We start from the raw sequence: 55,771 nt of genomic DNA, 5'->3' as shown, positions 1-55,771 counted from the left end.
TGCAGCAGCCTGCGTGGTGAACGCTGGCAGCGGCCGCGCCATGACCTCGGCTGCATCGGCCGCCGCCATTCCCAGCCCGCGCAGCACCATCTGCAGCAGCGCGTTCACAAACGCAGGAGAGTCAGCCACCTCCCCTTGCGCAATGCGCACCTGCGCGCGGATGCAGGTACCGAACACCATGTCGATGGCGGCCTCCTCATCCACCACATCAAAGCGCCCCTGCGCTTTCGCTCGCCGCAGATCGGCCAAGGAATACGGCTTGACCAGTTCAATGGCCTGGGGGTGGGCCATCGCCAGCTGAATCATCAGCAGGGCCCAGGGTGCGCTCACTTCTGCCAGCCAGAGGAACCGCCGCATGCCGATGCTCATGCGCTGCGCCCCGTCCTCAATGTGCTGGTAGCTCTGCACCACACGCTCGTTGAGCGTGGTGAACAGCGCAAGAGCCAGCGCTTCAAAGATCTCTTCCCGCGTGCTGAAGTGGTTGTAGACCGTGCCGGGCGCCATGCCGGCCACGCGCGCGATCTCCTGAATGGTGGTGCTGGCCACGCCCCGCGATGCGATCACCTCCACCGTGGCGTGCAGCAGTTGCCGCCGCGTGCGTTCGCGCTTGGACGGCCGCTCGCCCTCTCCCGGCAAGAGGAACCGCGCCAAAGGCTCCGGCAGCGGGGGCATTGACGGAGCACTATAAATTGATTCAGAATTCATTTTTGAACAGTCAATTCAATTTTCAATTGTTTAATCAATTTCAGGAGCATACCGCCATGCCGAATTCCCTCCGCCTTGCCTATCTGGTGTTTGAAGCCCGCAAACCCGCCCGCTGGGAGCGGTTCATGAAAGACATGCTGGGGCTTCCCGCGCCCGCCGTCCATGCCGACGGCAGCACAGGCTGGCGTGTGGATGGCGCCAGCCAGCGCCTCGTGGTGACCCCAGGTCCCCGTGACGACCTGGCGGCCGTGGGCCTGGAATGCGCCGATGAACACGAACTGCGCCAGCTGGTGCAACGCTTGCAAGCAGCCGGGCACCGTGTCGAGCAAGGCGATGCCGTACTTTGCAGTCAGCGCAAGGTACAGCACCTCTGGCATGTGAACGACCCCGAACAGGGTCGCGTGGAGCTGTGCGTGGGCCTTGCCGAAGCGGCGACGCCGTTTGCCAGCGCAGCCTTTCCCGATGGCTTTGAAACCGGCGCGCTGGGACTGGGGCATGTTGTCCTGGTCGCGCAGGACCTGGCCGCGATGGAGGCGTTTTATGGCGGACTGCTGGGGTTCGGCGTGACAGAACGACTCCAGACACAAGTGGGCCCGGTCCACATCCGCGGCACGTTCATGCATTGCAACCAGCGCCACCACTCGCTCGCGCTGTTTGACCTGCCGTCCTCGTTCCGCATTCACCATTTCATGCTGCAGGCGCGCAGCCTGCGCGATGTGGGGCGGGCGTTCGAACGGGCCGAGTCGCTGGGGCTGCCCATCGACCTGGACCTCGGCCAGCACCCAGAGCCGGACGGTACCTTTTCGTTTTACGCAGAGACACCCTCCGGTTTTGCGTTTGAAATCGGAGCGCAGACCCAAGCCATCGACCCAACGGGCTGGCAGACCATGCACACCCACGAGACCAGCACTTGGGGCCACCAGCCCCGGCTGCGCCTGAAGCTCAAAATGGCACGCGAGCTGATCAAGTCGCGCTTCCGAGGGCGCCGCAGGCACCCGAGCCAGGCCGCCGGCACGGCTACGGGAGCAACATCATGAAGCGCTGGTTGCGACGAACCCTCTGGGCGGGAGCCGCACTGGCCGCTACCGCTGCAGCCCTCATTGCTGGCGGCACACAGATGGCCGAGCGCAAGATGAATCGCCCGCTCACGCTCGAAGTCGCCTCGCCCGCCATCGTGCAGGACGCCGCCAGCATCGAGCGCGGCCGGTACCTGTTTGCCTCCCGTGGATGTGTGGACTGCCATGGGGCGAACGGTGCGGGGCGCACCTTCATTGACGATGCCAACGGCCTGCTGGTACGCGGCCCCAACCTGACGCCTGGCGCAAACAGCGTGGTGGTGGGCTACCGCAGCGCCGACTGGGACCGCGTGGTGCGCCATGGCATCAAGCGCGACGGTCGCCCGGCCCTCATCATGCCCAGCGAAGACTACAACCGCTTCACAGACCAGGACCTCGCAGCGCTCGCGGCCTATGTGCAGCAATTGCCCGCCGTGGATGGCGAACCCGGCATCGTCCGGCTGCCGGTGCTTGTGAAGCTGCTCTACGCCGCCGGGGTCGTGAAAGATGCCTACGAGAAGATCGACCACACGCTGCCCGTACAGACGCCGGTGGCCGAGGGCGTCAATGTGGCGCATGGCGCCTATGTGGCCAATATGTGCATGGGCTGCCACGGTGAAAAGCTGGCCGGAGGCAAGATTCCCGGAGCCCCTCCAGACTGGCCGGCCGCCTCCAACCTCACATCGGCCCCGGAGGGCGCCATGCACCGCTACCTCAGCGCACAACAATTCCGCCAGATGCTCACCACGGGCACGCGCCCCGACGGCTCAGCGGTCAGCACCGTCATGCCTTTCGGCTCGCTCAAGTCCATGAGCCAGACCGACGCCGACGCCCTGTACCTGTACCTCAAGGCCCTGCCGCCCGTGCCCACCGGCAGCAAACGCTAGCACCCGCACACGCCATTTTTGCAAGGTGCGTTGGCGAGGCCCCAGGGCCAGACACAAGCGCTCAACAAAGTCGGGGTGCCGCCCCAGCGAGGCTCGGCAACGCAGAGGACGGCCCGGCGGGGCGAAGCAGGCGCAAAACTTGCGAAGCACCGGCATGCATACCCCCATGCCACCGCACTCCCCACCCAGCCCCGCCACCGACTGGCACGCGCAGGAGCTGCTGCTGATGCGCGAGGTGATGCGCCTCATCGGCCGCAGCCTGGCGCCCGGCCTGGTGCTGCGCGAAATGCTGCACCTGATGAGCGAACTGCTGGGCCTGAACCGGGGGCGCATAGTGCTGGTGGACAACGCCCCCTCCTCCCCAGCCGGCGCGCCGCGCACCGCCTCCATCCAGCATGCGTACGGACTCACCCAGGCCGAGGTGCAGCGCGGGCGGTACGCCTGGGGCGAGGGCATCACCGGCCGCGTGCTGGCCACGGGGCAACCTGCCATCGTGCAGGACATTGATGCCGAACCGCTGTTTCTGGCACGCGCGGTGGAGCGCAGCCAGCTGCCGCCCGAGACGGTGGCCTTCATCGCCCTGCCCATCGAGGTCAACAATGCGCCCATCGGCGTGCTGGCCTGCCACCGCATCCGCAGCCGCCAACGCCACCTGAACGACGACCTGGCGGTGCTGCGCGTGCTGGCCACGCTGGTGGGGCAACTGCTGCAGCTCGAAGCCCTGGTAGCCGAGCAGACGCGGCAGCTGGAGGCACGCAACGCCGTGCTGGCCAATGCGCTCAATACCAAGAGCGCGCGCTACGGGCTCATTGGCAGCTCGCCGCCACTGCTGCAGGCCTTGAGCGAGCTGGAGCGCGTGTCGCAAACCCAGGCCACCGTGCTGCTGCTGGGCCAGTCGGGCACGGGCAAGGAGCTGTTCGCACGCGCCGTGCACCTGGCCAGCGGGCGGCGCGACCGGCCCTTCATCAAGGTCAACTGCTCGGCCATTCCGGACGCGCTGTTCGAGTCTGAGCTGTTTGGCTACGAAAAAGGTGCATTCACCGGCGCCAGCACGGCCCGCGCGGGCTGGTTTGAGCAGGCCGACAGCGGCACCATCTTTCTGGACGAGATTGGCGAGCTGCCGCTGGCCATGCAATCGAAGCTGCTGCGTACGCTGCAAGAGGGCACGCTGGTGCGCCTGGGCGGGCAGCGCGAGGTCAAGGTCAACGTGCGCCTGGTAGCGGCTACCCACCGCGACCTGGCAGCCGATGTGGAGGCCGGCCGCTTTCGGCAAGACCTGTACTACCGCCTGCACGTGATCCCGATCCACCTGCCCTCGCTGGCCGAGCGGCGCGAGGACATCCGCGCGCTGGCACTGCACTTTGTGAGCCGCGCCAACCAGGCACACCAGCGCAACGTGAACCTCTCGCCCGACGCGCTGGCGCGGCTGGAAGAACACCCCTGGCCCGGCAACATCCGCGAGCTGGGCAACGTGATCGAACGCCTAGTGCTGCTGACCAATGACACGCTGGTGACGCGGGCCGAGCTGGACCGGTTTCTGCCGGCTGCGTCCGTGCCCCTGCCTTCGCCGCCCGCACCGCAGCCCCCAGCCACCACCGGCGCAACAGCACAGTCGACCGCCGCCCCGGCGCCGCTGGTGCGTGACTACGCGCCCGCCCAGTCGCACAGCGTGTTGGTGCTGCAGACAGCATTGGCCGAGCACCACGGCAACCAGTCGCGCGCCGCGCAGAGCCTGGGGCTGACGCTGCGGCAGTTCAGCTACCGGCTGCGCAAGGCGGGTCTGAAGTGACGACGGACAATGTGTCGACAATGTGTCGACACAGTGTCCAGGGCCGTCTGGTCCACCCCGACCAGCGGCATGTGGCAACACTCCATTCACTATCAAATCAATAGCTATCAGCGCATATTCCACTAGCGCATACAGCCATTTCCATTCAAATCTTCTCATCCACAACCGCTCTGGCACACCTGTTGCGATAAGGAGGGCAGGCATCCCGCCCACCACCGCACCGAAAGGTTTTCCATGAGCACAGTGACCGCTACCGCCTCCGACGCCGTCCTCATCTCGCCCACCCAGTTGTTGGCCCTGCAAGCCGCAGAGCCTGTGGTGCTGATCGACACCCGCGACGCCGACACCTATGCCCTGGGGCACATCCCCGGCGCGGTGAACCTGCGCGAGACCTTCACCTACCTCGCCACCTCCACGCCCCAAGGCCTGCAGGAGCTGAAAGACACCTTTGCCGCGCACCTGGGCGCCATCGGCCTGTCGGGTGCGGAGACGGCGGTGTTCTATGAAGATGCGCTCAACAGCGGCTACGGTCAGTCCTGCCGGGGCTACTACCTGCTGACCTGGCTGGGCTACCCCAAGGTCAAGGTATTGAATGGCGGCTACTCGGCCTGGAAGGCGGCAGAGCTACCCGTCTCCACCGAGGCCGTGGTGCCTACCCCTGCCATCTTCCCCACCAACCTGGCCACCACCGACGTGATGCTGACCAAGGAAGACGTGATCGAGGCCCTGGGCACCGACACCGTGCTGCTGGACGTGCGCGATGTGGACGAATGGATTGGCGACAGCTCCAGCCCCTACGGCAAGGACTTTGCGCCCCGCAAGGGCCGCCTGCCCGGCGCCAAGTGGCTGGAGTGGTACCGCTTCATGAAGCCCTCGCCCCAGGGCCCCGTCTTCAAGTCGCCCGACGAAGTGCGCGCCGAATGCGCCACGGCGGGCATCAGCCCGGCGGACACGGTGTACCTGTATTGCTTCAAGGGCGCACGCGCGTCCAACACCTTCCTGGCGCTCAAGCAGGCGGGCTTTGCCGATGTGCGCATGTACTTCGGCTCGTGGAACGAATGGTCGCGCGACGACAAGCTGCCGATCGAAAGCGGTCTGCCGCTGGTCAAGTTCCCCAAAAAGCCTGCGCTGGCGCTGGCGGCCTGAGTCCCGTGCGTTGTTGCAGCGGGTGTGGCCCGCTGCGAACCCTGTCCTTCTTTTTTGCATTCCCTTCTCTTTCTTCAAGGAACACCATGTCCACCGATCTGCTGGAACCCTCTGCTCCCGTCACCACCGTGCACACGCACCTGCGCCCCATCGACCGCGACGGCCTGATGGCCTTTGCCGACAAGGGCCGCAACAACCCCGCCAGCCGGGGCACCAACAAGGTCCACACGGTGATGGAAGGGCAGTACCGCTCGCTGAGCTATGTGGGCAATCATGCGCCGGTGGTGGTGGACGAGCCGCTGCACCTGTTCGGCCAGGACACGGCGCCAGCGCCCGGCGAAATCGTGCTGTCAGGCCTGGGCGGCTGCCTGGCCGTGGGGATCACGGCGGTGGCCACCTGGAAGCAGGTCAAGCTCAGCAAGATCGAGGTGTTCATGGAAGGCGACATCGGCAACCCCGCCGCCTGGGGCGCTGGCGGCGCGCTGCAAAAGACGCCGCCCGAAATGGGCTTCCAGGCCATCCGCGTGAAGGTGCTGGTGGAGGGCGACGCGCCGCGCGAGGTGCTGGACGAGATCGTGCAGCACGCCAACTTCTACTCGCCCGTGGCCAACAGCATGCGCAACCCCATTCCCTTCGAAATCAGTCTGGCGGACTAAAGAGCCCCCCACCATCGAGCCCGCCCCGCGCACCCAAGGAGCCCCATGAACCCCGCCGACCTCCCTCCCCAACTCCACCTGGACGGCGCCCTGCGGGGCGATGCGCTGCTGGCCGCCGTGCGTCAGATCGCGCAGGGCCCGCTGGCCGCGCAGGTGGAGGCAATAGACCGCACCGGCTACTACCCCTGCGCGGAGCTGCAGCAGCTGGCCGCCGTGGGCACGATGAGCGCGCACCTGGACAGCACGGCCGGCCCGGCCGACTACGGCCTGGCCATCCGCGCCATGGCCGAGGCCTCGCGCGTGTGCGGCGCCACGGGCTTCATGATGTGGTGCCAGGCGGTGTGCGGGTTGTACCTGCAGCAGTCGGGCAACCCCGCGCTGATGGGCGATGTGTTGCAGCGCCACGCCAGCGGCGCAGGCATGGGCGGCACGGCGCTGTCCAACCCCATGAAGAGCTACGCGCAGATCGAAAGCCTGCTGCTCAAGGCCACGCCAGTGGAGGGGGGCTACCTCATCAACGGCACCCTGCCCTGGGTGAGCAACCTGGGGCCCGACCACTACTGCGGCGCGATTGCGGCGGTGGTGGAGGCCGACGGCACGGCCAGCCAGCGCGAGGTAATGTTCCTGCTGCGCTGCGACGCACCGGGCGTGGAGATGCGCGAATGCCCCAGCTTCTCCGCCATGGAGGGCACGGGCACCTATGCGCTGCGGCTCAAGGACCATTTCATCGGCACGGCCGACATCATGGCCGACCCCACCCGCCCCTTTATTGCCCGCATCCGCGCTGCGTTCGTGATGCTGCAATGTGGCATGGCGGTGGGCATCACCCAGGGCGCCATCGACTCGATGTGGGCGGTGGAGGCCCAACTGGGCCATGTCAACCAGTTCCTGGAAGACCGGCCCGACGCCCTGCAGGCCGAGCTGGATGCACTGACTGCACGCGTCATGCAACTGGCCCAGACCCCGTTCGACACAAGCACTGATTTCTTCATCGACGTGCTGGACGCCCGTGCCCATGGCGCGGAGCTGTGCCTGCGCGCCGCCCAGTCGGCCCTGATGCACCAGGGTGCGCGCGGCTACCTGATGAGCTCGGACGTGCAGCGGCGCGTGCGCGAGTCGCACTTTGTGGCCATCGTCACGCCCGCCATCAAGCACCTGCGCAAGGAGATCGCCCGGCTCAGCACCGAGGAGATGCCTGCATGACGCCCGCCCTCCCCACCGCCACCACGCCGTCGGTTGCCTCCGAGTTCGTGCTGAGCGCGGCATCGCAGGCGCTGTGCGATGCGTTTGCCGACGCGGCCACCCAGGCGCCCTGGCAAAGCTACATCTGCAACGCCTGCGGCTACGTCTACCACGAGGCCGACGGCGACCCCGATGGCGGCCTGCCGCCGGGCACGCGGCTGGCGGACATACCCGACGACTGGGCCTGCCCCTTGTGCGGCGTGACCAAGGCCGATTTTTCGCCGTACGAAGCCCCCACGCTGGAGGCGCTGCGGGCGCAGGCCAGCGCAGCGCCAGCCGCCTCCCTGCGCGTGCGTGGCGAGCCGGGCGTGGTCATCGTCGGCGCGGGCCGTGCAGGCTGGCAACTGGCCGAAACCCTGCGCCAACACAGCGCCACACTGCCCATCACCCTGGTGACGGCCTGCACGGGCGACCGGTACGACAAGCCTTTGCTGTCGGTGGCCATGGCGCGCCAGCTGGACCCGCTGGCCCTTGTGTCCGAAACCGGTCGCGATGCGGCGCACCGCCTGGGCGCCACCCTGCTGGGCCACACCCATGCCGTGCGCATCTGCGCCGACACCCACCAACTGCGCACCACCCGGGGCGTGCTGCGCTACGGCCACCTGGTGCTGGCCCACGGTGCGCAGGCCGCCTTGCCGCCGGGCTTGCCCGCCAGCCTGTGCTGGCGCATCAACCACCTGGACGCCTACCAGCGCCTGCGCCAGCACCTGGGCGACCAGCCCAAGGACGTGCTCATCATCGGCGCGGGCCTGGTCGGCAGTGAGCTGGCCAACGACCTGGCACTGGGCGGCCACCACATCACGCTGCTGGACACGGCCACCGAACCACTGGCGCGCTGGCACGACCAGCAGGCGGGCCCGCAGCTGCTGGACGCCTGGAGGGACCTGTCCATCCGCTTTGAAGGCGGTCTGCAGGTGGAGCAGGTAGAACGCGTGGGCTCGCGCTACCGCGTCACTACCACCAGCGGGCGGCGTTTTGCGGCGGACGAAGTGGTGGTGGCTGCAGGCCTGCTGCCCCCCCACCGCCTGGCGCAGAGTGCTGGGCTTGATTGGACCCATGGCATTGCGGTGGACGCAGGCACGCTGCAAACCAGCGTATCCCGCATCCATGCACTGGGCGATTGCATCAGCATCGACGGGCAGTGCAGCCGCTACATCGAACCGATTGCCCGGCAGGCGCGCACGCTGGCGGCCGCCATCCTGGGCCAGCCGGCGGCACCCTATGAGCACCGGGCGGCGGTGGTGCGCGTCAAGACCACCAGCCGGCCGTTGACCCTGCATTGAGGCAGCCTCCGCCCAGGCGGCGGCCCTGCCCGGGGCAGGCATCAGACATATTTTTTTTGCATCTCCTGCATCCAAACGGCGTTTTCGTGGGTAGTACCTCCGGCAGCGCAAATTGCTGCTGTCCTATCAACCCATAGACCAGAGAGAAACGCCATGACCATCCACACGTCCCCCATCTCCCGCCTGCTGCCCCTCGCGGGTGCCATTGCCGCCGCCGTGCTGCTGAGCGCCTGCGGCTCGATGATGTCGTCGCCTTCCAAATCCATGTACTCGCAGGACAGCCTGCCCGACAGCATCAAGGTTCCGGCAGGCAACAAGGTGGCGATGGAAACCGTGGGCGTGGGCGAGATCACCTACGAATGCCGCGACAAGGCCAACATGCCGGGCCAGACCGAATGGGTGTTCGTGGGCCCCAAGGCCGTGCTGAATGACCGCAGCGGCAAACAAGTGGGCACCTACTACGGCCCGCCCGCTACCTGGGAGTCGAACGACGGCTCCAAGCTCACGGCCACCCAGCTGGCCGTGGCACCATCGGGCACGGGCAACCTGCCCTACCAGCTCGTCAAGGCCAACCCCGCCATGGGCACCGGTGCCATGACCGGCGTGACCTTCATCCAGCGCGTGGCCTTGAAGGGCGGCGTGGCACCCGCTGCCGCCTGCACCCCCGCCAACAAGGGCGAGCGCCAGATCGTGAAGTACCAGGCCGACTACATCTTCTGGAAGGCCGCGTAAACCACACACACCCAATCCCCTGCCCAGCGGGGGCTACCGCCAGAAGGCGGTGGGTTTGCGGCTACGATGCGCCCACCATCCAGCCGAGGCCCCGCCGCCTGCACAACGTGCCCCATATTCCTGGCGATTTTGACTACGAAGCCGCTTTGGCCGCCTGCGCAGCAGGCGACCGGCAAGCCATGCACCGCCTTTATGAACAGGAAGGTGCGCGGCTGCTGGGAGTAGCGCTGCGCATCGTGCGCCAGCGGGCTCTTGCCGAGGACATCGTGCACGATGCCTGCGTCAATATCTGGACGCGCGCCGCCAGCTACGACGCGAGCCGGGGCAGCGCACGCGGCTGGATCTACAGCGTGGTGCGCAACCTGGCCCTGAACGCCGTGCGCGACGGCGGCCGCCACGTGGATGTGGACGACACCACCACCCAAGCCCTGGAGGCCGACATGTCTGTGCAGGCCCACCACGAGGTCGAGGAAACCTTTGAACTCAACGCCAGCCTGGGCCGCCTTCAGCATTGCCTGGAGGCCCTGGACCCGGCGCGCCGCAACTGCGTGCTGCACGCCTATGTGGACGGCTGCTCGCACAGCGAAATCGCCGAACGTCTGGGCGCCCCGCTGGGCACCGTGAAGGCGTGGATACGGCGCAGCCTGGTATCGCTGCGGGAGTGCATGGCATGACCGATGTGCGCAACACACCGCCTACCCCCTCGCCGGACGACCTGCATGTGCTGGCGGGTGAGTACGTGCTGGGCACCCTGGCCGTAGCAGAGCGCCAGGCCGTGCAGCAACGCCTGCCCGGTGACCGAGCACTGCAGCAGGCGGTGGCCGAATGGGAAGCCCGCCTGCTGCCGCTGACCCAGCTGGCCGAGCCCATCGCGCCGCCCGCCGCCTTGTGGGCGCGCATCGATCAATCGCTGCAAGCAGCCAGCGCACAGCAGGCCGCGCCCCCCGTTACCACGCCACCCCGCGCCAACACCCAGCGCAAGCCGTCCGTCCGCTGGTGGGACCACCTGGGCCTGTGGCGGGCCCTTGCAGGGTCAGGCTTTGCGATGGCGGCGGTGCTCGCGGCGGTGCTGGTCACGCGCACCGCACCCGTGGCCGCGCCGCCGCAGTTCATGGTGGTGCTGGTCGCGCCGCAGGACAAGGCCCCAGGCTGGGTGGTGCAGGCCAGCTCGCCGCGGCAGATCAGCCTGATTCCTCTGGGCGTGGCCGAAGTGCCCGCCGACAAGGCCCTGGAGTTCTGGACCAAGGCCGATGGCTGGAGCGGCCCCGTGTCGCTGGGCCTGGTGCAGCCCGGTCAGCCGCTGCAGATCCCGCTGGACAAGCTGCCGCCGCTGCAGCCCAACCAGTTGTTCGAGCTGACGCTGGAACCGCCAACAGGCTCGCCGATTGGCAAACCCACGGGTCCCATCCAGTTCATCGGCCGCGCCGTCAAGGTGCTGTGACGAACACGGCCTGGGCCCGATTTCAGTACTGCTTGTAGGGCAGGAACTTGCCCGACAGGACCACATTCACGCGGTCGCCGTTGGGATTGGCTTCGCGCTGGATGTCCATGCTGAAGTCGATGGCGCTCATGATGCCGTCGCCAAACTCTTCGTGGATCAGTTCCTTGATGGTGGTGCCGTACACGCTCACCACCTCGTACCAGCGGTAGATCAGCGGGTCCGTGGGCACGGGCGTGGGCAGCGAGCCCTTGTAAGGCACCACTTGCAGCCACTTCTGCTCCTCGGCCGTGAGGCCGAAGATCTTGCCGACGATCTTGGCCTGCTCGGGGGTGGCGGTCATCTGGCCCAGGCACAGGGCCGTGGTCCATTCCTTGGACTGGCCGACCTTCTTGGCAATGGCCTCCCATTGCAGGCCCTTGGCGACCTTGGTGCTGATGATCTTTTCGGTAACGTCGTTGCGGTTCATGGTGATGGCTCCTTCGGTTGGATGGGTTTTGGAACGGGGAACAAAAACTTCAGGGTGCAGCCCCCCCTGCCACCCACAAGGGGCAACACGAAAGGGCTTGGTTGCTCAGGAATTCAGTGGGCTTTGGCGCGCGTCACCAGGAAGTCCACGATGTGGTTGCGCAGCGCGTAGTAGCCGTCCAGGTGGTGCAGGCTGGTGCGCGTGCGCTCGCGCGGTAGCGGGTTCACCACCACCTCGGCGATGCCACCGGGGCGATAGCCCTCGGGCGTCTCGTTGCCGTTGCTCATCAGCAGAATGCGGTCGGCCAGCAAAATGGCTTCGTCCACATCGTGCGTGATCATGAACACCGTCTGCTGCGTCTGGCGCACGATGGTCATCAGTTCGTCTTGGATGGTGCCGCGTGTGAGCGCATCGAGTGCGCCAAAAGGTTCGTCCAACAGCAGCATCTTGGGCTGGATGGAGAACGCGCGCGCAATGCCCACGCGCTGCTTCATGCCGCCCGAGAGTTGCGAAGGCTTCTTGTCGATGGCAGGGCTCAGGCCTACCAGCGCCACGAACTTCTCCACATGCACATCGACCTGGCTCCTCTTCCAGTCCGGCCAGCGCGACTTCACGGCGAACGCAATGTTCTGGCGCACCGTGAGCCAGGGCATGAGCGCATGGCTCTGGAACACCACGCCCCGGTCCAGGCTGGGGCCGGCCACTTCGCGCCCGTCCATGATGACGGTGCCCGAGGTGGCGGTGTCCAGCCCCGCCAGCACATTCAGGATGGTGGTCTTGCCGCAGCCCGAGTGGCCGATGATGCAGACGAACTCGCCCTTGTCGAGCGTGAACGACACGTCGGCAAACACGGGTTTGGCGGGTACAAAGGCTTTGCTCAGCCGGTCGATCTGGAGGAAGCCTTGGGTCACGGCAGAGGCCTTTCGTTGCGGTGCGTCAGTGGCAAGAGGGGCTGGAACAGCCGGGCGCTGGGCAACATCACTCCACATAGGTCACCACCTTCTGCAGCTGGCCAAACGCCAGGTCGAGCAACATGCCCACCACGCCGATCACCAGGATGGCAAAGATCACGTTGGTGAGCGACAGGTTGTTCCACTCGTTCCACACGAAGTAGCCAATCCCCGTGCCGCCCACCAGCATCTCGGCGGCCACAATCACCAGCCACGCGATGCCCATGCTGATGCGCATGCCCGTGAGGATGGTGGGCGCTGCGGCAGGCAGGATCACCAGGAAGGCCTTGCGCAGCGGGTTCACCTCCAGCGTGGCCGACACGTTGAGCCAGTCGCGCTTGACCGAGGCCACACCAAACGCCGTGTTCACCAGCATGGGCCACACCGAGCAGATGAAGATCACAAAGATGCCCGAGATGGATGAGTCCTTGATGGTGTAGAGCGCGAGCGGCATCCACGCCAGCGGGCTGATGGGCTTGAGCACCTGAATGAACGGGTCGAACGCACGGCGCAGCAGCGGCGACATGCCGATGACGAAACCGAGCGGTATCGCCACCAGGCAGGCCAGGCCGAACCCTAGCGCGACCCGGCCCAGCGAATGCGCGAGCTGGATGGCGATGCCCTTGTCGTTGGGGCCGTTGTCATAGAACGGGTTGGACACGTGCCCCCACACGGTACGGCCCATCTCTGCCAGTGTGGGAAAGCCGCTGCCCTTGGCGCTGGCGCCCGGGTCCTTGCCCATCATCTTGGCGTACTCGATCTGCTCGGCCGTCATGCCCGCCGTGCCGCCGCTAGCGCCCGAGGACGACGTGGCCACGTACCAGATGCCCAGCAGCGTGAGGAAGATGAGCACGGACAACAGGCCCGCGCGCAAGTTGAGGTTGTTAGCGGCAGTCATGTCATGCCGCCTTGCGGATAGGGAAGCTCTTGGCGTACTCGGCCGCCTTCGCCGCATCGAACTCGCGCCCCATGATCTTGAACTTGGGGTACGCGCCGTCGGGTACCTTCTGGTCCAGCGCCTTCATCTGCTTTTTCGCATCCGTGATGAGGAACACCTTTTCGGCAATCTGCTTGTAGTCCACATCGCCCTTGATGTAGCCCCAGCGCTGCATCTGCGTGAGCATCCACACGGCCATGCTTTGCCAGGGCATGGGGTCGAAGTCTGCACGGTCGGGCACGTTCTGGATCTTGCCCAGCCCATCGGCGAACTTGCCGGTGAGCACCTGGTTGATCACGGCCTCGGGCTGGTTCAGGTAGGCCTGGGGCGCAATCACCTTGGCGATCAGCTCGCGGTTCTTGGGGTCGCGCGCCATGGCGGCCGAGGTAAGCACAGCGCGGTAAAGCGCAGCAAAGGTGTTGGGATTCTTCTGGATGAACTCGGTGCTGGTGCCAAAGGCGCAGCAGGGGTGGCCGTTCCACAGGTCCTTAGTGAGCAGGTGGATGAACCCGACTTCCTCGAACACGGCGCGCTGGTTGAACGGATCGGGGCCAAGGAAGCCGTCGATATTGCCCGCGCGCAGGTTGGCCACCATCTCGGCCGGTGGCACCACGCGCAGCTGCACATCGGTGTCGGGGTTCAGGCCCGCCTCGGCCAAGTAGTAGCGCAGCAGGAAGTTGTGCATGCTGTACTCGAAGGGTATTGCGAACTTGAAGCCCTTCCAGTTCTTCGGGTCGCGGTTGTCCTTGTGCTTGAGGGCGAGCGTGATGGCCTGGCCGTTCACGTTCTGGATGGTGGCCACATTCATGGGTGTGGCGTTGGAGCCCAGGCCCATGGAAATCGCGAGCGGCATCGGGCTCAGGAAGTGCGTGGCGTCGTACTCCTTGTTGATCATCTTGTCGCGGATCAGCGCCCAACCTGCAGTCTTGGTCACCTCCACATTCAGGCCCTGCTTGCTGTAGAAGCCCAGCGGGTGGGCCATGATCAGCGGCGTGGCGCAGGTGATCGGGATGAAGCCGATCTTGAGGTTGGTCTTCTCCAGCGCGCCCTGTTTCTCTTGCGCCATGGCTTGCAGGCTGGCCACCGGCAACACGCTGGCAATGGCCGCCATGGCCGTGCCCTTGCCCACCGCCTTGATGAAACGGCGGCGCACTGCATCTTGCGGAAACAGCGCCTTGACCAGCGTGGCCTCGATGAACTCGTTGCTGTACAGCTCAAACTCGCGGGTCTCGCTGCGCTGGCGCAGGGTGGCTGCAGCGGCATCGGCCGAGACCTCGGCATGGTGGTCGGCCACCGTGTGGTCGCGGCCACAGCTGCATTTCAGCATCAACGGGCGGTCGGCATCGTAGGGCGAGAAGAATTCGGACATGGCACACCTCGTAGAAGTTGGTGCCAGGCGTTACGCAAAGCGCGGGCCAGTTTTTGCCTGTGCCGGCCCTCTGTCATGAATTCGTGGGTGTGGTGTCTACAGCGTGTAGGGCCAGCACTACAAATCGGTCGTGCAGCGCACCGAATTCAATCCGCTGGTGTGCCACGCGCCAGCAGCGCCAGCTCCACGTCGTTGCGCGCACCGGTCTTTTCGAGGATGCGGGCGCGGTAGGTGCTCACAGTGTTGGGCGCGAGCTTGAGCTGCGCACCAATTTCGCTCACACTCTGCCCGGCCGTGAGCAGACGGAACACCTGGTGCTCTCGGAATGAGAGCGCGTCTACTCCAGCGGGCGAGCCCTGCTGGGCGGCGCGCACCACCCCGGTGCGCTCCACGGCGCCCGCCAGGGCTTGCGCCGTGGTCTCGGTCAGGTAGCGACCGCCCGCCGCCACCTTGCGCACGGCGGCCACCATGTCGTCGGGGTCGGCGCTTTTGTGCAGGTAGCCCGCCGCGCCCATCTGGATGCAGCGCACCGCGTACTGCCGCTCGGGGTAGGTGCTGAGCATCAGCACCGGCAGCGCAGGCCAGGCCTTGCGCAGCGCCTGCAGCACTTCAAGGCCATCCATGCCCGGCATGGCGATGTCCAGCAGGACCAGGTCCAGCCCGGGTGCTCCCGTGCGCCCCTGCAGCGCCGTAACCTGCTCCAGCACCTCGCTGCCCTGGGTGGCCTCGGCCACCACGGTGATCTCGGGCGTGCCGTTGGCGGGGTCGCCCAGCACCTGCTTGAGCCCCTCCCGCACGATGCGGTGGTCATCCCCGATCAACACGCGAACCACGGAATTCATGACAGCTCCAGAGGAATCAGCAATTGCAGGCACGAGCCCTGCCCCGGCTCGCTGGTGATGGTCAGCTGGCCTCCCAGCTGCCGCGCCCGTTCGCGCATGCCCATCACCCCATAGGCGGTGGGCGCCTCCAGGGCCTGGCGGGTGGCGCCTACGCCGTTGTCACGCACGCACAGTTGCAGCACATCGTCCTGCACGTCAATCGCAATGTCGATGGCGCTGGCCTGCGCGTGGCGGCCCACATTGCTCAACATCTCCTGGAAGATGCGGAACACGGCGATGGCGGCGGGCTCGGGCAGGTGCAGGGTGCCGGGCACGTCCATGTGCCACGCCAGCTCCAGCTCGGCCGACTGCACAAACTCCTGCGCCTGCCACTCCAGCGCCGCCCACAGGCCCTGGTGGTCCAGGATGCTGGGGCGCAGGTCGGTGATGATGCGGCCCACGTTGTCCACGGCGTTTTCGATCAGGCGGCTCATGTTCTGGCATTTGCACCGCATCTGCGTGCGCATGTCGCCCGCCGCCTCGGGCGTGCGCTCGCCCTGCTCGCCCAGGCGCTTGTGCAGCCAGTTCACATCCATCTTCAGCGCCACCAGCAGGCTGCCCAGCTCATCGTGCACCTCGCGGGCGATGCGGGTGCGTTCGTCCTCACGCACCTGCTCTGAGTAGGCTGACAGCTCGCGCAGCTGCGCCAGCGCCTGCGAAAGCTCCTGGGTGCGCGCGGCCACGCGGCGCTCCAATTCGTCATTGGCGCGGGCCAGATCGTCGTGCGCGCGCTGCAGCTCGTCGGCAGCGCGCTTGCGGCTGGTGATGTCCACAAACGCAATGACGGCGCCGTGCACCTGCTCGCCCTCGAGGATGGGGTGGCTGGAATACTCCACGGCAAACGCCGAGCCGTCCTGGCGCCAGAACACCTCGGTGTCCACCCGGCAGGGCAGGCCCTGACGGAAGGCGTTGAAGATGGGGCAGTCGCTGTCGGCGTAGGGGCTGCCGTCAGGGTGGCTGTGGTGAGTGAGCGCGTGCATGTTGCGACCCATCACCTCCTCGGCGGCAAAGCCCAGCATCTGTGCGCCCGCCCGGTTGATGAACACGCAGTTGCCGGCCAGGTCGATGCCGAACACGCCCTCGCCCGTGGACTCCAGCAGCAGACCGAGGCGGTTCTGCCAGAGGGCGCTGGCACCGGCAGGCAGGTTCAGGACATGGGTGGACATGGCAGCACCCAAGCAATGGACGTGCCCAGCTGGTGGGACGCCGTCCCGACAGGCGGGCCAGGGGCTGTGCGTCCGCCCGCCAACATCGCACAATAAGCGGATGCAAACCGTTACCCCGTCCTCCGTGGCCTCTGTGGCCCCGCCTCCGCCGTCGGTGTGGCGCCGGCCCAGCCTGTCCGTGCGCTGGTGGCCCGTGTTCATGCGCAACCTGCTGGTCTGGCGCAAGCTGGCCATCCCCAGCCTGGTGGGCAACATTGCCGAACCGCTGATGTGGCTGGTGGCCTTTGGCTACGGCATGGGGGCATTGGTGGGCCAGGTGAATGTGGGCGGCGCGGCGGGCGACGCCAAGGTGCCCTACATCCTTTTCCTGGCCAGTGGCTCGATCTGCATGAGCGCCATGAACGCGGCCAGCTTCGAGGCGCTGTACTCGGCCTTCTCGCGCATGCATGTGCAAAAGACCTGGGACGGCATCATGAACGCGCCGGTGAGCCTGGACGACGTGGTGCTGGCCGAAATGCTGTGGGCGGCGTTCAAGGCGCTGTTCACCGTCACCGCCATCCTGGGCGTGATGCTGGCCCTGGGAATCAGCCACAGCCCTAAGCTGCTGGTGGTCTGGCCGGTGCTGCTGTTCGTGGGCATCATGTTCTCCAGCATCGCGCTCATCTTCAATGCGCTGGCCAAGGGGTATGACTTTTTTACCTACTACTTCACGCTGGTGCTCACACCCATGATGTTTCTCTCGGGCGTGTTCTTCCCGCGCGAACAGTTGCCGCCCATCGTGCGCGCCATCTCCGACTGGCTGCCGCTGACCAACGCAGTCGAGCTGGTGCGCCCGCTGTTCATGGACCAGTGGCCCGCCCACCCCCTGCGCCATGGCCTGGTGCTGTTGGTGACCACGGTGGTGGCCTTCTGGGTGGCCCTCGCCCTTACACGCAAGCGCTTCAAGGCATGACCACCTTGCTGCTCGGCCCCAGCCATATCGCCATGGTGGCCAAGGGCGTGTCGGCCATCGTGGCGTCACGCGATGCGGCCCTGCGCCCCAGCATCATGCGGGCCGTGGGCAGCCACATCAGCGGCGATGGGCAGGAGGTCACGGTGTACCTGCGGCGCAGCCAGTCCGAGCAGTTGCTGCAGGACATTGCGCACACCGGCGAGATTACCGTGGTCTTCAGCGTGCCATCCACCCACCAGACGCTGCAGCTCAAGGCCCGCCGGGCCACGCAGCGCCCGGCCCATGACGGCGATCTGCCCGTGTTGCAGGCCTACCTGCAGTCCATGGTGCAGGAGGTGGGCCAGGTCGGCTACGGCCCGCAGTATGTAGCGGCCATGCTGGCAGCGCCGCTGCAGGACGTGGTGGCCGTGAGCTTCACGCCCACCAGCGCGTTCGACCAGACGCCGGGCCCGCGCGCTGGCGCGCAGTTGTGTTCGCCACCCACATCACCCTCACCACCTACGCCGCAGCCATGAGCACCGCAGCGCCGTCCCTGCACAGCATCCGCCCCTGCCTGGAGGGTGCGATTCCCGCCATCATGGCCACCTGCGACCCCGACGGCACGCCCAACGTGGCCTACATCTCGCAGGTGGTCTATGTGGATGCGGCGCATGTGGCACTGTCGTTCCAGTTCTTCAACAAGACCCGCCAGAACATCCTGCGCAACCCGCGCGCGTCGGTGTTGGTGCTGGACCCAGTCACCGCCCACTTCTACCGCCTGCACCTGCTGTACGAACGCACCGAGGACAGTGGCCCGGTGTTCGAGAGCATGCGCGCGCAGCTGGCGGGCATTGCGTCGCATGCGGGCATGGCCGAGGTGTTTGAACTCAAAGGGGCCGACATCTACGCTGTGGAGCGCATCGAATCGGTGGCGGGCGAAGGCCTGCCGGCACCGGCGCCGCGTTCCGGTTTGCTGCACACGCTGCGTCTGTGCAGCGAGAGCATCGCGCGCTGCTCGGGGCTGGACGAGTTGCTGCAAGGCGCGCTGCAGGGCCTGCAGGACAAGCTGGGCATCCAGCACGCCATGGTGCTGATGCTGGACGCCAGCGCCCAGCAGCTCTACACGGTGGCCAGCTGCGGCTATGCCACATCGGGCGTGGGTTCCGAAATCCGGCTGGGCCAGGGAGTGATCGGCATGGCTGCGCGCGAGCGCACGCCGGTGCGCATCAGCCACATGACGCACGCCGCCCTGTACAGCCACGCCATCCGCGAAAGCATGGACGCGCATGCCACACCCGATGCACCCTCGTTGCGCGGCCTGGACATCCCCTACCCCGGCCTGCCCGAGCCGCACAGCCAGGTGGCGGTTCCGCTGCTGTCGGCCGGGCGCCTGCTGGGTGTGCTGTTCGCCGAGAGCCCCGAGGACATGCGCTTTGGCTTCGAGGATGAAGACCTGCTGGTGGCCATTGCGGGCCAGCTGGCCGCCGCCATCGACCTGCTGCAGGCCGCGCCCGATGCGCCCGAGCCGCTGCCTGCTCCGACGGCGGCACCGCCGGTGAGCGGCAGCGCGCTGCGGGTACGCCACTTTGCGGCCAACGACAGCGTGTTCATCAACGACGACTATTTGATCAAGGGCGTGGCGGGCGCCATTGTCTGGAAGCTGCTGCGCGACCACCAACACACCGGGCGCGTGGACTTCACCAACCGCGAACTGCGGCTGGACCCCGCCCTGCGCCTGCCCGATGTGGCCGACAACCTGGAGGCCCGCCTGCTGTTGCTGCAGCGCCGCCTGCAGGAGAACTGCCCGCACATCCACATCGAAAAAACAGGGCGCGGGCGCTTTCGGCTGTGCGTACTGCGCCCCGTGGTGCTGGAAGACGCTTGACGCCTTCACGCCACTGATTTCTCAAAGTCAGTGCACCAGACCCGGCACCACCGGCAGGCCCAGGCTGCGCATCAGCTTGGTCCACTCGGGCTGCGTGAGGTGCGGCTGCACCTGCGCCAGCACTGCGGCCAGCACGGGGGCAGGCGCATGCTGCTGCATGTCCGACAGCATGGCCGTGCGCTCGGCCGGCGACATGTAGGGCACCATCCAACGGGCCACCACCATCATTTCGTGCGGAGGGATCGAGGCCACCAGCGCATCGTGCACGCCCGCCAGTTCGGCATCGGTGTAGCACTGCCAGAGCACGCGGTTGTGGGCTGTCTCCTCTTCGTGCATGTGCTCGAAGTTGTGCGCCACAAACAGTGCCAGCTGCCGGTACAGGGCCAGGGTGGCCGCCGGACGTGCGGGCTTGGCGCAGGCCATCAGGTGGTTCACCCCGTCGGCCAGGGCCGTGATGGCCTGTTCGTGCTCCAGATGTTCGCCCGCAATGTTCTGGCTGGAGCCGGGCTGGCGCGCCTCCATGGCAGCGTGCACAAACTGGTTCTCGTGGTGCAGGTGCGCGCGGCACAGGTCCAGCAGCTGCATCACGCGGTCGCAGGTCTGGGCAAACTCCAGGTCGTCGTCCACATCCATGCGCCCCAGGCCCAGCAGCGTGTCGGCCATGAAGGCGCGCAGCGCCTTGTGGATGCTGGCGTACATGTCCATGCGGGGGGCGGCGGGTTGGGCTTGGGTCAGTGCGGCAATTTCGCGAGCATCAATCTTCATCACGTTCTTTCATGGCCTCGTTGGGCTCTTTCAGCACCTTTTTTGGGGCGCCGGGCCGGGTGCACCATGCACCCGCTTCCATGCCAAGAAGTCTAGAAATTTGCCGCGTTTTTGCCTGTTAAAAACTCCTTAAACAGACCCTTTGAAAACCTTAAAAATCGCGTTCAGACCGCCAAACGTGAGCCAAACGTGAAATCGTTCACGGCGCGGCGCGCAGCAGGTCCACCGCTTTTTCCGCAATCATCACCGTGGGCGCATTGGTGTTGCCGCTCACGATGCGCGGCATGATGGACGCGTCCACCACGCGCAGGCCCGCGAGGCCATGCACGCGCAGTTCGGCATCCACCACATCCATGGGTCCAGGCCCCATGCGGCACGTGCCCACGGGGTGGTAGATGGTGTCGGCGTACTGGCGGATGAACTGCTCTATCTCCGCGTCGGTGCGCGCACTGGCCGAAGCCGCCAGCTCCTTGGCGCCGAACTTCGCGAGCGCCGGTTGCATCAGGATCTCGCGCGTACGCTTGAAGCCACGCACCATGCGCGCCATGTCGTCGGGGTCCGCCAGGAAGTTCGGGTCCACCAGTGGCAAGGCCATGGGGTCGCGGCTGGCCAGCGTGACCGCGCCCCGGCTCTTGGGCTGCAGCAGGCACACGTGGGCCGAGTAGCCGTGGCCGAACACCGTCTTGCGTCCGTGATCCACCAGCTTGCCGATCACAAAGTGCAGCTGCAGATCGGGCGCAGCCTCTGACGGGTCGCTCTTGATGAAGCCGCCCGCCTCGGCAAAGTTGGTGGTCAACATGCCGGTGCGGTGCTTGCGCCATTCGATGATGCCGCGCAGCGTCTGCGCCATGCCCGACAGCGAGAGGCCGAACAGGTCCTTGAGCTCAGGGGCGTCCAGCACCTGCACCACGTCGGGGTGGTCATGCAGGTGCTGGCCCACGCCGGGCAGGTCGTGCAGCACCGGGATGCCGTGTTGCTGCAAATGCGCGGCAGGCCCCACGCCCGACAGCATCAGCAGCTGCGGCGACAGCAGCGCGCCCGCACTCAGCAGCACTTCGCGCCCGGCGCGGACCTGCTTGATCGCGCCACCCTGGCGATATTCCACACCCACGGCGCGTGTGCCGTCGAACAGGATGCGCGTGGCATGCGCACCGGTGATGACCTGCAGGTTGGGCCGCGCCAGGTGCGGCGTGAGGTAGCCCTTGGCTGCGCTGTGGCGCTCGCCGTTCTTGTGCGTGACCTGGTACAGGCCCACGCCTTCCTGCGTGGCGCCGTTGAAGTCGGTGTTGTGCGGGTGCCCGGCCTGCACCCCTGCGTCGGTGAAATACTGGCTGAACCGGTTGGGTGCACGCAGGTCCGCCACGTTGAAGGGGCCGCCCTGGGCGTGCCAGGCATTGGCACCGCGCTCGTTGTTCTCGGCGCGCAGGAAGTAGGGCTTCACATCCTCCCAGCCCCAGCCCGGGTTGCCCTGCGCGGCCCAGTGGTCGTAGTCGGCATGCTGGCCCCGGATGTAGACCATGGCGTTGATGGAGCTGGAGCCCCCCAGCACCTTGCCGCGTGGCTGATAGCCGCGCCGGTTGTTCAGCGCCGCCTGCGGCGTGGTGTTGAAGCCCCAGCCGTTCAGCTCGAACTTGGCCATCACGGCCAGCCCGGCCGGGCAGTGGATGAGCACGCTGTTGTCGGCAGGCCCCGCCTCCAGCAGGCACACGCGCACGGCGGGGTTCTCAGTCAGGCGCCCGGCCAGCACAGAGCCTGCCGAGCCGCCGCCGATCACGATGTAGTCGAACATGTTGTGGTGTCTCCTCCGCCATGCTGCGCAGCGGCTTGTTGGTTCAGGTTTGACGCACGATAACCGAACGGTCGTGCGATTCGCCTTACCATTCCGTCCATCCGTTTCACTTTGAAGAGGGCTCTCTATATGACGATTCAGACCGTAGGCATCATCGGCGCAGGCACCATGGGCAACGGCATTGCACAGGCCTGTGCGGTGTCGGGCATCAACGTGGTGATGGTCGATATCTCGGATGCTGCAGTGCAAAAAGGCCTGGCCACCGTGGCCGGCAGCCTGGACCGCCTGATCAAGAAGGAAAAGATCAGCGAAGCCGACAAGGCGGCGGCCCTGGCGCGCATCCAAACCTCGACCAGCTATGACGACCTCAAGGCCGCGCAATTGGTGATCGAGGCCGCCACCGAAAACTACGAGCTCAAGCTCAAGATCCTCAAGCAGGTGGACGCCATCGTGGCGCCCGAGGTGATCATCGCCTCGAACACCTCGTCCATCTCCATCACCAAGCTGGCCGCCGCCACCGGCCGCGCCGACCGTTTCATCGGCATGCATTTCTTCAACCCCGTGCCCATGATGGCGCTGGTGGAAATCATCCGCGGCCTGCAGACCAGCGATGCGACCCACGACGCTGTGAAGGCGCTGGCCGAGGCCCTGGGCAAGAGCCCCATCACCGTGAAGAACGCGCCCGGCTTTGTGGTCAACCGCATCCTGGTGCCCATGATCAACGAGGCCTTCTTCGTGCTGGCCGAAGGCTTGGCCACGCCCGAGGACATCGACGCCGGCATGAAGCTGGGCTGCAACCAGCCCATCGGCCCGCTGGCGCTGGCCGACATGATTGGTCTGGATGTGTGCCTGGCCGTGATGGATGTGTACCTGACCGAGTTTGGCGACAGCAAGTACCGCCCCTGCCCGCTGCTCAAGGAAATGGTGGCTGCGGGCCGCCTGGGCCGCAAGACTGGGCAAGGCGTCTACACCTACTGACGGCCTTCAGTGCGCTGTCCCTCGCGGGACGGCGCGCAGTTTCCATTGCGTTTTCAATCATGGGCCAGGAGACCTGCGCCCATGACACACATCACCCCCACCACGCCCCCGCCCGAGGGCAACATCGACACCCAGGTCATCGGCCATGTGCTGCTGATCGGCATTAACCGGCCCGCCAAGCGCAATGGCTGGACGCCGCCGATGTTCCGCCAGCTGGCCGAGGCCTACACCCGCCTCGATGACGACCCCGCCCTGCGCGTCGGTGTGCTGCATGCGTTTGGCGACCACTTCACCGCCGGGCTGGACCTACCCGCCGTGAGCGCCTACATGCAGCGCGGCGAGAAAGCCATCCCTGAAGGCCTGGTGGAGCCGCACGACTACGGTCTGCCCGGCTACCGGCGCCGCACCAAACCCATGGTGGTGGCGGTCAAGGGCATCTGCTTCACCGTGGGCATCGAGCTGATGCTGGGCGCCGACATCGTGGTGGCTGCTGACAACTGCCGCTTCTCGCAGATGGAGGTGCAGCGCGGCATCATGGCCACGGGCGGCGCCACGCTGCGCATGGCCGAGCGCGCGGGCACGGGCAATGCGCTGCTGCACCTGCTGACGGCCGACGAGTTCGGCAGCGCCGAGGCGTACCGGCTGAACTTTGTGCAGAAAGTGGTGCCCGCAGGCCAGGAACTGCAGGAAGCGCTGCAGATTGCCCAGCGCATCGAAGCCCAGGCGCCGCTGGCCGTGGTCGCCACGCGGCTCAACGTGCTCAAGGCCATCGAGCAGGGGCAGGCGGCGGCGGTGGCAGAGTTCATCCCCGTGCAAAAGCAGCTGGCCAACAGCGAGGACGCGGCCGAAGGCGTACGCGCGTTTGTCGAGCGGCGACCGGCGCGGTTCAGCGGGCGCTGAGGTCCTGGTGGTTCGTCGTCGCCCGCACCACCACGCGCCAAATTTCGAGCCTAACTGACCGCTAGCGTAGGTAAATCATGCGCTAGCAGCTTCACTATTGATAGCAATTTCTTGCGGACGACGTGGACGAGGCGCCCCCGCCTGCGCCTGCGGGACGCGCGAATAGCACCGATGGCGCAGCGCCGCTCCCCCACCGACACAATCCCCTGCGTTAACAAAGTTTTTCACAATTCAATTGCGCACAATTTAATTTGCGCCCACAATTCACCCATGCCCAGCCCCAGCACCCCCACCACTCCCAGCCCCGCCATCCTGCGGCTGGACAACCAGGTCTGCTTTGCGCTGTACTCCGCCTCCCTCGCGATGACCAAGCTGTACAAGCCGCTGCTCGACCGCATCGGCCTCACCTACCCCCAGTACCTCGTGATGCTGGTGTTGTGGGAGCAGGACGGCGTCACCGTATCCGAGCTGGGCGAGCGCCTGTTCCTGGACTCCGGCACGCTCACGCCGCTGCTCAAGCGCCTGGAGGCGCAGGGCCAGATCGCCCGTCTGCGGGATGTGCAGGACGAGCGCCGCGTGCGCATCACCCTTACCGCCGAGGGCCGTGCGCTGCGTGACCAGGCCGAGGCCATTCCGCAGTGCGTGCTGCAAAGCAGCCAGTGCTCGATTGCCGAGCTGACGGCCCTGACCGCCGAACTCAAACAACTGCGGGACCGGCTCAGCCAACGCTGACCCAGCCGGCCACCCGCTTCAACGATTCCCTCCACCGCCCGCCAGTGGGCAACAACCCCAAGGAAGACACCATGACCAAGCTCGAAAAAGTCCTGTACACCGCCAAGTCGCACGTGACCGGTGGCCGCGATGGCGCCGCCAAGACCGACGACGGCCGCCTGGAAGTCAAGCTGTCCTCGCCCGGCACCTCCGGCACCGGCACCAACCCCGAGCAGCTGTTTGCCTCCGGCTACGCCGCCTGCTTCATCGGCGCCATGAAGGCCGTCGGCGGCAAGATCGGCATCCCCGTGCCGCAGGACGTTTCCATCGACGCCGAAGTGGACCTGGGCCCCATCCCGAACGCCTACGGCATCGCCGCCCGCCTGGCCATCAGCCTGCCCGGCCTGGACAAGGCCACGGCCCAGAAGCTGGTGGACGCAGCCCACCAGGTCTGCCCCTACTCCAACGCCACGCGCGGCAATATCGACGTGACCATCACGGTGGTGTAAATCCATGGGCCGCCTGCTGATCCCTCGCATCGCGGTGGCCCTGGTGGCCATCGAGCATGTGTACATCCTCGTGCTCGAAATGTTCTTCTGGAACAAGCCGCTGGGGATGAAGACGTTCAACCTGACCCAGGAGTTGGCCGACGCCACCACCACGCTGGCGGCCAACCAGGGGCTGTACAACGGTTTTCTGGCAGCGGGCCTGTTCTTTGGGTTGTTCACCGGCAACCGGGTGTTCAAGATCTTCTTTCTGGCCTGCGTGATCGTGGCCGGGGTGTTTGGCGCCGCCACCGCAGCGCCCAAGATCTTCTTCAGCCAGGCGCTGCCCGCGATCATTGCGCTGGGCCTGGTGCTGGCGCTGGACAAACCAGCCACCACACAGCGCAGCCTCTGAGCTACCAAAACCATAGCTGCCAGCGCTTGATCCACAAGCGCTCGCAGCTATTTTTGCTTTGAAACCACGCAGGCACCGCCTGCCTGCAAGCTGGCATTCAGCGACGCGCGCGATGATGGGGTTGGAGACAACCTCATGAAAATCGCCCTGCTGTCCGACATCCACGCCAACCGCCAGGCCCTGGACGCCTGCTTGCAACACGCCCGCGCCCAGGGCGCCGAACAATTTGCGCTGCTGGGCGACCTGGTGGGCTACGGCGGCGAGCCCGTGGCCGTGGTGGAGCAAGTGCGTGACCTGGCCCAGCAAGGTGCCCTGTGTGTGCTGGGCAACCACGACGCCATGGCCCTGGCGCCCCCCGCCAACCCACGCAACCGCAGCGAGCTGGGCGCGCAGTGGACACACGACCAGCTCGGCAACAGCCACATCGCCTTTTTGCAGTCGCTGCCACTCACCGCGCGGCTGGGCAGCAGCGCCTTGCTGGTGCACGCCAGTGCCGACATGCCCGCGCAATGGCGGTATGTGGAAGACTCCAACGCGGCAGAGCGCAGCATGACCGCCGCGCAAGGCATCGACCCCGCCATCCGCTACGTGTTCTGCGGCCATGTGCATGAGCAGGTGCTGTATTTCCTCACGCCCACGGCCAAGCTCATGCGCTTTGCGCCCGAGCCCGGCGTGCCGGTGCCCGTGCCCACGCACCGCCAGTGGCTGGGCATTGTGGGCTCCGTGGGCCAGCCACGCGATGGCGATGCACGCGCCATGTACGCGCTGTTTGACGACACGGCCAAGCAGATCACCTTCTACCGCGTGCCGTATGACCACCTGGCCGCCGCCGCCGCCATTCGCGCGGCGGGCCTGCCCGGCTTCTACGCCGACCGGCTCGAAAAAGGCCAGTGACATGAAGCTGCTGGAGCCTGGCACCGAGATCGACGGCTTCCGCGTGGTGGACTGCATCCACGCGGGTGGCATGGCCCACATCTACGCGGTGGAATACGCGCAGGCCGACCGCAGCCCCGGCTTTGCCATGGCGATGAAGATCCCGCGCATGACGGCGGGCGACGGGGCCGAGAACATCGTGAGCTTCGAGGTGGAGCTGCAGATCCTGCCCGTGCTCAGCGGCCCGCATGTGCCGCGTTTTGTGGCGGCGGGCGACCTGGTGCGGCTGCCTTACCTGGTGATGGAATACATCCCCGGCCAGACGCTGCAGCACTGGCTGGACGAAGGGCCTGGCCGCTGCGACACAGCAACCATCGCACGCCTGGGCGCGGCCACGGCCCATGCGGCGCACAGCCTGCACCAGCAGAACGTCTGCCACCTGGACCTCAAACCCGCCAACGTGCTCATCAAAGACGACAGCACAGCCGTGCTGCTGGACTTTGGCCTCTCGTGCCACGCCCACTACCCCGACCTGCTGGCCGAGGAGATGCGCCAGGCCGTGGGCTCGCCCGCCTGGATCGCGCCCGAACAGGTGGTGGGCGTGCGCGGCGACCCGCGCAGCGATATCTTTGCCATCGGCGTGATGCTGTACGAGCTGGCCACGGGTGAGCTGCCCTTTGGCGCCCCCACCACCAGCGGCGGCATGCGCCAGCGCCTGTGGATGACGCCCGCGCCGCCGCGCAAGCACCGCGCCGACATTCCGCCCTGGCTGCAAGAGGTCATCCTGCGCTGCCTGGAGCCCGAGGCCGCAAGCCGCTACCCCTCGGCCGCGCACCTGGCGTTTGACCTGTCCAACCCCGAGCAGGTGCTCATCACCGAACGCGGCGAGCGCACCGAGCGTACGCCGCTGCGCACGCACCTGCGCCGCTGGCTGCGCGCAGCGGGCATGCACTACACGCCCAGCCCCCTGCCCTCGCAGCAGATCGAGGACACGCCCATCCTGATGGTGGCCGTGCCCCATGCCGACGTGACAGACGCCACGCTGTACTCGCTGCGCCAGGCCGTGGGTCGATCATTGGGAATCCGCCCCGGCGCCCGGCTGGCCTGCGTGACGGTGGTGTCGCCCGGCGCCAGCAGCACCAGTGACAGCGAGCGCAGCGAGACCACGCTGCACCGCCAGCACATGGCGCGCCTGCGCCAGTGGGCCCAGGGGCTGGACCTGACCGGGCATGCCGTGAGCTACCACGTGCTGGAAGCCAGCGATGTGGCCCAGGCGCTGGTGCGCTACGCGGCCAGCAACCACGTGAGCATGATGATCCTGGGCGCCGCCACCCACGGGCTGCAGACCCAGCGCTTTTTTGCCACCGTGCCCATGCGCGTTGCGCGCGATGCGCCCTGCACCGTCATCCTGGTCAAGCAGGCGCTGCCTTTCGAGCAACTGGCGCAGCCCACGGCGGACTGAGCCCGTTAGCAATCTGGCGCACCGCCACGCCGCCCACCTGTCGCCCAGGCGGCGCGCATCGCTTGAGCGCGCGCACGCTTTGGTTTAGCGTCGCGGCATGAGCACCACCACCCTCCTCGTGCGCCAGGACCAGCTGGCCACCACCCGCCTGACCACCACCGACGACACCCCGCTGGCCGAGGGCCAGGTCCGCGTGCGGGTCGAGTCGTTTGCCCTCACGGCCAACAACATCACCTACGCCGCGCTGGGGGACATGCTGAACTACTGGCAGTTCTTCCCCACCGGCGAGGTCGGCTGGGGCATCGTGCCCGTGTGGGGCTTTGGCACTGTGGTGCAGTCGCTGCACCCGGCTGTGGCCGTGGGCGAGCGGCTGTATGGCTACTGGCCCATGGCCAGCCAGGCCGTGCTGTCGCCAGAGCGCGTCAACCCCACAGGCTTCAGCGACGGCGCCCCGCACCGCGCGGGCCTGCATGCGGTCTACAACCACTACCTGCGCACCAGCACCGACGGGCTGTACCGCGCCGACAACGAAGACGTGCAGGCGCTGCTGCGGCCGCTGTTCATCACCTCGTGGCTCATCGACGACTTTCTGGCCGACCAGCAGTTCTTTGGCGCCCGGCGCATGCTGCTGTCCAGCGCGTCGAGCAAAACCGCCTACGGCACGGCCTTCCAGCTTGCACAGCGGGAGGGCATCGAGGTCATTGGCCTCACCTCGCCCGGCAATGTGGCGTTTTGCGAGAGTCTGGGCTGCTACCACCGCGTGGTCACCTACGACGCACTGGACACCCTCGACGGCGCCCCGCCCAGCGTCTACATCGACTTTGCGGGCAGCGTGGGCCTGCGCCAACGCATCCATGCCCACTTCACCGGCTTGACCTACAGCTGCTCGGTGGGTGCGAGCCATGTGGGCGATCTGGGCGGCGCCGGCCAGCTGCCCGGCCCGCGCCCAGTGATGTTCTTTGCCCCCGCCCAGGTCAAGAAGCGCCATACCGACTGGGGCGCGCAGGGCCTGAACGACCGGCTGGTGGCAACCTGGAACCAGTTCAGCACCGCCGTGTCGGCCGGGCCGCAGCCCTGGCTGGTGGTGCAGCACCACGCGGGGCCCCAGGCCACGCAGGCGCTGTTTGCCAGCGTGCTGGCAGGCAGCGGCGACCCGCGCGCGGGGCATATCGCCACCCTGCTGCCGGGCTGACGCTGCGCCGCGCGCGCGGCGTGGGCGGCATCCGCAGGCAGGCGGCGACAATCGGGCATGACCGTATCGCACCCAGACCATCCGCCCGCCGACCAGCACCCCTACGCCCGCCTCACCCCCGACCAGGTGCTGGACGCGCTGGCCAGCGTGGGCCTGTATGGCGACGGCCGCCTCATGGCACTGTCGTCGTACGAAAACCGGGTGTACCAGGTCACGCTGGAAGACGGCGAGCGCGTGGTGGCCAAGTTCTACCGCCCCGGCCGCTGGAGCGAGGCGCAGATCCTCGAAGAACACGCTTTTGCCGCGGAGCTGATGGCGGCCGAGGTGCCCGCCGTGGGCCCGTTGGTGCTGAACGGCGCCACCCTGCACCAGCACGATGGCTTTGCCTTTTCCGTCAGCCCCTGGCGCGGCGGACGCCAGCCCGAGCTGGACGACTTTGAAGTGCTGGAATGGATCGGCCGCTTTCTGGCGCGCATCCACACCGTGGGCGCGGCCCAGCCCTTTGCCTACCGGCCCACGCTGGACCTGGCCACCTTCGGCACGGCATCGCGCGACTGGCTGCTGATGAACGAGATCATCCCGCTCGACATGCAAGCCGCCTGGAGGATCCAGTGCGAAAAAGCTCTCGATTTGGTAGCTACCAGCGCATATTCCACTAGCGCTACAGGCACATTTGGCCTGAACGATGCCACCCAGATCCGTCTGCACGGTGACTGCCACCCGGGCAACATCCTCTGGACCCCACTGGATGAATGGGGCCGCGGTGGCCCGCACTTTGTGGACCTGGACGACGCGCGCATGGGCCCGGCCGTGCAGGATTTGTGGATGCTGCTGTCGGGCGACCGGCGCCAGCGCACCCACCAGCTCGGTGCGTTGATCGACGGCTACGAACAGTTCCGCAGCTTCGACCGCCGCGAGCTGGCACTCATCGAGCCGCTGCGCACGCTGCGCCTCATCCACTACAGCGCCTGGCTCGCGCGCCGCTGGCAGGACCCGATCTTCCCGGCCAACTTCCCGTGGTTTGGCAGCAGCGACTACTGGCGCGGGCAGGTGGACATGCTGATCGAGCAGATCGAGGCCATGCAGGAAGAGCCGCTGGTGGCCTGAGCAGGCCTTGTCCAGCCTTGTCCAGCCGGGCCCGCGCGGGCACCGGAGCATTGCAAACGATTGTCAAACCGCGCGCACAGCGGGCCGATGTGGGGCAACATCAAAGCGCTCCCTTGTGACGGGAGCGTTTTGTTGATCCACCGGGGTGTCAGCCCCCAGAGCCCATCCCCATGCGCATCGCAGTCCTTGACGACGACCTTCTCCTGCTGGAGCAGATCAAGGGCACCCTGGAATGCCACCAGCACGTGTGCCACACCTTCGCCGACGGCACCAGCCTGCTGCAGGCGCTGCGCCAGGAAACCTTCGACCTCCTGCTGGTGGACTGGCACCTGCCCGACATGGAAGGGACGGACGTGGTGCAGACCGTGCGCAACACCCACGGCATGCTGCCGCCCATCCTGTTCATCACCCGCCGCAACGATGAACGCGATGTGGTCGAGGCCCTGTCGCGCGGCGCCGACGACTTCATGAGCAAGCCCCTGCGCATGGGCGAGCTGGTGGCCCGCACCACCGCCCTGCTGCGCCGGGCGTTCCCCCAGTCCATGGGTGCCCGGCTGGACTTTGGTGCGTACCGCTTTGACGCGGAACAACGCACCCTGCAACTCCACGGCGAGGCCATTGGACTCAAGCACCGCGAATACGAACTCGCGCTGTTCCTGTTCCGCAACGCAGGCCGCCTGCTGTCCCGCACCCATCTGCGCGAGGCGGTGTGGGGCGACGCCACCGACACCCCTTCGCGCTCCCTGGACACCCACATGTCCCGGCTGCGCAGCAAGCTGGAGTTGACCGAGGCCAACGGCTACACGATCACGGCGGTGTATGGGTTGGGGTACCGGCTGGATGCGGTGAACACAACGGCCCTGAACCGCGCACATGTCCAGCAGCGCGCAGCGGCCACCGAAACACTCTCAGGGTAATGGGCTGCAGCACATACTGCATGCACAGCACCAGCGGGGAGGGCTCAAGGGGAAGACGCGGCAGGCGGCAGTGACTCGCGCCAGCTGCGGATCAGCACATCATTCACAAATTTGCGGTCCATCCACAGCCACAGCAGGATAGGCACCAGCGTAGGCAGCACCAGAGAACCCAGCTGGTAGCCATACACAATGGCTTCCATTTGCCATTGGGACACTCTGAGCAAACGGATGTCGGCCTGGGCAGCCAACACCATTTGCATCAGGGCGCTCATCGTCAGGCTGAAGGCCTGAAAAGGGAGCAAAGCTGCATAACCTGCAGCCACACGGCCCACGCGCCCCCGGCCACGGGCCGTCAGTACCAGCGCAACGAAGATTGGTAGCCCATAGGCATAACGCGCGGGGCTGACTTCCACAGTGATTTCCCCCCGGCGCCCCTCTGCCGTCGGCACAGAGATCGCCGTGTCCACCTCCATATTGCCCGGCGCCAAATGCACCTGCCGCACCCACATGGGGGCGGCTTGCTCCAGTGCCATGTGCGAAAGCAAGCCCACAGGGTAGGACGTCCAGGCGGACACCTGCGACCAGATTGCCGTCAGAGCCACGATCCACCCGAAGGCAGACAGCATGAAGATCGTCAAGGGAGATAGCCGGCGCATGGGCAGCCCGTTGTTTCGCTGGCGGCTCATCGCACCGGTGGCGTCAGGTCCAAAGACGCGCTCACCAGCGGATCGGCAGGCTTTGGCAAGACTGCGGAGCGCGCCGGGGGCGCAGGGGGGTCTTCAGGCGGCGCAGGAGGCCCGGACGACTCCGGGGACTTGCTGCCTGCGCGCACCCACAGCAACCAGACCACCAGCACGTCCAGCATGATGAGCGCCTGCCACAGGTACTCGTGCGCAAAGTTGAACACTTGGGTATTCCACTGCCCCAGGTAAAAGAGGCTGATCACCCGCACCACGTTCAACCCTTGTACCGCCACAAAACCCGCGGCCAGCCCCACGAGCTTGTGCCGCCAGGTGGACGGAAACGCGATGACCGCAGCAAACAGCACGATGCAGGCCTCAATGCCATTGCACCCAGGCTCGATCGACACGCCAAAGCCGCTGACGGTGTTCCACAACACCTTGCCTGCGGCAGCGGCCGAGGCATCGAACAAGGTGACCAGAGCAGCGCAGCCGCGCGCCAGCAGCGCCGTCCAGGGCAATACCACATGCTGCTGCACCACCCCTAGCATGTTGATGCCGAACAGGGTGAGTTGGAGCACGATAAACGTCAGAAAAAACCGCAGCATGGACACTCTTTAATAGCGAGGCGGACACCACCGAATGCATGGGCCCGGGGGCCGCATTATCCGTAACGCACGGGCACCCCAAAACACGAAGAGGTGCATTGTGCCGGTGGCATGCCCGCCGATCTTGGCTATGCTGCGACCATTGCCGCCACCGAGAGTGCCCATGAAAGACTGGATTCGCAATGCCCTGTCCATCCGCCAGCCCCGCCGGCCCGCCCCGGTGGGCTCGCTGCCTCCTGTGGGGGCACTCATCATGCGGGGGCCGGTCAAGATGCTGGTCACACACCCGTTGCCCGCTGAGCTGTGGGACTGGCTGGTGCTGTCGGGCTGGCGGAACATGCCGGTCAAGGACGACCGGCGCAAGGGCATGCAACTGCCCGAAGGCGCACTCAAGGCCCTGATCAATGCCGACCCGGCTGAGCGCAACCAGGTCCACGCACGCATCCTGGAGCTGGCAGAGCCCGAGGTGTGAGGGGTCGTCACGGACCTCCGAACGCCCCCGCAGGACGGGAAAACCGGATAACAACACAAGCTTGCCTCCACTCCCAATAAAGAAACCCCGATGGCGCCAGGCACCACCGGGGTTTCTTATTTTGATAGCAGCCAGCGCTTATGGCACTAGCGCTTGCGGTCGTTTTTACTCAAAAAGTACCCAACTCAGGCCAGCAAGGCATTCACCCGCTTGACGTAGGCTGCCGGGTCTTCCGGCAGGCCGCCTTCGGCCAGCAGGGCTTGGTCGAACAGGATGTGCGCCAGGTCGTGGAAGTGCACGCTGCCATCCAGCTTTTTGACCAGCGCGTGTTCGGCATTCACCTCCAGCACGGGCTTGGTGGCGGGGGCCTGCTGGCCGGCCTGCTTGAGCAGGCGAGCCAGCTGCGTGCTCATGCCGTCGTCCTGCACCACCAGGCACGCGGGGGAATCGACGAGGCGCGTGGTCACGCGCACGTCTTCAGCCTTGTCCTTGAGGGCTTCCTTCAGCTTGGCCAGCACGGGCTTGAAGGCTTCGGCAGCCTCTTCGGCGGCCTTCTTCTCGGCCTCGTCCTGCAGCTTGCCCAGGTCCACCGCACCCTTGGCCACGCTTTGCAGCGGGGTGCCATCAAACTCGTGCAGGTAGTTCAGCGCCCACTCGTCCACGCGGTCGGTCATCAGGAGCACTTCGATGCCCTTCTTCTTGAAGACTTCGAGCTGGGGGCTGTTCTTGGCGGCGGCGAGCGTCTCGGCGGTGATGTAGTAAATCGCCTCCTGGCCTTCCTTCATGCGGGCCTTGTAGTCGGCAAAGGAGACTGTCACGGCATCACTCTGCGTGGAGGCAAAGCGCAGCAGCTTGGCCAGGCGCTCGCGGTTGGCAAAGTCTTCGCCCAGGCCTTCCTTCAGCACGGCGCCAAACTCGGCGTAGAACGCGGTGTACTTGCCTTCCTTGGCCTTGTCTTCCTCGCTCACCACGTCGGTCACGCCGTCGGCGCCCTCAGCCGCTGCGGCTTCGTGCTTGTCGTGTTTGGCCAGGTCTTCCAGCATGCTCAGCACGCGCTTGGTAGAGCCTTCGCGGATGGAGCGCACGTCGCGGCTTTCCTGCAGCAGCTCGCGGCTCACGTTCAGCGGCAGGTCGGCAGAGTCGATCACGCCCTTGACGAAGCGCAGGTAGGTGGGCATCAGCGCCTCGGCGTCGTCCATGATGAACACGCGCTTCACGTACAGCTTGACGCCCGCCTTCTTGTCGCGGTTCCACAGGTCAAACGGGGCCTTGGCGGGGATGTACAGCAGCTGGGTGTACTCGGTGTTGCCTTCCACACGGTTGTGCGCCCAGGTCAGCGGGGCCTCGTGGTCGTGGCTGATGGTCTTGTAGAACTCGGCGTACTGCTCTTCGGTGATGTCTTTCTTGGGGCGGGTCCACAGGGCGCTGGCCTTGTTGATGGTTTCCCACTCGCCGGTCTTGACCATGCCGCCGGGCTGGCGGCCACCGTTTTCGTCATTGGGGTTGATCAGCTCGCCGTCTTTCCACTCTTCCTTCTCCATCAGGATGGGCAGGCTGATGTGGTCGGAGTATTTGGCGATGACCTGCTTGAGCTTCCAGGCGTTGAGGTATTCCTCGGCATCGTCGCGCAGGTGCAGGATGATGCTGGTGCCGCGCTGGGCGCGGGTGATGGTTTCGACCTCGAAGTCGCCCGTGCCGCCGCTGATCCAGCGCACGCCTTCCTCGGGCTTGAGGCCCGCACGGCGCGATTCCACGGTGATCTTGTCGGCCACGATGAAGCCCGAGTAGAAGCCCACGCCGAACTGGCCGATGAGCTGGGCGTCCTGCTTCTGGTCGCCCGAGAGCTTGCCCATGAAGTCCTTGGTGCCGCTCTTGGCGATGGTGCCCAGGTGGTCGATGGCCTCTTGCTGGCTCATGCCGATGCCGTTGTCGGTGATGGTCAGCGTCTTGGCGGCCTTGTCGAAGGTCACACGCACTTCGAGGTTGGGGGCGTCTTCAAACAGCGCGGCGTTGTTCAGGCCTTCGAAACGTAGCTTGTCGCAGGCGTCCGACGCGTTGGAGATCAGCTCGCGCAGGAAGATTTCCTGGTTGGAGTACAGCGAATGGGTGACCAGGTGCAGCAGCTGGGCTACTTCCGCCTGGAAGGACAGGGTTTGCTTGCTCATGGAGGGGTTCTCTCTCTATGGAAATCGGTCTGAACGAATGCGAATGGAATCGGCACAAAAAATCACGCCTGCCGAACCAGCAGGCGTGATGTAGGGGCATGTGCCCGGTTTTCAAGGGGCCCGGCGTGGGCGGCGGACCGTCACCCCGCCGGGAGCGACGGCTTCAACCGTCGGTGGTGATGCGCTCGATCAGCGTCTTGAGCATGGCGTCGGCCTTGTCGTTGGCGACCTGGCAGGTGCCTGCCGCCGCATGGCCGCCGCCGCCAAACTCCAGCATCAGGTTGCCCACATGGGTCTTGCTGCTGCGGTCCAGGATGGATTTTCCGGTGGCAAACACCGTGTTCTGCTTTTGCAGCCCCCACATCACATGGATGGAGATGTTGCACTGGGGGAACAGCGCGTAGATCATGAACCGGTTGGTGGCCCAGATCGTTTCCTCGTCGCGCAGGTCCAGCACCACCAGGTTGGCAATGCGGATGGCGCAGCTTTGCAGCTGGGCCTGGGCCTTGGGGGCGTGCTCGCGGTAGAGCTGCACGCGCTCCTGCACGTCGGGCAGGGCCAGGATCTCGTCGATGGTGTGGTCGCGGCAGTACTGGATCAGGTCCATCATCAACGCGTAATTGCTGATGCGGAACTCCCGAAAACGCCCCAGGCCCGTGCGCGAGTCCATGAGGTAGTTCAGCAGCACCCAGCCCTGGGGGTTGAGGATGTCCTCGCGCGAGTACTGGGCCGAGTCGGCCTGGTCCACGGCGGCCATCATCTCGTCGGTGATGCGGGGGAAGGCCGCCTTGCCACCGTAATAGTTGTAAACCACCCGCGCGGCCGAGGGAGCATGGGCCTCGATGATGTGGTTCTCGTCGCGCCGGCCCGAGTTGCGGATGGTTTCAGACTCGTGGTGGTCGAACACCAGGTGCGCACCCGGCACATAGGGCAGGTTGGTGGTGATGTCACGGCTGGTGATGGGCACCTTGCCGTCCTGCATGTCCTTGGGATGGACGAAGGTGATCTCGTCGATCAGGTTCAGCTCATTGAGCAGCACCGCGCAGACCAGGCCGTCAAAGTCACTGCGGGTCACCAGGCGGTATTTCGCATCACTCACTCAATTCTCCTTGTTATGTGGCGCACCGCGACATGGTAGCCGCGCCCGGGCCCCTGGCAAGCACCGCTTGCGTCAAAAAGCTGGCCGCCGGGGTACTCTTTGAACAGACTCTTGGTCAATGGTCCTGCATCCAGTCCTGCAACTGCAGGGCCACGCCCGCATCTGCCAACAGGTCCAGGTGGCCCAGGCGGTAGAACACCGCCTGCCGGGCCTTGGCAAACCCCAGCGTCCTGGCAGGATCATCGTGGATGCCCAGCGCACTGTGCAGAGGCACCAACCCGTCCCCCACCAGCCGCTCGCCCACCGGGCTGCGCCGCGCAGCCAGGGTGGCCGCCACCGCGTGGCATGCCACTCCGGCAGGCAGCGGCACGGGGGTGCGCTGGTCGGGGCTTTTGCGAAAACGGTCCCGCCCCAGCCAGTCGGACTCCAGCACATGGCCGTAGCGCAGGTCGGTAATGCCCGCACTGCGCAGCTGGGCCAGGCGCGCAAACGGGCGCGAATAGGCATTGCTGCCGAGCAGCACGTCCACCCAGTGCCCCGCACGCTCCAAAGGGGCGCCGTGGTGCGGGGTGCCCAGAAAGACCAGGTGGCGCAGCAGGGGCAGCCACCCGCTGGCGCCCGCAGTTGCCTGGGCTGCCTGGGCTGCCTGGGCTGCCTGGGCTGCCTGGGCTGCCTGGGCTGCCTGGGCGGCATGGTGGCAGGCGCTGCGCGCCACCAGCCCGCCCATGCTGTGGGCCAGGATGGACAGCTCCGTCACCGGCACGGGCCACGAAGCCACCAGAGATGTGAACTGGGCCGACAGCTCGGCCCCGTTGGTGGAGGTGTGCTGGCCCGTGTTGTAGCGCAGGTACACGGGGGTGTAGCCCAGGGCCTCGGCCAGATGGGCGCCATGGTCATGGCCGTGGCGCAGCCACTGCAAGTCGTTCATGCACAGGCCATGCACCAGCACCAGCAGCTTGCCGGTGGCGGCGCCCGGGGCGGCCAGCGCGTGCAAGTCCAGAGGCAGACCGTGCTGGTACCAGCCCATCCGCGTGCACAGCGGGTTGCCGTCGCGCTGCAGTCGGTCGCCCATCACGCCGTTGAGCGCGGCAATGACCGCCTCGCGCTCCCGATGCACGTCACCGGTAGACGTGGCCGGGGCAAAAAACGGCTCCAGCCGCGCCAGCCCCGCCTGCAGGCCCGCATCCACCAGCTGCGTCACCCCTCGGATGCTCTGGTACACCAGCCCCGTCAGCCCCCGCGTGCGACCCGGCTCGGCACCGCCCGGCAGCCCCAGCGTGCCCAGCACCGACTGGTGCACCCCCTCGGCCACCCGGCTGATGCCGGTAGTGGCCTGCGCGGCCAGGCGCGCCACAGCGCGCAGGTCGGAGGCTCGCAACTGGCGCAGCGGGTTGGCCGTCGCCGCCTTGGCGCCGTCGTCCGCAGGGGTGGAAGCAGCAGGCTTGCGTGGCCGAGGTGCGGAAGGAAGGGGCATGAGAGGGGCTCCGTTCAGAAATGGTTTAAAGAGCCTGTTCAAAGTCTTTTTGGAGCCGCACAAGTACCTTGCCGGGATGGGATGCAAGGCGCGGGGCGCCGCCGATAGCCCGTGCTATCGGCAAGCGCCGCAACGCCGCAGACCGCCCGGCAAGGCACTTGCCCGAAGGGTTGGAGTGAAATCGGGCGATTGAACGCCCCGGCTGCTTGCATGGGCATGAGCCCATGCGGCGCATCCGAGGCATCCACTCATCCCGATTGCACTCCAATGCGATCTCCAAAAAGACTTTGAACAGGCTCTAGGGAGCCCGGGGCTCTCAGAACCGCTCGTTGGGCGACAGGTAACGCCACTGGCCCACGGGCAGGTTGCCCAGGGTCACGCGGCCGATGCGGATACGCTTGAGGCCCACCACCTTGAGCCCCACCAGCTCGCACATGCGGCGGATCTGGCGCTTTTTGCCCTCGGTGAGCACAAAACGCAGTTGCTCGGGGTTCTGCCAATCGACCTTGGCGGGCTTGAGCGGCTCGCCGTCCAGGCTCAGGCCGTGGCGCAGGCGCTCCAGCAGCTCTTTGGGAAACACCGCCTGCACATTGGTGCTGACGGGGTCACGCTCGTTGATTTCTTGAAGCGGCGCGGAGCGCTCCCCAGGATGGCGGGGCGCCGCCTGGCCCGGGGCCTGGTAGACCACGCGCACCAGGTACTCCTTTTCCATCACGGAGTCCTCGCCAATGATCTGCCGGGCCACGCGGCCGTCCTGCGTCAGCACCAAAAGGCCCACCGAGTCGATATCGAGCCGCCCGCAGGGCGCCAGGCCCCGCAGCTGCGGCGGCGAGAAGCGGTTGCGACTGGGGTCCTCGCGCCAGTGGGTGCGGGGGTTGATCAGCGCCACGGCAGGCGTGTGGCCGTCTTCGGCCTGGCCGCTCACGTAGCCGATGGGCTTGTTCAGCAGGATGGTGACGCGCTGCTCCTGGAAGCCCTGGGCGATTTTGTCCACCTCGATGCGGTCGGCCGCCGTGACCTGCTGGCCCATGGTGGCCACCACGCCGTTGACCTTGACCCAGCCCTGCTCCACCCAATCGTCGGCCTCGCGGCGCGAGCACAGGCCCAACTCGGCCATGCGCTTGTTCAAGCGCGAGGTGGGCAAGCCGCCCACGGTGCCCGTCGCCGGCGCAGGCACCTGGCGCACCGGGGCCACAAAAGCGCCCGAGGCCACGCGGTAGTTGGAGGGTGCAGGGGCGCGGGACGGCCGTGGGGCCCGGGGCGGCGGCGCGGGCCGTGCAGAAGCAGGCCGAGCAGGGGCGGGCTTGGCCGTCAGGGTCGGGCGGCGCAGCACGGGCCGACCGGCGGCTGGCGCAGAAGACGATGGGCCGCCAACGTCGGAGGCGGGAGCGGCGGCAGGGCCCGCAGGCGGGCGAGAGGAGGAGGAAGACATTGCGGGTATTTTCGCCTGTGGACTGCTTAGCCCCCAAACAGAGAGGCGGCGGCCTGCTGCCAGCTACCCCTGACGCGCCTGCCAGGCCAGGAAATCGTCCACCGGCAGGGGCCGCGCGATGTGGTACCCCTGCGCCTCGTCGCAGGCCAGCGCACGCAGGCGATCCTGGATGGCGGCAGTCTCCACGCCTTCGGCCACCACCGTGAGCCCCAGGTTGTGCGCGAGGTCGATGGTGGAGCGCACGATCATCGCGTCGTCCTCACCCGTTTCCATGCCCATCACAAACGACTTGTCGATCTTGAGTTCATCCACCGGCAGGCGCTTGAGGTAGGCGAGCGACGAATACCCCGTGCCGAAATCGTCGATGGACAGCTTGAAGCCCTGCTCCGACAGGCGGTTGAGCATGGCCTCGGCGCGCTGGGGGTCGTCCATGATCGCGCTTTCAGTGATCTCCAGGCAGAAAGCACTGGCTGGCACCCCATGGCGCACCAGGATGTCGGCCAGCCGGTGGCTCAGCTCGGGGTCGAGCAGGTCTCGCGTGGAGAGGTTGACCGACACCCTGAGCGGCAGGCCTTGGGTGCGTGGGTCTGCCAGCAGGCGCGCTACTTCTTCAAACATCCACAGCGTGAGGTGGCGTACAAACCCGGTCTGCTCGGCAAACGGGATGAACTGCATGGGCGGCACCAGCCCGCGCTGCGGGTGCTGCCAGCGCACCAGCGCCTCGGCAGCCAGGCCCGGCTGCCCGTGCAAGGGCACCTTGGGCTGCAGGTACAGGCGCAGCTCATGGTGCTCCACGGCGTGGCGCAGCTCGGTCAGCAGCGACAGGGTCTGCGCGCTGGACGAGTCAAACGCCGCGTCGTACTGCAGGGCCCCGCTGAGTTGGCGCTTGGCCGCGTACATGGCAATTTCGGAACGGCTGAGCAGCGTGTCGGCGTCGCCCGCATCACCCGGCCAGCAGGCAAAGCCAATGCCCGCGCTCAGGTCCACCGTCTGGTCCTCAAACGCCAGCGGTTGCTCGAACGACTGGTTGATGCGCTGGGCCACGTCGTGCGCGTCCGCCGCATCGGCGCGCTGCAGCAGGATGGCGAACTCATTGCCGCCCAGGCGCGCCACCATGTCGTCGGGCGAGCGCACCTGCTGGCTCAGGCGCTCGGCCACGGCCTGCAGCAGGCGGTCGCCAAAGGCATAGCCCAGCACATCGTTCACATGCTTGAAGCGGTCCAGGTCCAGTGTGAGCACGGCCAGGGGCTGCGGCGTGCTGGCACTGGCGGCAATGGCCTGTACCACGGCGTCGCGAAAACGCTCCCGATTGGGCAGGCCCGTCAGGCGGTCCCAGTAGGCCAGGCGGCGGATCTCGGTCTGCTGGGCGCCAATGTCCACGCGCATGTGGTCGAACGAGCGCGCCAGGTTGCCGATCTCGTCCGTGCGGTCGGTGTGCTCCAAAGGTACGTCGTATTCACCACGCGACAGCCGCTGCGTGGCCGCCAGCAAGGAGCGCAGCGGCGTGGCGAGCCGTTGCGCCACCAGGCCCGTACCCACGGCAAACAGCAGCACACCCGCCACGGTGATGATAGCCAGCAACACCTGCAGCTGCCGGTAGGGGGCTACCACCTCGTCCACCGACCGCAGCAGCAGCGAGTGCACCTCGCCCCCCACGCTGTCGAGCGGGCTGGAGCGCGTTAGCAAGGTGCCCTCGGCCGTCTGCAGCTCGCCCGCTGCTCCCCCACTGGCCAGCAGCAAGGCCTGCGCGTCCGCAGGCAGGGTGCTGACCGGCAGGGTCATCGCGCCCCCGGGGGCCTTGACCATCAGGGCCACATGCACCGACAAGAGCTGGCGCATTTCGTCGGCACTCGACTGGTCGATGCGAAAGCCCATCAACACCCAACCAATGACCACCGGCGCCCGCATGGGCACCATCACGAACTGGTAGGGAATGCCTTCCATCACCGCGATCTGGCTGCCCTGGGGCTGCTGCGCGAGGCGCGGCACCACCTGCTGCAGCGTGGCCGGAAACTGGTCCATGCTGCCCGTGAGGCTGACCGCGCGCAGCGTGAGGTCGGTGCCCAGCAGCGCCGTCACGGCCGCGCCGATGCGGCTGCCGTGGTTTTCGAGCACCGACTGGATGGTTTCCTCGTCGCCCGAGTTGACCGCCGAACGAAACCCGTAGTCCGCCGCCAGCAGGGCCGAGCCCTGGCGCAGTTGCTCGGCGTTCTGGTCCAGCAGGCGGCGCCAGATGTTTTCATCCAGGTCCAGGGCGCGCGCGATCTGGGCGCGTGCGTTGCGGTCGATGGAGGCTCGCACCACAGCAAACCCCGCCGCCTGCACGATGAGCAGCAGCAGCAACGACAACCCCACCAACCGCAGGATCAGGCTGCGCCGGGCCAGGCGCAGCCGCGTCAAGGTTGCAACCCCGTCATGCGCACCGCCGCCGTGGCCGCTCCCGTGGCCGGCACGGTCAGTGCCTGCTCCAAGGCCGGGGCGCCCACCGGCAGGCGGGCGTGCCAGGTGCGCAGCGTATAGGTGCCAGGCGGCACGTTGTCGAGTTGCGCCTTGCCCGTGGCCGCAGGGGTGCGGGCGTAGTACGGTGTGTCCACCACCAGCACCCACCCCACCATCTGGTCGTGGATGTTGCAGCCCAGCGTGACCACGCCAGACTTGTCAAACAGCACAGGGTTGGACGGCGTGCCGCTGTAGAGCTTGAGTTCGAACTTCTTGGCGGGCGAGAACGAGTACACGTGGTGCCGCACGGTATCGTGGTTGGGAAACCGCACCTCGGTGCCCACCGGCACCACCAGCACACCGGGCACGAACTGCCGCTTCTCCTGCGCCATCTCCACGCCAGCGAGCGGCTTGACCTGCTTGCGGGCCTCGGCCGAATCCAGAAAGACCACGGCATCGGCCAGCGGCTTGCCCGCAGCGTCAGACACATCGACCTGCACCGTGCCCGCCTGCGCGCCGCCAGCCAGCAGTACCAGCGCAGCAAGCGCTGCCCACCGGGCCAACCTGGCGGGCTGCAGCGTCGGCGGGCAGGCCAGCCTCATGGTTCGATCGCCAGGCCCACCAGGGGCGCGCCATCGCCGACCACACCCAGGGGGCGGGTGGCGCCAGTGGCCAGGTCCACCTGGTGCAGGCGGGTCTGGGTGTCGGCGGCTGTGCGCACGGCAATGAGGGCGGTGTTGCCCACGTCGGCAATGTCAAAGCTCACATCCGTGAGCGGCCCGAGCCCCAGCGGGCCCACGGTGCGCAGCTGCCCGGCGTTGGGCGACACCACCGGCTGGGTGCCCTCGCGCGAGCCCTGCATCACCAGCACACCCAGCGCGCGGTCGATCGCGTAGTTGGTGGTGATCTTGCTGTCGTTGGGGTTGTAGGTATAGGCGGCACCGGCAATGTCGGGCCGTCGGCGGGCGTTCACATCGCCCCAGGCGTAGCGCAGGCTGGGATCAGGCTGCACACCTTCGACGGTGGCATCGCCATCGACCACCGCCCCGGTGTCGGGGTGCAGGCGCAGGTTCTGGCCCGTGTTGGACACCACCCGGATGCGGTCGGCCGCCGGGTTGAAATCAAAGCCGAACACCGTGCCCTGAAGCGCCAGCGCAGCAGGCGCGGGCCCGACAGGGCGCAGCGCACCGGTGGGGATGTCGAGCGTGTACAGGCGGCCCGCTTGCGACAGCGCATAGAGCACGCCCTTGGCCACGCGGAAGTCGATGCCCACCAGCCGCTCGCCAGGCGCCAGGCCCGTCACCGGGCGCCGCTCCAGGATGCGGTCAGGCTGCGCTGCGTGGAAGGTGATGAGTTCGTGCGAGGCCGTCACGGCCACCAGCGTTTCGCGCAAGCCGGTATCGGGCCGGGGCGCCGCACAGCCAGCCAGCACGGCCAAGGCCATCGCAGCAACCGCCGCACGCAGCGTGGAGGAGGGAAAAAACGGATGCATGGGACGCCTCGCAAGTGTTACAGGTTTATACCTGATCGGCTGCACTCGCGGCGGGGACAAGGGCAAACCCCGAGCCTCCACACACTATGTTTTTAATAGCGCCCAAGGCATGAATTATTTGCGCCCATAGCGTTTTTACCAATGATTTCACCGGCATCTTCTGTTGCACTTTGACGCCAGTGCACCAAGGCTGTGCACGACTGCATTTGTAACAAAACGGCTATGCAGATCGGGCATGGGAGCATCCTCAACACTCATGACACATTTTGTTGTTATTGCCTACACTGCACCGACCTCGGCCCCACCCATCGGGCGCCCCGGGGCCGGTGGGCACCGTTATTGCTTTTGCACCAAAGCCCCCGCTTGATCACGCTTTGATCTTTTTCGATACCCAAGGACCCCCATGTCGGCTGCTTCCACCCTCAAATCCCTGTCGATCTCCAGCCGGCTGAGCCTGGGATTTGGCTGCATGCTGGTGCTGCTGGTGGCCGTGGCAGCGGTGGGGCAGCTGTCCGTGGGCAAGGTGCACGACCAGATGACCCAGATCACCGGCGTGGGCGCCAACAAGGCCAAGCTGGTCAACGGCATGCTGGAGAGCGTGAGCGCCATCGGCATCCAGAGCCGCTCTGCCGCCATGCTCAACGACATCGACCCCAAGCAGGCGCGCGAGCAGATCGTGGCCGTGGGCAAGACGCTCAAGGAATACGCCGCGCAAGAAGCCGCGTTGTCCGAGCTGCTCACCCCCGCCAAGGCCACCCCCGCAGAGCTCAAGCTGCTGAGCGAGGTGCAGGCCCTGGGCGGCAAGACCCGCCCCGAACTCGACAGCGCCATCAAGGCCGCTGACGACGGCGACACCGTGAGCGCCACGCTGGCGCTGATGACCCGCGTGGCCCCCGCCGAAACCGCCTGGCGCGCCAAGTTGCGCGAGCTGATCGAGCTGCAAAACACCCTGAATGCCGAAGCCACGGCCTCGGCAGAGCAAACCCAGAGCAGCGCCCGCGTGGTGGGTGGGCTGCTGGTGCTGCTGGCCATTGGCCTGGGCGCGCTGATCGCCTGGCGCATCACGGCCAGCATCACCGCCCCCATTGGCCGTGCGGTGGTGGTGGCCGAGCGCATTGCGCGCGGCGACCTCACCTCGCAGGTCGAAGTGCGCATTCACGACGAAACCGGCCGCCTGCTCGAAGCCATTGCCGCCATGCAAGAACGCCTGCGCACCCTGGTGGGCGAAATCGGGCAGACCGCCGACTCCATCCTGGTGGCCAGCTCCGAGGTCGCCTCGGGCAACCTGGACCTGAGCCAGCGCACCGAGCAGACCTCGCACAACCTGCAAAGCGCGGCCAGCTCGCTGGTGGACCTGACCGGCACGGTGTCGCAAAGCGCCGACTCGGCCCGCCAGGCCAACCAGCTCGCGTCCACCGCGTCCGATGCGGCCACACGCGGCGGCGAGGTGGTGGGCCAGGTGGTGCGCACCATGGACACCATCAGCGCCAGCTCGCGCAAGATCGCCGACATCATCAGCGTGATCGATGGCATCGCGTTCCAAACCAACATCCTGGCGTTGAACGCCGCCGTGGAGGCCGCCCGCGCGGGCGAGCAGGGCCGAGGCTTTGCGGTGGTGGCGGGCGAGGTGCGCAACCTCGCGGGTCGCTCGGCCCAGGCGGCGCGCGAGATCAAGGCCCTGATCGGAACCAGCGTGGACCAGGTGCAGGAAGGCAGCACACTCGTCAACCACGCCGGCAAGACCATTGAAGAACTGGTGCAGTCGGTGCGCCGCGTGTCCGACATCATGGGCGAGATCACGGCCGCCACGCAGGAGCAAAGCCAGCGCATCGGCCATGTGAGCCAGTCGGTGGGCGCACTGGAAGAAATGACCCAGCAGAACGCCGCACTGGTGGAAGAAGGCGCGGCCGCTGCCGACAGCCTCAAGGACCAGGCCGGGCGCCTGACGCAGATGGTGGGCACCTTCCGCCTCTCGCGCAACGACGGCGGCGATGAAGACAGCTGGGGTACCGCCACCCCCGCCGCAGCACCGGCGCCGGTGCCGGCGCCCACACGCACCACAGCCCCGCGCCCACTGGCCTCGGCCCCATCGCGCGCTCCTGCACTGCCGCGCAGCTGACGGGACTTTCCCACGGGCGTGCGCTCCTAGAGGGAAAGCGCACAGCGCCTCAGGGGGCGGTCACGCTGGACCGAAGCGCCGCCAGGTCCAGCACGCGCAGGCCTCCGTACTCCACACGAATGGCGCCTTGCGCTTCCAGCGCAGACAGCGCCTCGTTCACCCGCTGGCGTGACAGTCCCACCAAATAGGCCAACTCCTGCTGCGTGATGCGCAGCACCTCGCCCACGCCCGGGTACAGCACCGGGTTGAACAGCGAGGCGAGGCTGCGGGCCACGCGCACGTCGGGGTTGTTCAGGCGGTCGATTTCGCGGGCTGCGATGAACTGACCCAGGCGCTCGTTCAGCTGGTTCATCACGAAGCGGTTGAAGCCGATGGAGTGGTCCAGCAGCCAGTGAAAGCTGTCGATGGGCAGCCCCGCCACCACGCTCTTGCGCAGGGCCTGGATGTTGTAGCGGTAGGGTTCGCGCTTGATGGTGGTGCCCTCGCCAAACCAGCCGCCGGGCGGCAGGCCCGCATAGGTCATGGTCTGCCCCTGGGCGTTGTCGGTGCTCATTTTGAGCAGGCCCTCCACCACCCCAAACCAGTAGGTCACCGGGCGCCCGACGCGGCACACATAGTCGCCCGGTTTGGCATCCCCCACCAGCAGCGATGCCACCGCGCGCTCCCGCTCGGCGGGCAGCAGCAGAGGAAGCCACGGAATGCCTTCCAGCTCCTGCGGCGTGGGCGAACGGCGCCGCTGGTGCAGCGACAAGTCCTGGTGGGTGCGTGGGTCCATGGCGCAAAGGTTCTCACGAATAAGGGCGCCCCGCAGCCGCCTGGGCATGCGGGAATACCACGACCCCAATTGTCGTCAGACCGACAAAAAAATGCCAATCGTGACGGGATGATGTCGCCTCGCGCCCCTGCCACCTACGGAGGGCGCCCCGAGGAGACAAGCACCATGACCCAACCATCTTCCACCACCGCACGCCCCCTCCACCCCGCGCCCACCACGCCGCGCCCCCTGGCCCGCCGCCAGGTGCTGGCTGCCGCTGCCGCCACCGCAGCGGCCGTGGGCCTGCCCGGGCTGGGCTGGAGCGGCGCAGCCCGCGCGCAGGAGGGCGCCATCAAGATCGCACAGTCCACCGCCCTCACCGGCCCGCTGGGCGATCTGGGCTCGGCCATGCACCAGGGCGCCAAGGCCGCGTTTGCGGGCATCAACGCGCGCGGCGGCGTGCACGGCAAGGCCATTGAACTCGTCACCCAGGACGACACCTACGACGTGCCCAAGGCGCTGGCCAATGTGGAGCAGTTCCTGGCCGACCCTGGGTACTTTGCGCTGTTCAACTGCATGGGCACACCCATGATCGACGCCATGCTGCCCAAGGTGATCGAAAGCGGCATCCCGTTTTTTGCGCCCTTCACCGGCGCGCAGCTCAGCCGCACCAAGAACGCCCGCAACGTGTTCAACATCCGCGCCAGCTATGCCGACGAGGCCGAGAAGCTGGTGCAGCACCTGTCCACCATCGGCATCCAGCGCATCGGCATCGTCTACCAGAACAACTCGTTCGGCAAAGAGGTGTTCAACGCCGCCAAGCAGTCGATGGACCGGCTCAAGCTGCCCGAAGCCGTCACGGTGACCGTGGAGAACAATGCCTCGGACGCGGGCAGCGCCGCCGCCAAGCTGGCCGGCGGCAACCTGGAGGCCATCGTGATCGGCCTCGCGGGCAAGCCCACGCTGGAGTTTGTGAAGGCGTTCCGCGCGCTCAAGCGGGGCGTGACGCTGTACGCGCTGTCGGTCATGGGCACCCCGGCCACCGTCAAGGCCCTGGGTGCGGACGCCACGGGCATGGCGATTTCGCAGGTGGTGCCCCTGCCCTCCAACGTGGTGATGCCCGTGGTGCGCGAGTTCCAGGCCGCCTGGAAGGCCTCGGGCGCCACGGCCGAGCCTTCGCATCTGGCGCTGGAGGGCTACATCAACGCCCGCGTGTTTGCCGAGGCCTTGCAGCGCGCAGGCCGCAACCCCACCCGCGCAGCCTTCATCGACGCCACCTGGAACCTGAAAAAGTGGGACCTGGGCGGGTTCGAGATCAGCGCCAGCACCCCGGACCGCAACGCCTCGCGCTTTGTCGAACTCACGCTGGTGGGACGCGATGGGCGGTTCCTGCGATAGCCCGAAGGGCCCGCCGGTGGCACGCTGATGATAGGGGCGCGCTGCGGCGGGGCCGCCCATGCAATTGCTATAAATCAGATAGCTATCAGCGCATATTGCACTAGCGCTACCGGCCGATTTCGCCCAAATACTGCTATTGCGACGCCAGCCCGTACCGGTAGCCCTTGAACGACCAGATGGTGCGGCCGGGCTCGATCTTCTCCAGCAACAGGCCCGGCCCGGCCGGGTCTCCTTCGTGCAGCACCTGGCCGTTGACGATGGCCATGCGGTACACCGGGTTGCTGGAATAGGTGACCCCAGAAATCTTGAGTGACGGCAGCTGCGCCCGCACGGCCTCGGGCAGATCGGCTTGCGCAAACACGGTGCCGGTCGCGGCCGGGGATGCAGCAGGAGCGGGGTTGGCCAAGGCTACGTCTGCAGCACGCGGCGCGGGGGCTGCGGACGTGCGCTCGCGCGGGGCGGGCGCAGCAGGGCGCGGCCGCTCGGGGTCGGCGGCAGGGGAACGCGGCGCTACGGAGGGGCTGGGCGCGGGCGCGGGCGCAGGCCGCTCCCGCTGCGGTGCCGCCGCGCGCGGCGCGGGTGCCGGAGGGGGCGTTACCGCTGGCGCCACGGCAGGGGCCGGTTCCGGGGAGGCCACGGCAGCGGGTGGCGCCGTGGACGCTACCGCCGGCATGGACGGAGCCACGGCCGCAGGAGTAGCAGGCGCTGCAGCCACCACGACGGCACCCGCAGGCACCGGCCGCTGCAAGACCCACCAGGTGCCGCCAGCCGCTACGGCGGCCACAGCAACCACCGCCACAGCCACCAGCACCGGGCTGATGAATGACCGCCCGGCCACCGGCACGGCACCCGGCACAGGCACCGCCGGGGTATGGATGCCGGGCACGGCGCCACGGCCCCGTTCGGCTTCTGCGCGCCGCAGCGCGTCAAGGATGTAAGACACTGGGTTCAGCCTCCGGTGCGCAAGCGCGGTTCGCTCACGCCGTTGACACGGTTGAGCAGCATGAGGGTCAAGGGCCCCGCCCGGCCGTCCGGGGTCACCCCCTGGGCCAGCTGGAAGCGCTGGATGCGTGCCTGGCGCTGGGCCGGCGTGGTCGTACGGCCCGCGGCCGGTGCGCCAACGCGCGAGCCACCGGCCGCAGTCGTCGCCAGCTGCTGGTCCAGCCAGGCGGCGCCGGCAGCGGTCTCCGCCAGGTCGCCCTTGTCGGGCATGTCGGGCGGCGTGCGCCACAGCGTGGCCATGTCGCCACGCCACACCTGCGCCAGCTCGGCCACCGGCACGCGCACCGCACGGCCCGCGCCTTCGAGCGTGGCCATGTCGCCGTCCAGACGGCGCAGCACGGCCGAGACGGCCACATCGCCCTCTTCGGACGGAAACAGCGTGAGCAGCACCGGGCGATCGATCTGCCGCACCAGGTTCAGGCCCGCGCGGCGGTTGCGGTAGCAACGCAGGCCGTCGCGCGGCAAGGTGGCGCAGGCATCGGCCCCGTCGGCCACGCTGGCCCCCCAGGCCGAGGCCAGCGCCTGCCAGGCCGCGTTGTCGCTGGCGGGCAGTGCGGCCACAAACTGCTGCAGGTCCGACATGGCCACCGGCGCCGCGACGCGCGGGGCCGAAGCCCCTGCCGCGGGCGCCGTGGGTGTTGTAACCGCTGCAGTGCTGGCAGCACTGCTGGGCGGGGTACTGGGCGGGGCGCTGGATGGCGCGCTGGCAGATGTTTGGCTGGCCGTGGCGCCCGCAGGCGCGGTGGATGACACGACGCCCTGCCGAGACCATTGCGGCCAGGTCCCCAGTGCCCAGCCGCCCGCCACCAGCGCGGCACCCGCCGCCACACCCAGGCCGGCCACCGCCCAGCGGGGCCACTGGCCCCGGGCGCTGCGCGCTGCAGCGGCCGACGCGGGTGCATCAAACACCTCAGCCGCCGCACGCTGGACGATGCGGGCACTGACCTCGCGCACCCCGGCCGCGTAGGCGCCCAGCAGCGCCCGGTCGCACAGCAGGTTGATGCGCCGGGGAATGCCGCGCGACAGCGCATGCACCCGCCGCAGGGCGCTGCGACTGAAGGGCAGCGGCCCTTGCAGGCCCGCCACGGCCAGGCGGTGGGCGATGTATTGCTGGGTTTCCTGCGCGCTCAGCGCATCGAGGTGAAAGCGCGCAATCACGCGCTGGGCCAGTTGCTCCAGCGCAGGGCTGGCGACCATGGTGCGCAGTTCGGGCTGGCCGATGAGGATGATCTGCAGCAGCTTGCGCTCGCTGGTTTCCAGGTTGGTCAAGAGGCGCAACTGCTCCAGCACGTCGGCCGACAGGTTCTGCGCCTCGTCAATGATCAGCACCGTGTTGCGCCCGGCGCCATGCGCCGCGAGCAGCGATGCATTGAGCGGGTCGATGTAATCCTTGACCGTTTCCACCCCGGCCACCGAGGGCTGGTGCGGTACGCCAAACTCGTCGCAAATGGACCGCAGCAGCTCGCCCACCGTGAGCTTGGGGTTGAAGATGTAGGCCACATCGCAGTGCGACGGGATCTGCTCCAGAAAGCAGCGGCACACGGTGGTCTTGCCCGCCCCCACCTCACCGGTCAGCAGCACAAAACCGCCGCCCGCGTCCAGGCCGTACAGCAGGTGCGCCAGCGCCTCGCGGTGCCGCTCGCTCATGAACAGGTAGCGGGGGTCGGGGGCGATGGAGAACGGCGGGTGCTGAAGGCCGAAGAACGGGGCGTACATGCCCCGGAGGATACCGCCCGCCCGTGGGCAGGGTTTTACCCACCCAGGAGTTACCCCTAAATTGTCGTCGGCAAGACAAGATGGCGTCAAAGTGGGTCCTAGCATTCCCCCATCGCGCAATCACAAGCTTGCGCGCCCGGCAGTCACCGGGCTGACACCTTCTCACTTTCAGGAACCTGCAATGTTGACCACGTTCCCGCAACTGCTGCTCAAGCACGCCGCCGAGCGCCCCGAGGCCCCGGCCCTGCGCGAAAAAGAATATGGCATCTGGCAAACCCACAGCTGGGCAGACCTGGTGCGCCTGGTGGAACAGGTGGCCGCCGGCCTGCACCTGGCGGGCCTGAAGCGCCACGAGCACATGGTGGTGGTGGGAGCCAACCGCCCCCGCCTGTACGCCACCATGCTGGCCGCGCAGTCGCTGGGCGCCATCCCCGTGCCGCTGTACCAGGATGCGGTGGCAGCCGAATGCATCTTCCCGCTGAACAACGCCGAGGTGCGCTTCTGCCTGGTGGAAGACCAGGAGCAGGTGGACAAGCTGCTCGAAATCCGTGAGCAGTGCCCGCAGATTTCCAACATCTACTTTGACGACCCGCGCGGCCTGCGCAACTACTCGGAGCCCGGCCTGGCTTCGCTGGACGCCCTGATCGAATCTGGCAAGGCCTTTGCGGCAAAAAACCCCGGCTGGTTCAAGGCCGAAGTGGCCAAGGCCCAGCCCGGCGACGTGGCCGCGATGTTCTTCACCTCGGGCACCACGGGCAACCCCAAGGGAGTGGTGCACACCCACAGCACGCTGCTGGACCGCGCCAGCGCGGGCGCCGAATTTGACAAGCTCACCAGCAGCGAAGAAGTGCTGGCCTACCTGCCGCCCGCCTGGATCGGCCAGAACATCTTCAGCTACGCCCAGTGGCTGGCTTGCGGCTACGTGGTCAACTGCCCCGAGTCGGCGAGCACTGTGACCATCGACCTCAAGGAAGTAGGCCCCACCTACTACTTTGCGCCGCCGCGCATTTTTGAAGGCTTGCTGACCAGCGTGATGATCCGCATGGAAGACGCAGGCGCCTTGAAGCGCAAGATGTTCGAGGCCTGCATGCGCGTGGCCAAGCGCGTGGGCCCAGCCCTGATGGACGGCGAGCCCGTGGGGACGCTGGACCGCATCAAGTACGCGCTGGGCAATGTGCTGGTGTACGGCCCGCTGCGCAACAACCTCGGCTTCAGCCGCGTGCGGGTGGCCTACACGGCGGGCGAGGCCATTGGCCCGGACCTGTTCACCTTCTATCGCTCCATCGGCATCAACCTCAAGCAGCTGTACGGCTCCACCGAAACCGCTGTGTTCGTGTGCCTGCAGCCCGACAACCAGGCCCGCGCCGACACGGTGGGCGTGCCGATTCGTGGCGTGCAGATCAAGGTGGCCGACAACGGCGAGATCATGGTCAAGTCCGCTGGGCTCCTCAAGGAGTACTACAAGAACCCCGCCGCCACGGCCGAGGTGCTGACGGCGGACGGCTGGTACCACACCAGCGACGCAGGTTTTCTGGATGCGCACGGCCACCTCAAGATCATCGACCGCGTCAAGGACGTAGGCCGCATCATGGGTGGTGCCAACGACGGTGCCATGTTTGCGCCCAAGTACGTGGAGAACAAGCTCAAGTTCTTCCCGCACATCAAGGAAGTGGTGGCCCTGGGCGACAAGCGCGAGAAGGTGTGCGTGATGGTCAACATCGACTTCGACGCCGTGGGCAACTGGGCCGAGCGCCGCAACCTGCCCTACGCCGGCTACACCGACCTGGCGCAAAAGCCCGAGGTGTACGAACTGATCCGCGAATGCATCGAGAAGGTGAACGCCGACCTGGCGGGCGACAGCATGCTGGCTGGCAGCCAGGTGAGCCGCTTCCTGGTGCTGCACAAGGAGCTGGACGCTGACGACGGCGAACTCACCCGCACCAACAAGGTCCGCCGGGGCTTCATTGCCGAGAAGTACGGCGTGCTCGTCGATGCGCTGTACGCAGGCCGCACCGAGCAGTACATCGAGACCCAGGTCAAGTTCGAGGACGGCCGCACCGGCAGCGTGAGCGCCACGCTCAAGATCTCGGACGCCAAGACCTTCACCCCCGTCAAGACCGCCGCATGAAACCCGCGCTCTACCCGCTGGAGAAGCCCCCCACCATGACCACCAAAAAGATCGGCGACGTCATCCTCGACGTCAAGAACATCAGCCTCCGGTTTGGCGGGGTGAAGGCACTCACCGACATCTCTTTCAATGTGAAAGAGCACGAGATCCGCGCCATCATCGGCCCCAATGGTGCGGGCAAAAGCTCCATGCTCAACTGCATCAACGGCGTGTACACACCGTCCGAAGGCTCCATCACCTTCCGGGGCAAGACGTTTGACCACATGAACTCGCGCCAGGTGGCCGAGATGGGCGTGGCGCGCACCTTCCAGAACCTGGCGTTGTTCAAAGGCATGAGCGTGATCGACAACATCATGACCGGCCGCAACCTCAAGATCAAAAGCAACCTGCTGATGCAGGCGCTGCGCATCGGCCCGGCCGAGCGCGAGGAAATCCGCCACCGCGAATACGTCGAGCACATCATCGACTTCCTCGAAATCCAGGCCTACCGCAAGACCCCCGTGGGCCAGCTGCCCTACGGCCTGCAAAAGCGCGTGGACCTGGGCCGGGCCCTGGCCATGGAGCCGCAGGTGCTGCTGCTCGATGAACCCATGGCCGGCATGAACGTGGAAGAGAAGCAGGACATGTGCCGCTTCATCCTGGACGTGAACGACGAGTTCGGCACCACCATCGTGCTCATCGAGCACGACATGGGCGTGGTGATGGACATCAGCGACCGCGTGGTGGTGCTGGACTACGGCAAGAAGATCGGCGACGGCACGCCCGACGAAGTGCGCAGCAACGAAGACGTGATCAGTGCCTACCTCGGCACCTCGCACTGATCAGGAGACGACAACATGGCATTCTTTCTCGAAACACTGATCGGCGGCCTCATGGCCGGCATGCTGTATTCGCTGGTGGCGCTGGGCTTTGTGCTGATCTACAAGGCTTCGGGCGTGTTCAACTTTGCGCAGGGCGCCATGGTGCTGTTCGCAGCCCTGGCCATGGCCCGCTTTGCCGAATGGATTCCGCAGTGGACCGGCATCACGAACCCCATCGTGGCCAACCTGGCGGCCTTTGTGATTGCCGGCGCCATCATGTTTGTGGTGGCCTGGCTGATTGAGAAGCTGGTGCTGCGCCATCTGGTGAATCAGGAGGGCGCCACGCTGCTCATGGCCACGCTGGGCATCACCTACTTCATGGAAGGCCTGGGCCAGACGCTGTTCGGCAGCAACATCTACAAGATCGACGTGGGCATGCCCAAGGACCCGATCTTTGCGCTGGAGTCCATGTTCCAGGGCGGCATCCTGATCAACAAGGAAGACGTGATCGCCGCCGCCATCGCCGCTGCACTGGTGGCCCTGCTGTCGGTGTTTTTCCAGAAGACCTCCACCGGCCGCGCCCTGCGCGCTGTGGCCGACGACCACCAGGCGGCCCAGTCCATTGGCATTCCGCTCAACCGCATCTGGGTGATCGTGTGGTGCGTGGCGGGTGTCGTGGCCCTGGTGGCCGGAATGATCTGGGGCAGCAAGCTGGGCGTGCAGTTCTCGCTGACTACGGTGGCGCTGCGTGCGCTGCCGGTGGTGATCCTGGGCGGCCTGACTTCGGTGCCCGGCGCCATCATCGGCGGGCTGATCATCGGCGTGGGCGAGAAGCTGTCGGAGGTGTACCTGGGCCCCTACGTGGGCGGGGGCATCGAGATCTGGTTTGCGTATGTGCTGGCGTTGGTGTTCCTGCTGTTCAGGCCGCAGGGGTTGTTTGGCGAAAAAATCATTGATCGCGTGTGAAACACGTGATCCGCCCGGAGGGTGCTTCGCGCAGCGAAGAATGATTTTTCGGCGGAGGGCACGCAGTGCCCGTAGCCAAAAGATCACCACCCCGAAGGTTCACAAGGAGAAATAAAACATGCTCTACCGCGAAAACGGCCAGTTCAAGACCAGCTACCGCGCTGACCAGCAGATCTTCCCGATCGCGCAGGACCGCCTAGCCATCGGCATCATCCTGGCCATCGCCTTCATCGCCGTGCCCATGCTGGCCAGCGACTACATCTTCCGCGCCATCCTGATCCCCTTCGTCATCATGGCGCTGGCAGCCCTGGGGGTGAACATCCTCGTGGGCTACTGCGGCCAGATCTCGCTGGGTTCGGGCGCCTTCATGGCCGTAGGGGCCTATGGAGCCTACAACTTCTTCGTGCGCTTTCCGGGCATGCCGCTGATTCCGGCGCTCATCCTGGGCGGGCTGTGCGCCACGTTCTTTGGCATCCTGTTCGGGCTGCCCAGTCTGCGCGTCAAGGGCCTGTACCTGGCGGTGGCGACGCTGGCCGCGCAGTTCTTCAGCGACTGGATGTTCCTGCGCATCAAGTGGTTCACCAACAACTCCGACTCGGGCTCGGTGTCGGTCACCAACCTGCAGGTGCTGGGCATGCCCATCGAAAGCGCCACCAGCAAATACCTCTTCTGCCTGGCCATTCTGGTGGTGGTGGCCCTGCTGGCCAAGAACCTGGTGCGCGGCGCGATTGGCCGCGAGTGGATGGCCATCCGCGACATGGACGTGGCCGCGGCCGTGATTGGCATCCGCCCCATGTACGCCAAGCTCAGCGCGTTTGCCGTCAGCTCCTTCATCGTGGGCATGGCCGGTGCGCTGTGGGCCTTTGTGCACCTGGGCGCCTGGGAACCTGCGGCGTTCTCGGTGGAAGTGTCCTTCCGCCTGCTGTTCATGGTGATCATCGGCGGACTGGGCTCCATCATGGGCGGCTTCTTTGGCGCGGCCTTCATCGTGGTGCTGCCCATCGTGCTCAACCAGTTCCTGCCCGCCTTCATGGGGCTGTTTGGCATCGAGGTGTCCACGGCGGGCGTGTCGCATGCCGAGCTGATGATCTTCGGTGCGCTGATCGTGTGGTTCCTGATCGTGGAGCCCCATGGCCTGGCCAAGCTCTGGTCCACCGCCAAGCAGAAGCTGCGCCTGTGGCCCTTCCCGCACTGATCAGACCGCGCTGCAGGAAACCCCTTACTCGCAAGTCCTGATACGAGCCTGTTGCATTGCCGCGTTAACTGTCTGTCTGTCGTGTTTTTTCCCGTGCTTCAACACATTCATCCAAAGGAGACATCCATGAAGCTTTCGAAAATCGTGATCGCCGCTGCGGTGGTTGCTGCCGGTGCCTCGTCCATGGCGACGAGCGCCTTCGCACAAGCCAAGGAGCAGTTCTTCCCGCTGCTGTCGTACCGCACGGGCCCCTACGCACCCAACGGTGTGCCATGGGCCAACGGCAAGCAGGACTACATCAAGATGATCAACGCCCGCGACGGGGGCATCAACGGTGTGAAGCTCACTTTTGAAGAATGCGAAACGGGCTACGCCACCGACCGTGGCGTGGAGTGCTACGAGCGCCTGAAGAGCCGCCCCGGCGTCTCGCTGTTCGACCCCCAAGCCACCGGCATCACCTTTGCGCTGACCGAAAAAGCCCCCGTGGACAAGATCCCGCTGATGACGCTGGGCTACGGCCTGTCGGTGGCGCAGGACGGCCAGGCGTTCAAGTGGAACTTCCCCTTCATGGGCAGCTACTGGACCGGCGCTGACATCCTGATCCAGCACATCGGCAAGGCCAATGGCGGCCTGGACAAGCTCAAGGGCAAGAAGATCGCGCTGGTGTACCACGACAGCCCCTTCGGCAAGGAGCCCATTCCGCTGCTGCAGGAGCGC

The 55,771-nt window shown here is 66.6% G+C and carries 52 protein-coding genes (2 of these 52 only partly in view); 31 read left to right on the top strand and 21 right to left on the bottom strand.

All coding sequences use genetic code 11. The annotated features are described in order from the left end of the window. Positions 1-672, bottom strand: partial view of a TetR/AcrR family transcriptional regulator gene (locus ACOYR4_RS02945; protein WP_343733790.1) — the 5' portion only. The gene continues 45 nt to the left of window position 1, outside the view; only the first 672 of its 717 coding nucleotides appear in the window; the start codon lies at positions 670-672; its stop codon lies off the left edge, out of view. 89 nt (positions 673-761) lie between these two features. Between ACOYR4_RS02945 and ACOYR4_RS02940 the strand changes: the two genes are divergently transcribed. From ACOYR4_RS02940 to ACOYR4_RS02895, 10 genes are all read left to right on the top strand, one after another. Next, positions 762-1,742: a VOC family protein gene (locus ACOYR4_RS02940; protein ID WP_060986691.1), complete on the top strand. Its 981-nt coding sequence runs from the start codon at positions 762-764 to the stop codon at positions 1,740-1,742. Next, a complete protein-coding gene (locus ACOYR4_RS02935; protein WP_422848575.1) occupies positions 1,739-2,647 on the top strand; it encodes a c-type cytochrome in 909 nt (302 codons plus the stop codon). The genes ACOYR4_RS02940 and ACOYR4_RS02935 overlap by 4 nt, the downstream gene beginning before the upstream one ends. Before the next feature lie 166 nt (positions 2,648-2,813). After that, positions 2,814-4,436, top strand: a complete 1,623-nt coding sequence (locus tag ACOYR4_RS02930; protein WP_422848574.1) for a sigma-54 interaction domain-containing protein — start codon at positions 2,814-2,816, stop codon at positions 4,434-4,436. A gap of 234 nt (positions 4,437-4,670) precedes the next feature. Then, positions 4,671-5,582 (top strand): sulfurtransferase, encoded by a 912-nt coding sequence (locus ACOYR4_RS02925; protein ID WP_015012391.1) that lies wholly within the window; start codon positions 4,671-4,673, stop codon positions 5,580-5,582. An 86-nt stretch (positions 5,583-5,668) separates the two neighbouring features. Continuing rightward, entirely contained in the window at positions 5,669-6,238 is a 570-nt protein-coding gene (locus ACOYR4_RS02920) for an OsmC family protein (protein ID WP_008905298.1), read from the top strand. 45 nt (positions 6,239-6,283) lie between these two features. Then, the gene (locus ACOYR4_RS02915; protein ID WP_422848573.1) at positions 6,284-7,441 is read left to right on the top strand and encodes an acyl-CoA dehydrogenase family protein; all 1,158 of its coding nucleotides are present in this window, start codon (positions 6,284-6,286) and stop codon (positions 7,439-7,441) included. Then, entirely contained in the window at positions 7,438-8,763 is a 1,326-nt protein-coding gene (locus ACOYR4_RS02910; protein WP_422848572.1) for an FAD-dependent oxidoreductase, read from the top strand. Before ACOYR4_RS02915 ends, ACOYR4_RS02910 begins: the two co-directional genes overlap by 4 nt. Before the next feature lie 153 nt (positions 8,764-8,916). Further along, a complete protein-coding gene (locus tag ACOYR4_RS02905; RefSeq protein WP_422848571.1) occupies positions 8,917-9,495 on the top strand; it encodes a DUF3455 domain-containing protein in 579 nt (192 codons plus the stop codon). Positions 9,496-9,602: 107 nt separating this feature from the next. After that, positions 9,603-10,169, top strand: coding sequence for a sigma-70 family RNA polymerase sigma factor (locus tag ACOYR4_RS02900; protein WP_422848570.1), 567 nt, complete (start codon positions 9,603-9,605; stop codon positions 10,167-10,169). After that, on the top strand, positions 10,166-10,936 hold the full coding sequence (locus ACOYR4_RS02895; RefSeq protein ID WP_422848569.1) for an anti-sigma factor: 771 nt from the start codon (positions 10,166-10,168) through the stop codon (positions 10,934-10,936). The genes ACOYR4_RS02900 and ACOYR4_RS02895 overlap by 4 nt, the downstream gene beginning before the upstream one ends. A 22-nt stretch (positions 10,937-10,958) precedes the next feature. On the opposite strand, the gene cynS is transcribed toward ACOYR4_RS02895, so the two are convergent. The 6 genes from cynS to ACOYR4_RS02865 all read right to left on the bottom strand — a co-directional run bounded on the left by cynS (position 10,959) and on the right by ACOYR4_RS02865 (position 16,705). After that, complete coding sequence (gene cynS / locus ACOYR4_RS02890) at positions 10,959-11,402, bottom strand: cyanase (protein WP_008905293.1); 444 nt, start codon at positions 11,400-11,402, stop codon at positions 10,959-10,961. A 113-nt stretch (positions 11,403-11,515) separates the two neighbouring features. Further along, positions 11,516-12,391, bottom strand: coding sequence for an ABC transporter ATP-binding protein (locus tag ACOYR4_RS02885; protein WP_291442142.1), 876 nt, complete (start codon positions 12,389-12,391; stop codon positions 11,516-11,518). Further along, positions 12,381-13,250, bottom strand: coding sequence for a nitrate ABC transporter permease (gene ntrB, locus ACOYR4_RS02880; RefSeq protein ID WP_343733783.1), 870 nt, complete (start codon positions 13,248-13,250; stop codon positions 12,381-12,383). Before ntrB ends, ACOYR4_RS02885 begins: the two co-directional genes overlap by 11 nt. A gap of 1 nt (position 13,251) precedes the next feature. After that, positions 13,252-14,658, bottom strand: a complete 1,407-nt coding sequence (locus ACOYR4_RS02875; protein WP_056647340.1) for a CmpA/NrtA family ABC transporter substrate-binding protein — start codon at positions 14,656-14,658, stop codon at positions 13,252-13,254. 146 nt (positions 14,659-14,804) lie between these two features. After that, a complete protein-coding gene (locus tag ACOYR4_RS02870; protein ID WP_343733782.1) occupies positions 14,805-15,500 on the bottom strand; it encodes a response regulator transcription factor in 696 nt (231 codons plus the stop codon). Next, positions 15,497-16,705, bottom strand: coding sequence for a PAS domain-containing sensor histidine kinase (locus ACOYR4_RS02865; RefSeq protein ID WP_343733781.1), 1,209 nt, complete (start codon positions 16,703-16,705; stop codon positions 15,497-15,499). Before ACOYR4_RS02865 ends, ACOYR4_RS02870 begins: the two co-directional genes overlap by 4 nt. Positions 16,706-16,805: 100 nt before the next feature. Here ACOYR4_RS02865 and ACOYR4_RS02860 point away from each other — a divergent pair, with 100 nt between their 5' ends. From ACOYR4_RS02860 to ACOYR4_RS02850, 3 genes are read left to right on the top strand one after another with little or no spacing between them, the layout of a single operon-like run. Then, positions 16,806-17,657, top strand: coding sequence for an ABC transporter permease (locus ACOYR4_RS02860; protein ID WP_422848568.1), 852 nt, complete (start codon positions 16,806-16,808; stop codon positions 17,655-17,657). Beyond that, the gene (locus ACOYR4_RS02855; RefSeq protein WP_422848567.1) at positions 17,654-18,172 is read left to right on the top strand and encodes a hypothetical protein; all 519 of its coding nucleotides are present in this window, start codon (positions 17,654-17,656) and stop codon (positions 18,170-18,172) included. Before ACOYR4_RS02860 ends, ACOYR4_RS02855 begins: the two co-directional genes overlap by 4 nt. Continuing rightward, positions 18,169-19,521 (top strand): GAF domain-containing protein, encoded by a 1,353-nt coding sequence (locus ACOYR4_RS02850; protein ID WP_422849616.1) that lies wholly within the window; start codon positions 18,169-18,171, stop codon positions 19,519-19,521. Before ACOYR4_RS02855 ends, ACOYR4_RS02850 begins: the two co-directional genes overlap by 4 nt. 27 nt (positions 19,522-19,548) lie before the next feature. Here the strand turns inward: ACOYR4_RS02850 and ACOYR4_RS02845 are convergent, their stop codons facing one another. After that, positions 19,549-20,286 carry a hypothetical protein gene (locus tag ACOYR4_RS02845; protein WP_291442126.1) on the bottom strand — a complete coding sequence of 246 codons (738 nt, stop codon included), beginning with the start codon at positions 20,284-20,286 and terminating at the stop codon, positions 19,549-19,551. Positions 20,287-20,485: 199 nt separating this feature from the next. Further along, positions 20,486-22,075, bottom strand: a complete 1,590-nt coding sequence (locus ACOYR4_RS02840) for a GMC family oxidoreductase (RefSeq protein ID WP_422848566.1) — start codon at positions 22,073-22,075, stop codon at positions 20,486-20,488. A 129-nt stretch (positions 22,076-22,204) separates the two neighbouring features. Here ACOYR4_RS02840 and ACOYR4_RS02835 point away from each other — a divergent pair, with 129 nt between their 5' ends. The 10 genes from ACOYR4_RS02835 (at position 22,205) to ACOYR4_RS02790 (ending at position 31,115) form a co-directional block, all read left to right on the top strand. Further along, a complete protein-coding gene (locus ACOYR4_RS02835; protein WP_422848565.1) occupies positions 22,205-23,053 on the top strand; it encodes a 3-hydroxybutyryl-CoA dehydrogenase in 849 nt (282 codons plus the stop codon). Positions 23,054-23,134: 81 nt separating this feature from the next. Continuing rightward, entirely contained in the window at positions 23,135-23,953 is an 819-nt protein-coding gene (locus ACOYR4_RS02830) for a crotonase/enoyl-CoA hydratase family protein (RefSeq protein ID WP_422848564.1), read from the top strand. A 270-nt stretch (positions 23,954-24,223) separates the two neighbouring features. Then, positions 24,224-24,685: a MarR family winged helix-turn-helix transcriptional regulator gene (locus tag ACOYR4_RS02825; RefSeq protein WP_422848563.1), complete on the top strand. Its 462-nt coding sequence runs from the start codon at positions 24,224-24,226 to the stop codon at positions 24,683-24,685. Between the two features lie 71 nt (positions 24,686-24,756). Beyond that, on the top strand, positions 24,757-25,173 hold the full coding sequence (locus tag ACOYR4_RS02820) for an organic hydroperoxide resistance protein (protein WP_422848562.1): 417 nt from the start codon (positions 24,757-24,759) through the stop codon (positions 25,171-25,173). A 4-nt stretch (positions 25,174-25,177) separates the two neighbouring features. After that, positions 25,178-25,564 carry a DUF1304 domain-containing protein gene (locus tag ACOYR4_RS02815; RefSeq protein WP_422848561.1) on the top strand — a complete coding sequence of 129 codons (387 nt, stop codon included), beginning with the start codon at positions 25,178-25,180 and terminating at the stop codon, positions 25,562-25,564. Positions 25,565-25,699: 135 nt separating this feature from the next. Further along, positions 25,700-26,458 (top strand): metallophosphoesterase family protein, encoded by a 759-nt coding sequence (locus ACOYR4_RS02810; protein WP_056745617.1) that lies wholly within the window; start codon positions 25,700-25,702, stop codon positions 26,456-26,458. Position 26,459: 1 nt separating this feature from the next. After that, positions 26,460-27,899 (top strand): protein kinase domain-containing protein, encoded by a 1,440-nt coding sequence (locus tag ACOYR4_RS02805; protein WP_422848560.1) that lies wholly within the window; start codon positions 26,460-26,462, stop codon positions 27,897-27,899. Between the two features lie 97 nt (positions 27,900-27,996). Next, entirely contained in the window at positions 27,997-29,091 is a 1,095-nt protein-coding gene (locus ACOYR4_RS02800; protein ID WP_422848559.1) for a DUF2855 family protein, read from the top strand. A 57-nt stretch (positions 29,092-29,148) separates the two neighbouring features. Further along, positions 29,149-30,198: a serine/threonine protein kinase gene (locus ACOYR4_RS02795; protein ID WP_422848558.1), complete on the top strand. Its 1,050-nt coding sequence runs from the start codon at positions 29,149-29,151 to the stop codon at positions 30,196-30,198. Positions 30,199-30,368: 170 nt separating this feature from the next. After that, entirely contained in the window at positions 30,369-31,115 is a 747-nt protein-coding gene (locus tag ACOYR4_RS02790) for a response regulator transcription factor (protein WP_422848557.1), read from the top strand. Positions 31,116-31,159: 44 nt separating this feature from the next. On the opposite strand, the gene ACOYR4_RS02785 is transcribed toward ACOYR4_RS02790, so the two are convergent. Together ACOYR4_RS02785 and xrtH are read right to left on the bottom strand one after the other, a co-directional pair. Further along, a complete protein-coding gene (locus ACOYR4_RS02785; protein WP_422848556.1) occupies positions 31,160-31,741 on the bottom strand; it encodes an exosortase H-associated membrane protein in 582 nt (193 codons plus the stop codon). 56 nt (positions 31,742-31,797) lie between these two features. Then, a complete protein-coding gene (xrtH, locus tag ACOYR4_RS02780; RefSeq protein ID WP_295944320.1) occupies positions 31,798-32,403 on the bottom strand; it encodes an exosortase H in 606 nt (201 codons plus the stop codon). A gap of 163 nt (positions 32,404-32,566) precedes the next feature. Between xrtH and ACOYR4_RS02775 the strand changes: the two genes are divergently transcribed. Then, positions 32,567-32,875: a hypothetical protein gene (locus ACOYR4_RS02775; RefSeq protein ID WP_422848555.1), complete on the top strand. Its 309-nt coding sequence runs from the start codon at positions 32,567-32,569 to the stop codon at positions 32,873-32,875. A 185-nt stretch (positions 32,876-33,060) separates the two neighbouring features. Here the strand turns inward: ACOYR4_RS02775 and htpG are convergent, their stop codons facing one another. From htpG to ACOYR4_RS02740, 7 genes are all read right to left on the bottom strand, one after another. After that, entirely contained in the window at positions 33,061-35,040 is a 1,980-nt protein-coding gene (gene htpG / locus ACOYR4_RS02770) for a molecular chaperone HtpG (RefSeq protein WP_015012364.1), read from the bottom strand. Between the two features lie 163 nt (positions 35,041-35,203). Continuing rightward, complete coding sequence (locus tag ACOYR4_RS02765; RefSeq protein WP_015012363.1) at positions 35,204-36,139, bottom strand: exopolyphosphatase; 936 nt, start codon at positions 36,137-36,139, stop codon at positions 35,204-35,206. A gap of 115 nt (positions 36,140-36,254) precedes the next feature. Beyond that, entirely contained in the window at positions 36,255-37,613 is a 1,359-nt protein-coding gene (locus ACOYR4_RS02760) for an esterase/lipase family protein (protein WP_422848554.1), read from the bottom strand. Positions 37,614-37,929: 316 nt separating this feature from the next. After that, positions 37,930-38,826, bottom strand: coding sequence for a pseudouridine synthase (locus ACOYR4_RS02755; protein ID WP_015012361.1), 897 nt, complete (start codon positions 38,824-38,826; stop codon positions 37,930-37,932). 282 nt (positions 38,827-39,108) lie between these two features. Then, the gene (locus ACOYR4_RS02750; protein ID WP_422848553.1) at positions 39,109-41,445 is read right to left on the bottom strand and encodes a putative bifunctional diguanylate cyclase/phosphodiesterase; all 2,337 of its coding nucleotides are present in this window, start codon (positions 41,443-41,445) and stop codon (positions 39,109-39,111) included. Beyond that, the gene (locus ACOYR4_RS02745) at positions 41,442-42,086 is read right to left on the bottom strand and encodes a methylamine utilization protein (RefSeq protein WP_209816374.1); all 645 of its coding nucleotides are present in this window, start codon (positions 42,084-42,086) and stop codon (positions 41,442-41,444) included. The genes ACOYR4_RS02750 and ACOYR4_RS02745 overlap by 4 nt, the downstream gene beginning before the upstream one ends. Beyond that, entirely contained in the window at positions 42,083-42,976 is an 894-nt protein-coding gene (locus tag ACOYR4_RS02740) for a DUF4394 domain-containing protein (RefSeq protein ID WP_209816375.1), read from the bottom strand. The genes ACOYR4_RS02745 and ACOYR4_RS02740 overlap by 4 nt, the downstream gene beginning before the upstream one ends. Before the next feature lie 403 nt (positions 42,977-43,379). Between ACOYR4_RS02740 and ACOYR4_RS02735 the strand changes: the two genes are divergently transcribed. Further along, entirely contained in the window at positions 43,380-45,095 is a 1,716-nt protein-coding gene (locus ACOYR4_RS02735) for a methyl-accepting chemotaxis protein (protein ID WP_209816376.1), read from the top strand. A 49-nt stretch (positions 45,096-45,144) separates the two neighbouring features. Here ACOYR4_RS02735 and ACOYR4_RS02730 read toward each other — a convergent pair whose 3' ends face one another. Continuing rightward, entirely contained in the window at positions 45,145-45,870 is a 726-nt protein-coding gene (locus tag ACOYR4_RS02730) for a Crp/Fnr family transcriptional regulator (protein ID WP_015012356.1), read from the bottom strand. 165 nt (positions 45,871-46,035) lie between these two features. On the opposite strand from ACOYR4_RS02730, the gene ACOYR4_RS02725 reads away from it, so the two are divergent. Continuing rightward, a complete protein-coding gene (locus tag ACOYR4_RS02725) occupies positions 46,036-47,247 on the top strand; it encodes an ABC transporter substrate-binding protein (protein WP_209816377.1) in 1,212 nt (403 codons plus the stop codon). A gap of 133 nt (positions 47,248-47,380) precedes the next feature. On the opposite strand, the gene ACOYR4_RS02720 is transcribed toward ACOYR4_RS02725, so the two are convergent. Both ACOYR4_RS02720 and ACOYR4_RS02715 read right to left on the bottom strand, forming a co-directional pair. Then, positions 47,381-48,190 carry a general secretion pathway protein GspB gene (locus ACOYR4_RS02720; RefSeq protein ID WP_110961602.1) on the bottom strand — a complete coding sequence of 270 codons (810 nt, stop codon included), beginning with the start codon at positions 48,188-48,190 and terminating at the stop codon, positions 47,381-47,383. Positions 48,191-48,195: 5 nt separating this feature from the next. Then, positions 48,196-49,965: an ExeA family protein gene (locus ACOYR4_RS02715; protein WP_209816378.1), complete on the bottom strand. Its 1,770-nt coding sequence runs from the start codon at positions 49,963-49,965 to the stop codon at positions 48,196-48,198. A 181-nt stretch (positions 49,966-50,146) separates the two neighbouring features. Here ACOYR4_RS02715 and ACOYR4_RS02710 point away from each other — a divergent pair, with 181 nt between their 5' ends. The 5 genes from ACOYR4_RS02710 to ACOYR4_RS02690 form a co-directional block, all read left to right on the top strand. Beyond that, positions 50,147-52,093 carry an AMP-dependent synthetase/ligase gene (locus tag ACOYR4_RS02710; protein WP_015012352.1) on the top strand — a complete coding sequence of 649 codons (1,947 nt, stop codon included), beginning with the start codon at positions 50,147-50,149 and terminating at the stop codon, positions 52,091-52,093. A gap of 35 nt (positions 52,094-52,128) precedes the next feature. Beyond that, the gene (locus ACOYR4_RS02705; RefSeq protein ID WP_015012351.1) at positions 52,129-52,914 is read left to right on the top strand and encodes an ABC transporter ATP-binding protein; all 786 of its coding nucleotides are present in this window, start codon (positions 52,129-52,131) and stop codon (positions 52,912-52,914) included. A 15-nt stretch (positions 52,915-52,929) separates the two neighbouring features. Then, positions 52,930-53,859: a branched-chain amino acid ABC transporter permease gene (locus ACOYR4_RS02700; RefSeq protein ID WP_015012350.1), complete on the top strand. Its 930-nt coding sequence runs from the start codon at positions 52,930-52,932 to the stop codon at positions 53,857-53,859. Between the two features lie 118 nt (positions 53,860-53,977). Continuing rightward, complete coding sequence (locus tag ACOYR4_RS02695) at positions 53,978-55,054, top strand: branched-chain amino acid ABC transporter permease (protein ID WP_015012349.1); 1,077 nt, start codon at positions 53,978-53,980, stop codon at positions 55,052-55,054. Positions 55,055-55,180: 126 nt separating this feature from the next. Next, a protein-coding gene (locus ACOYR4_RS02690; RefSeq protein WP_209816379.1) for an ABC transporter substrate-binding protein crosses the window boundary here: on the top strand, positions 55,181-55,771 show its 5' end (the start). The gene runs 738 nt beyond the window's last position; 591 of the gene's 1,329 nt are visible here — the first part of the coding sequence; the start codon lies at positions 55,181-55,183; its stop codon lies beyond the right edge, outside the window.

The organism is Acidovorax sp. M14 (assembly GCF_049331375.1).
Classification (GTDB): Bacteria; Pseudomonadota; Gammaproteobacteria; order Burkholderiales; family Burkholderiaceae_C; genus Acidovorax.
This window is presented reverse-complemented; position numbering and strand designations above follow the sequence as displayed.

Excerpts from the sequence above, each read along its gene's own strand:
- ACOYR4_RS02930 (WP_422848574.1), top strand. The coding sequence starts at position 2,814 with ATGCCACCGCACTCCCCACCCAGCCCCGCCACCGACTGGCACGCGCAG.
- ACOYR4_RS02860 (WP_422848568.1), top strand. The coding sequence starts at position 16,806 with ATGCAAACCGTTACCCCGTCCTCCGTGGCCTCTGTGGCCCCGCCTCCG.
- ACOYR4_RS02700 (WP_015012350.1), top strand. The coding sequence starts at position 52,930 with ATGGCATTCTTTCTCGAAACACTGATCGGCGGCCTCATGGCCGGCATG.
- ACOYR4_RS02805 (WP_422848560.1), top strand. The coding sequence starts at position 26,460 with ATGAAGCTGCTGGAGCCTGGCACCGAGATCGACGGCTTCCGCGTGGTG.
- ACOYR4_RS02715 (WP_209816378.1), bottom strand. The coding sequence starts at position 49,965 with ATGTACGCCCCGTTCTTCGGCCTTCAGCACCCGCCGTTCTCCATCGCC.
- ACOYR4_RS02695 (WP_015012349.1), top strand. The coding sequence starts at position 53,978 with ATGCTCTACCGCGAAAACGGCCAGTTCAAGACCAGCTACCGCGCTGAC.
- ACOYR4_RS02870 (WP_343733782.1), bottom strand. The coding sequence starts at position 15,500 with ATGAATTCCGTGGTTCGCGTGTTGATCGGGGATGACCACCGCATCGTG.
- ACOYR4_RS02940 (WP_060986691.1), top strand. The coding sequence starts at position 762 with ATGCCGAATTCCCTCCGCCTTGCCTATCTGGTGTTTGAAGCCCGCAAA.
- ACOYR4_RS02725 (WP_209816377.1), top strand. The coding sequence starts at position 46,036 with ATGACCCAACCATCTTCCACCACCGCACGCCCCCTCCACCCCGCGCCC.
- ACOYR4_RS02835 (WP_422848565.1), top strand. The coding sequence starts at position 22,205 with ATGACGATTCAGACCGTAGGCATCATCGGCGCAGGCACCATGGGCAAC.
- ACOYR4_RS02735 (WP_209816376.1), top strand. The coding sequence starts at position 43,380 with ATGTCGGCTGCTTCCACCCTCAAATCCCTGTCGATCTCCAGCCGGCTG.
- cynS (WP_008905293.1), bottom strand. The coding sequence starts at position 11,402 with ATGAACCGCAACGACGTTACCGAAAAGATCATCAGCACCAAGGTCGCC.
- ACOYR4_RS02840 (WP_422848566.1), bottom strand. The coding sequence starts at position 22,075 with ATGTTCGACTACATCGTGATCGGCGGCGGCTCGGCAGGCTCTGTGCTG.
- ACOYR4_RS02865 (WP_343733781.1), bottom strand. The coding sequence starts at position 16,705 with ATGTCCACCCATGTCCTGAACCTGCCTGCCGGTGCCAGCGCCCTCTGG.
- ACOYR4_RS02825 (WP_422848563.1), top strand. The coding sequence starts at position 24,224 with ATGCCCAGCCCCAGCACCCCCACCACTCCCAGCCCCGCCATCCTGCGG.
- ACOYR4_RS02830 (WP_422848564.1), top strand. The coding sequence starts at position 23,135 with ATGACACACATCACCCCCACCACGCCCCCGCCCGAGGGCAACATCGAC.
- ntrB (WP_343733783.1), bottom strand. The coding sequence starts at position 13,250 with ATGACTGCCGCTAACAACCTCAACTTGCGCGCGGGCCTGTTGTCCGTG.
- ACOYR4_RS02790 (WP_422848557.1), top strand. The coding sequence starts at position 30,369 with ATGCGCATCGCAGTCCTTGACGACGACCTTCTCCTGCTGGAGCAGATC.
- ACOYR4_RS02845 (WP_291442126.1), bottom strand. The coding sequence starts at position 20,286 with ATGAAGATTGATGCTCGCGAAATTGCCGCACTGACCCAAGCCCAACCC.
- ACOYR4_RS02850 (WP_422849616.1), top strand. The coding sequence starts at position 18,169 with ATGAGCACCGCAGCGCCGTCCCTGCACAGCATCCGCCCCTGCCTGGAG.
- ACOYR4_RS02905 (WP_422848571.1), top strand. The coding sequence starts at position 8,917 with ATGACCATCCACACGTCCCCCATCTCCCGCCTGCTGCCCCTCGCGGGT.
- ACOYR4_RS02800 (WP_422848559.1), top strand. The coding sequence starts at position 27,997 with ATGAGCACCACCACCCTCCTCGTGCGCCAGGACCAGCTGGCCACCACC.
- ACOYR4_RS02795 (WP_422848558.1), top strand. The coding sequence starts at position 29,149 with ATGACCGTATCGCACCCAGACCATCCGCCCGCCGACCAGCACCCCTAC.
- ACOYR4_RS02730 (WP_015012356.1), bottom strand. The coding sequence starts at position 45,870 with ATGGACCCACGCACCCACCAGGACTTGTCGCTGCACCAGCGGCGCCGT.
- ACOYR4_RS02760 (WP_422848554.1), bottom strand. The coding sequence starts at position 37,613 with ATGCCCCTTCCTTCCGCACCTCGGCCACGCAAGCCTGCTGCTTCCACC.
- ACOYR4_RS02775 (WP_422848555.1), top strand. The coding sequence starts at position 32,567 with ATGAAAGACTGGATTCGCAATGCCCTGTCCATCCGCCAGCCCCGCCGG.
- ACOYR4_RS02710 (WP_015012352.1), top strand. The coding sequence starts at position 50,147 with ATGTTGACCACGTTCCCGCAACTGCTGCTCAAGCACGCCGCCGAGCGC.
- ACOYR4_RS02935 (WP_422848575.1), top strand. The coding sequence starts at position 1,739 with ATGAAGCGCTGGTTGCGACGAACCCTCTGGGCGGGAGCCGCACTGGCC.
- ACOYR4_RS02740 (WP_209816375.1), bottom strand. The coding sequence starts at position 42,976 with ATGCATCCGTTTTTTCCCTCCTCCACGCTGCGTGCGGCGGTTGCTGCG.
- ACOYR4_RS02820 (WP_422848562.1), top strand. The coding sequence starts at position 24,757 with ATGACCAAGCTCGAAAAAGTCCTGTACACCGCCAAGTCGCACGTGACC.
- ACOYR4_RS02875 (WP_056647340.1), bottom strand. The coding sequence starts at position 14,658 with ATGTCCGAATTCTTCTCGCCCTACGATGCCGACCGCCCGTTGATGCTG.
- ACOYR4_RS02705 (WP_015012351.1), top strand. The coding sequence starts at position 52,129 with ATGACCACCAAAAAGATCGGCGACGTCATCCTCGACGTCAAGAACATC.
- ACOYR4_RS02745 (WP_209816374.1), bottom strand. The coding sequence starts at position 42,086 with ATGAGGCTGGCCTGCCCGCCGACGCTGCAGCCCGCCAGGTTGGCCCGG.
- htpG (WP_015012364.1), bottom strand. The coding sequence starts at position 35,040 with ATGAGCAAGCAAACCCTGTCCTTCCAGGCGGAAGTAGCCCAGCTGCTG.
- ACOYR4_RS02915 (WP_422848573.1), top strand. The coding sequence starts at position 6,284 with ATGAACCCCGCCGACCTCCCTCCCCAACTCCACCTGGACGGCGCCCTG.
- ACOYR4_RS02810 (WP_056745617.1), top strand. The coding sequence starts at position 25,700 with ATGAAAATCGCCCTGCTGTCCGACATCCACGCCAACCGCCAGGCCCTG.
- ACOYR4_RS02910 (WP_422848572.1), top strand. The coding sequence starts at position 7,438 with ATGACGCCCGCCCTCCCCACCGCCACCACGCCGTCGGTTGCCTCCGAG.
- ACOYR4_RS02785 (WP_422848556.1), bottom strand. The coding sequence starts at position 31,741 with ATGCTGTCTGCCTTCGGGTGGATCGTGGCTCTGACGGCAATCTGGTCG.
- ACOYR4_RS02920 (WP_008905298.1), top strand. The coding sequence starts at position 5,669 with ATGTCCACCGATCTGCTGGAACCCTCTGCTCCCGTCACCACCGTGCAC.
- xrtH (WP_295944320.1), bottom strand. The coding sequence starts at position 32,403 with ATGCTGCGGTTTTTTCTGACGTTTATCGTGCTCCAACTCACCCTGTTC.
- ACOYR4_RS02855 (WP_422848567.1), top strand. The coding sequence starts at position 17,654 with ATGACCACCTTGCTGCTCGGCCCCAGCCATATCGCCATGGTGGCCAAG.
- ACOYR4_RS02815 (WP_422848561.1), top strand. The coding sequence starts at position 25,178 with ATGGGCCGCCTGCTGATCCCTCGCATCGCGGTGGCCCTGGTGGCCATC.
- ACOYR4_RS02925 (WP_015012391.1), top strand. The coding sequence starts at position 4,671 with ATGAGCACAGTGACCGCTACCGCCTCCGACGCCGTCCTCATCTCGCCC.
- ACOYR4_RS02895 (WP_422848569.1), top strand. The coding sequence starts at position 10,166 with ATGACCGATGTGCGCAACACACCGCCTACCCCCTCGCCGGACGACCTG.
- ACOYR4_RS02885 (WP_291442142.1), bottom strand. The coding sequence starts at position 12,391 with ATGTGGAGTGATGTTGCCCAGCGCCCGGCTGTTCCAGCCCCTCTTGCC.